The organism is Paenibacillus sp. P32E (assembly GCF_001909085.1).
GTDB lineage: Bacteria > Bacillota > Bacilli > Paenibacillales > Paenibacillaceae > Paenibacillus_AQ > Paenibacillus_AQ helianthi.
In genome coordinates, this window is sequence record NZ_LVYY01000001.1 from 1 (window position 1) to 57,671 (window position 57,671).

A 57,671-nucleotide genomic window follows, 5' to 3' on the forward strand; every position below is an offset into this window, starting at 1 on the left:
TTGCCCCACACAAAGGTGTAACGATTCGCGTTGGCCTCGATCTTGGTGCCATCCACGAAGTAATGCTCTAGGGAAATGTATTTTTCGTCCGCAAGAAATTGAAGCACGGCGGTAAATACCCTTTCAAGGACGTCCTTCATCCGCTCAGAACGAAAGCGATTGAGCGTGCGAAAATTCGGACGTTGACGTCCAGCCAGCCACATGAAGGGAATGTTTTCTCGGACCGCTTTGGCGATTTGCCGGGAGGAATAGATTCGCTGCGTATAGGCATAGATAATGACTTTGGTCAGCATTTTAGGGTGGTAGCTGTCGCGGCCACCGCCAGGGTAGGCCGCGTCAAAGAGGGCGTCGTCGAGTCGATTTACGGCGGCGTTCACGACACGAACGAGGTGATTTGGTGGGATATCTTCTTCTAAATCCATTGGCAAGCAAAGTGGGTCCATGGTATATTGAATGTACAAAAGAAACCCTCCTTTGAAATGGTTGGTCGCACTTCCATTTTACCAAAAGAGAGGTTTCTTTTTTGCGTTTTTATAAATATTGTAGTATGTTTCCCGCTTAAACAGCGGAGAGGACGGAACGATTGTGGAAAAGCGATAGCGTTCGCCTTTGTGTCCGGATTTTCACCGCTAAGGGGAATAAAAAAAATCTGGACACAAGAGCGATTGGAACAACGGTCCGTTCGCGGAGCGTCCTCACGGAGCACAACGTTTGTCCGACTCCAAAAACAAGGGATGTCCCAAGTAGCCATTTCATGGCTTATGGGACACCCCCTTTTGACTTATGGAATGAAATTAAGACCCTGATTGGTATAACCAGTTTCTATAAAAAATAATCGAGCCTGTGCTGCGCTGTTCCGGAAGGAACTACGCGGCACAGGCTGTTTGTATGAAGAAGCTTGTGAGAGCCGGGTTATAAATAGGCAGACGGGCAGAATGAAATAAAGCCCGGCCTTCACGGCCGAGGCTTATTTGTACAATAGGGGACAGGTTACTCGCCTTGCGGTATAGCAAGTCCCAAACCTTCAGCTATGCGCTGGCCGAACTCAGGATCTGCTTTGTAGAAGTGTCCGATCTGGCGGAGCTTGATCTCTTCGTTCTCGACGGGGGTCATGGCGCCTACAATATTGCGGATCAGGCGTGCGCGTTCTTCTTCACTCAACAAACGGTAGAGGTCCCCGGGCTGAGTGTAGTGATCGTCATGATTATAGGACACACTGTCGGCCTGCCCGGTGACTTCAAACGCTGCCGGCTTGTGCGCAGGCGATTCTGTCGCTCCGCCGAAGCTGTTCGGTTCGTAGTAGACGGAACCGCCGCCGTTATTGCCATGAATCATTGCGCCGTCGCGCTGGTTATTGTTCACCTCGGCGATAGGGCGGTTAATAGGCAACTGATTGTGATTCGCACCTACACGGTAGCGGTGGGCATCGCCATAGGCGAAGAGGCGGCCCTGCAGCATTTTATCAGGAGAAGCTTCAATCCCGGGGACAAAGGAGCCGGGAGAAAATGTAGCCTGCTCCACTTCCGCGAAATAATTCTCCGGATTGCGGTCCAATACCATGCGGCCTACTTCAATGAGCGGGTAATCTTTTTGCGACCATACCTTGGTTACATCGAAGGGATCAAACCGGTAGGTATCAGCATCTTCTACAGGCATAATCTGCACATGCAGTCTCCAGGCAGGGAAATCTCCCTTATCAATCGCATTGAACAAATCCTCTGTATGATAATCCGGATTCTCTCCGGCGATTTGCGCGGCCAGATTCACATCGAGATTCTTTACGCCCTGCTCTGTTTTGAAATGGTATTTGACCCATACTGCTGCACCCTCGGCATTGACCCATTTGAATGTGTGGCTCCCGAAGCCGTGCATATGGCGGAGCGTAGCCGGTATGCCGCGGTCGGACATCAGAATCGTAACTTGATGCAGCGACTCCGGTGAAAGGGACCAGAAGTCCCAGACGGCATTGGGATTCTTCAGATGGGTCTGCGGATGGCGTTTCTGGGTATGGATAAAGTCCGGGAATTTGATTGCATCACGGATGAAAAAGACAGGTGTATTATTACCGACCAGATCGTAATTGCCTTCTTCGGTATAAAATTTCACGGCGAAGCCACGCGGATCACGAACGGTATCGGAAGACCCCAGTTCCCCGGCTACTGTCGAGAATCGGATGAACATGGGTGTGCGCTTGCCCACTTCGGACAGGAAACCTGCTTTGGTATATTTGGACAGGTCCTGAGTGACTTCAAAATAACCATGGGCTCCGGCTCCTTTGGCATGAACCACACGTTCGGGCACACGCTCCCGGTTGAAATGCGCCAGCTTTTCCAGCAAGTGTACATCCTGCAGCAGCGTAGGTCCACGGGAACCGGCTGTCATGGAGTTCTGGTTATCCCCTACAGGTGCTCCCCAGCTTGTTGTAAGTCTGTTATGGTTCTCACTCATGAATAATCTCCACCTCGTATTAAGATTTGAATTTAGAATAAGTATAAATACTATGATATCAAAAAAATTTAAAATATCAATCCTAAATTATAATTATTTTAAATAACTCTGGAGAACCAAGCATTTTCTGTTGCGCTCAGGCTTAAAAATGAACGATAATGGGGCTGTTGGAATTACAGGGAGTTTGGGCAGTTAGGGGGAGTCAACATGCTGGATCGGCTGATTAGTCTGCCATTCACGATGACGGGTGAGGAGCGCAGAGAGCTGCACATACTTACACTTAAGGAAAATATTTCGAGAGGTAAGCTGTTTGCTAAAATTATTATAGGCATTGAATCAGCTTTGGCAGTCACTGACTTGGCAGCGTCTTTCACTAAGATACACGATAGCTTTCATTTCAGCTTTTATTTTATAATGTATGTTTTCATGATCGGACTGAATGTGGCTTTTCTGCTGGGAGCTGCGGCCTATGAAAGAGATGCCAAACAGGTGGAGGGCAGGTATCGGCTGTATGAGAAGCTGTTCATCGTATATGCGTATACTTTTGTGATTTGGGGTTCTGTCGTGACGTTGTCCGATCAGCGGCTATATGGGCAAGTGATGGCTTTTGTAATTAATCTGGTCAGCATTTCAGTCATCTTTTATTTCAACAACAAAATGATGCTGTGCCTGTATGGAGTCTCGGCAGGACTGCTGTATATCGGGCTCCCCTTGTTCCAATCGTCTTCGAATGTACTGATAGGACACTACATAAATCTGACTTTGTTCCTTTTCTTTACCTGGGTGGCGTCAAGAATTCTCTATGTGAACTATTGCAGCAATTATTATAACCGGATACTGCTGGGGAACAGCCACCGCAAGCTGGAGGAGCAGGTGATTCAGAATGAAAAGGTACATCAGGAACTGGCCCGGGCCAACGGGGAGCTGCAAAGGCTATCCCTTATCGATGCGCTGACAGAAATTCCGAACCGCCGTGCTTTCGACCAAAGGATGCAGCAGCTATTAAGCTCAGGCAAAGAAGCAGCCAGTATGGTTGCTGTATTAATCATTGATATTGATTACTTCAAACCTTTCAACGACAACTACGGGCATGCTGAAGGGGACCGGATCATTAAAGAAGTGGCTCAGGTGATTCATGGGGAAATGGAGGGGGAGCTGCAATTTGCAGCCCGGCTGGGGGGTGAAGAGTTCGTGGTTGCAGCTTTTGATACAGGGGTGAACGGGGCCATGGAGCTTAGTGAAAGAATTCGTATGCGTATTCAACAAATGTCTGTTCACCACGGATATTCTGAAGTCAGCTCTTATATTACAGTGAGCATAGGCGCCACCGCAGGTGAAGCGGCAAATCCGGGGGATATTGCGCTACTGACGGAACTCGCAGATCAGGGGTTGTATGTGGCGAAAACGAGCGGCCGCAACAGAGTATCCACCGCAAGCGGCACAATGTAAAAATCCCGCCTGCAGCATAGAAGCTGTAGGCGGGACATTGTTGCTAACGGTTAACCTTTGATATACATCCGGTTGTAATATTCCTCCAGCATCCGTTTGCTCGCGAATTCGGTACGGGTGGTTTCGATGCTCTTGCGCATCATCTGTACCCACTTCTCCTTATCCTTATAGAAGGTTGGGAGGACGCGGTTCAGGAGTGTGTCGTAGAGGGCATCGCTGTCATGCTGGTCAAGCACAACGAAATCATTCGTCTCGAAGCCGTCTCCAATCTGCCAGCCATTTTCCCCGTCGATGCAGGCTTCCGGCCACCAGCCGTCAAGGATGGAACAGTTCAGGACACCGTTCATGGCAGCCTTCATGCCGGAGGTGCCGCTGGCTTCCAGCGGACGGCGCGGATTGTTGAGCCAAATATCGGAACCGCGCGTCAGCATTGCTCCGATCGTCATATCGTAATTTTCCAGGAACACTACGCTCTTCGGATATTTTTTCATCATGGCCACGAGGTTGCTGACGATTTTTTTGCCGTTGTCATCCAGCGGATGGGCTTTGCCGGAGAATACGATTTGGATGCGGCCACTCTCCAGGTAAGGCTCAATAATCTCAGGTTGGGAAAAAATCAGGTCGCTGCGTTTGTAAGGTGCCGCCCGCCGGGAGAAGCCGATCAGCAGATTGTCCGCATTCAGCGAGATGCCGGAACGTTCTTCAATAAAACCGATTAACTCGCCTTTGATCTCCTTATGTGCGGCCCACAGATCGCCGTCTTCTTCGAAGGCTCTGGTCATCCGTTCATCGACCCAGGTTGGGGTATGAATGGCATTGGTGATGCCGATGATCTCCGAACGGCCCGCGACTTCCTTCCACATTTTATTCGCGGTATCGGCATGAAGCTGGGCCACAGCGTTAGAGATACGCGACAGGCGTAGTCCGGCTACGGTCATATTGAACGGATCACCGCCGATGCGCTCCATTTGGTCACGGGTCAAGCCGTTAAAAGCACTCATATACTCCAGACGATCCAGCGGATGCGTCTCATTGCCTTCCTTAATCGGTGTATGTGTAGTGAACACAACCTCTTCCCGTGTAGCTTTCCAGGCTTCTTCAAAGGTGCTGCCGCCGGACATTTTTTCACGGATTAGTTCAATAGCCGCCAGTGCCGCATGTCCCTCGTTGAAATGGTAGACGTCAATCGGAATATCCAGTGCGCGCATGGCTTTTACCCCGCCTATTCCGAGGACAATCTCCTGTGCGATCCGTTCTTCCCCAAACCAGCCGTAGAGCTGGCCCGTAATCCAGGCATCTCCGTTCTCCGGAATATCCGTATCGAGCAGATACAGTGGATTATTGCCGAAATGATCGGTTTTCCAGACCTTGCAGACTACATCGATCTTGCGGACCTTAACGGTGACCTTTACGCCTGTATCCTCAAGGAAATCATAGACGTAATTGTGGTAGGAATCGTAGGGATCGCCGTTAGCGTCAATCTTTTGGTCCGTGTAGCCTTGCTTCCATTTCAGGCCGATGGGGATGATTGGAGCATGGATATCCTTGGCACCCTTGATGTAGTCTCCGGCCAATATGCCCAGGCCACCGGCGTACATTTTGAAGTCGGAATGCAGTCCGTACTCCATGCTGAAATAAGCTACTGACGGTAATTGGTTCTGGTTCACTTGATAAGCCTCCTAAATACATAGTAGAGTAAAAACTGGCGTTACTGCAGGCTTAATCTAAGGTGCAAACGTTTGCTCAAATGGGCGAGAAGCTTTCCTGGAAGCGATTGCACATCTATTTTAGCACATTTGAAGAAAAAAAGCATACCGAATTTTTAAAAAGAAATGGCCCGGTGTAAAGCAGCATTTTCCCTAAACGATTGGATGGCTCCGTGGAGTAGGCCCCGCAGGCTAGGACTGAAGTAGCGTTGCAAATTCCGGCCCGAGCTTATTATCCCGAAAATTCATTTCTGCTCATAAAGTGAGAGCCGGCAGCCGAAATAAATAAAGATATTTATCACAACATAGGGGGAACCGGTCACATGAAAAAAACCGTCAGTATTCTTGCAAGCTGCTTGCTGGCCATCAGCATGATGTCAGGAGCGGCACAGGCCAAATCCGAAAACAATAATGGTAGGGGGAACGGTAACGGCAACGGCAATGGCAAAAGTATAGTAGAAGCTCCAGCTGCGGTACCTGCTAATGCAACAGCACCAACAGACAAGGATAAAGATAAAGACAAGGACAAGGACAAGGAAAATGTGAGTATCAAAGAAAAGGATAAAGAGTCCGTTACTACTGTTACCTATGCTACATATGAAAACAAGGGCCATAATGGATATAAGGGTCTTCTGCATGCTATCGAAAATGTAAAGGACAAACCGGCAGGGGCTGTGATTGCAGAGCTTTTATTGACCCAGTATTCTACGGAGCTGACACCAGAAATGAAGGCTGAGCTGGTAGCCATTAAAGATAAGGATGCCGCATTGTCGGCACTTGCGGAGATTTTGAACCAAAAGGGCAGTGTAACCGATGCAGTATACGTCCAGAAAGAAGCTATTCTGGCTAACGTAAAGAATCTGAACTCGTATAAAAAGCTTGGTAAGCTGTATGCACAAACCGGCAAAAACGGGGTAAAGCTGTACGTTAACGGTGAAGAGTCCACCTCGGGCGTTGCTCCTATTGTCACATCCGGAAGCACATTGGTACCGTTCAAGGCGATTGCTGAAGCCTTGCAGGCTGAAGTGGTATGGAATGGGAAGGAGCGTTCGGTGACCATGACCCGCGAAGGGACTACGGTAAAGCTGTTTATTAATAACAAGACGGCGTATGTCAACGGTAAGGCAGTCACTCTTCAGGTAGCGCCGGCCATCGTTAAGGGCAATACGGTTGTGCCTGTCCGCTTTGTCAGTGAAGCTCTGAAAGCTACTGTGAAGTGGGAGCCGGAATCCCAATCGGTAGTCATCTACGAAGAGTAGAGGATAACAGCAGCCTCAGGCTGCATAGCAATGCATGTTCAAGAGGAAGTTATTTCTCGCAGAAACGGTATCGTCCTTTAAAGGACGGTACCGTTTCTGCTTAGTACAGAGAGAAATGGGGTTTGATAAAACCGGGTAAACCCGAGTAAGATAGAGTGTAACAAGTTAGGATGGTGAACAGATTGGGTATAGTGATAATTGGCAGCCTGAACATGGATATGGTGGTGCGCACAAGCCGGGCACCAGAGGCCGGAGAGACATTGTTCGGACAGGACTTTACCCTGTCTCCAGGCGGGAAGGGCGCAAATCAGGCAGCAGCAGCAGCCCGTCTTGGCGCAGAGGTGACGATGATCGGCAGAGTAGGTAAGGATGCCTTCGGCAGCGAGCTGCTTGAGGTCATGCGCCAGGAGCATATCCATACCGAGCATATTGGACAGAGTGAAACACTTAGTACGGGGATCGCTTCCATCGTTGTGGATGGAGAAGGGGAAAACCGGATTATCGTTGTGCCAGGGGCGAATATTGAGATGGGTCCAGCGGATATTGCAGCACTTGCGCCGATCATCAGCCAGGCGGAAATGGTGGTCTTGCAGCTGGAGACGGACCTCTCTATGTGTGCACATGCTGCGGCTATCGCCGACAGGCATGGAATCCCGGTAATCCTGAACCCGGCACCGGCCCGGGCTCTGGATGATGCATTTCTCCAGCATGTTACCTACCTGACACCCAATGAGACGGAAGCGGGCATCCTGGCAGGAATGGCCGTGAACAGTATTGATGATGCAGAGCAAGCGGCGCGTATTTTGTTACAAAAAGGGGTCAGTAACGTTATTGTGACCCTCGGTCCCAAAGGAGCGCTAATTGTGAATCATGCCGGAAGTCTGCATATTCCCGGTTTTCCTGTACAAGCTGTTGACACGGTAGCGGCTGGAGATTCTTTTAACGGAGCCCTGGCCTGGCAGCTTACCAAAGGAAAGACGCTTGACGAAGCGGTCAGATTTGCGAATGCTGTCGGTGCGCTGGCTGTAGGCAAGAAGGGTGCGATTCCGTCGCTGCCGCAGCTGCCGGAGGTTGAGCAATTTCTCCAGGATGCTGCTGATCAGTAAATGAATCTTAGCTACACGCTTATACATAAGGAGCTGAAGGAAATGAGCGGTACAGTAACTGTTAGACATGTAACCCTTGGTGAGGATATTCCCAAAATCTGCGTTCCACTGGTTGGAGCTACGGCAGCTGAGCTAATAGCAGAAGCAGAGGCACTGAAGGAGCTGGCACCGGATCTGGTGGAATGGCGGAGCGACTTTTTTGCAGAGGTTGAAGATCTCACCGCAGTACAGGAAACCTTGTCCGCAATCTCCTCCGTCCTTCCGGACATTCCGCTGATCTTCACGTTCCGCAGTGAAGAGGAAGGCGGCGAGCGGGCGATTGCGAAGGAATATTATATACGGCTGAATCAAGCGGCCGCAGAGAGCGGCAGCGCCGATATCATCGATGTGGAGCTGTTCAAGGGAGATGATATCGTTCGTGAGTTAATTGCGGCTGCGCATGCCTGCGGGGTGTTCGTGATCGTATCGAATCACGATTTCCACGGAACACCCTCCCAGGAGGAGATGATCACACGGCTGCGCAAGGCCCAGGAGCTTGGCGGGGATCTGCCCAAAATCGCTGTCATGCCGCAGCATGCGGGTGATGTGCTGACGCTGCTGGCTGCGACGAATACGATGCGGGAACAGTATGCGGACCGTCCGATCATAACGATGTCCATGGGCGGAGAAGGTGTAATCAGCCGCCTGGCCGGAGAAATCTTTGGCTCAGCGCTGACCTTTGGCGCAGCACACAAGCCCTCGGCTCCGGGCCAGGTGGCGGTAGCCGAGTTGCGCAGTGTGCTTGCGCTGCTGCACCGCAGCCTGTAGAATTGCGGGCATTCAAGGGATCAGGAAATACAGGCAGCTCCATCAGCTGGAGCTGTCTTTTTGCTGATCCTGCATCATAATTCCCCGCTCCTTAAATACCTCCTTGGCTACAAAGGTCGCATTCAGCACACGCGGAAATCCGGTATAAGGCACACAATGCAGGATGGCTTCCACGATTTCTTTAGGAGAAAGTCCTACATTAAGCGCTGCATTGATGTGAACGGTGAGCTGAGGCTCGCAACCGCCAAGCGTAGTGAGCGAGGAAATGGTGACTAGTTGGCGCTGCCGCAAATCCAGTCCTTCGCGGGGATAAATATCGCCAAAAGCAAATTCGATCACAAATCTGCCCAGATCGGGAGAAATGTCCTTCAGCGATTGAATTACATTTGTCCCTCCCTTGCCATCCACTTCCATCAGCTTTTCCCACCCGCGTTCATAACGTTCTGTTGTCATAAGGTAACCTCCGATTAATAGGGTATTTAACTTCTGAATTCAGGTTACAGCTTAGAGCGCGCTCTAATGCAACCGTTAATTTTTTGTGGTATGATTCCGCCATGGAGAACTTACTTACGATTCAGGAAATGTCCCGCCTGACGGGACTGTCAGCGCATACGCTGCGGTATTATGAGAAAGTTGGCATGCTGGAAGGCGTGTCCAGGAATGAACAGGGCTACCGGGCCTATTCTGAAGCTGATGTATCTTGGGTACAATTCCTGGTCATTCTGAGGGAGCTGGATATCCCCATCCGGGAAATGAAGCGTTATTCCGATCTGCGCAGCCAAGGTCCGTCGACTGTCCATGAGAGACGATTGATGCTGGAAGCCCACCAGAGCAGGGTCCAGCAGCAGATGCGGAAGCTTGGCGATAATCTCGGGAAGATTGCCGACAAGATTCAGTACTACAAAGTAATGGAGGAAGAGGTGGAGGCGGGTATAAAATAGAGCGGCAGCGGGATGATCCGCTGCCGCTCTGACTTTTACAAACGTGTAGAATAAGCCTACTCTTGTTCCGATCCGGTATACACATGAACGGCATCCCTCAGAAACCTGGCCGCGCCGGACCGGTTTTTGTCGTAGTAGGCGGTGAACCGCTCATCATCGACATACATTTGTGCGACTCCGGCATGGGCCTCTTTGGTATAGGTATCCCAGTAGAAGGTCAGCCATTGACGGTGCAGATCGGCGGCTTTTTGGGCCAGTACGCTTGCCGGATCACCGTCCTCCATGGCCTGCTCCAGTGCGGCGAACATCTCAGCCTCCGTCTCCTGAACCCTGTCGTACTGTTCCTCCGTCATATTTCTCAGCTTGCGGTTCGACTTCTCTACAGCTTCATCTCCATATTTTCCGCGGATTTCCTGTCCATACTTCTGCTCGTTATCGTCGATCAGCTTTTGCTTAAAGCCTGCGAATTTTTCTTCATTGCTCATAGTTATTCTCCCTTCGGTTTGTGCCAGTGTCCGCTCGACGTTCAGGATCAGCCTATCCAATTGCTGTCTCCGCTGAAGCAGCTTCTCATGATGCTCGCGCAGGGCCTGGGCGCCGTCAAAGGAAGGTGCGGTTACAAGCGCTTTGATCCCTTCCAGACTTAGCCCCAGCTCCCGGTAAAAAAGAATCTGCTGCAGCCGGTCGACCTCGGCCTGGCCATAGATACGGTATCCCGAGGAGTTGATTCTCGCCGGCTTGAGAATACCAAACTCATCGTAATACCGCAGGGTCCGTGTGCTGATTCCCGCAAGCGCCCCCAGCTTCTGCACGGTATACTCCATCATTTCTTCAGCCTCCAGCTCATTCTCAGCGTGTATTTGAATAGATCGCTTCGCGTCAGCGACTTGCAAGCAGCTGCTTGCAAATTGAATGTACACCTTTACGTAACGGCAATGTCAATCTTTTTTATGATAAAAAAAACAGCGGCAGTCTCCCTAGTATACCCACTAAGGGAACTGCCGCTGTCATATGGCGATAATGAATGCAGTTTTACTTTTTGCCGAGCTGTGCTGCAAAATAGGCCTGCAATTCCGCCAGCTTGCGTGGATCAGCCAAAGCGTCCTCAGCCGGGAAATAGTGCTCGGCAACGAGGTCCCAGGTGGGAACGATCTTCTGCGCGTTCATCGCTTTGATTGCGATCTTGACTGTCTTGCGTTCTCTGGCATTGGAGAAGGTGTCCACATAGTGCTGGGAGCGTTCGAAGTCGAGATCCGGGAAGACGGCGCGGAAAATTTCCGCTGTCATCTTGGCATCGTCCAGCGCGCGATGCGCGGAGCCGGAAGGCTCCAGCTCGAATAGGGCCATCGCCCCTTCGACGCTGATATCATTGGTGAGGCCGCGGGCACGCAGCACGCCTTTGAGCAGATCGAAATAGGTGGCAGACAGCCAGTAGGTATCATCCATTTTGTGCATGCGGACATCCTGAATGATCCGTTTCATATCCTCACCGCCCCACGTCAGAAGGAGAACACCGTCCAGGCTCTGATCCAGCCAGGCCCGAAAGGCTGTAATCACCCTAGGGAACCGGTCGGCCACGTCTATATCTTCCTGGGGGATGCCCGTTTTTTTCTTAATGAACGAATTCAGGGTAGAGAAGTATATGGGTTTGATCAAAGCCGAGAATTCATCCTTATATTGCAATGAAGCGTCTAACCGGACGGCTCCAATCTCAATGACCTCCATAGGGTGCTCGCTGGCAAATTTGCGGCCGTTGAATTCGATGTCCAGAATAATATAATCCACAGGTAATGCCTCCGTTTCAGTGACTGGCGCTAGGATTGCCTTAAAATACGCCGACTATTCTATTTTAGCAAAAAAACGCAGGAATGGGGAGTTCAGAGGGAATCGGTTTGTTGACCGGAGATTTGACGTCTTTTTAGGGAGAGGAATTTCCTGCATTTGGATACCGTCCTTACGTATTCATGCATTTTTCCTTTTGATAAATCGGGAGATAGCGCTTTATTTGTAAAATTATATAAGGGAAAAGCAGGAGAAAAGTCGCGGTACGGCGAATTTCTTGTGAGTAGGAAGAGAGGAATGTGTGATGAAGAACAAGCCGAAATTTGATGTGCAGACATTGCAGAACGCTTACTCTTCTTTATGCGGATTGTCGATTATGATTACCAACCAAACGGATGAACGATTAACAGAACCTTCGGGTTTAACGGGTATGGTACGTCTTTTATTGGGTTTTGAGAGTCAATCTGCCGAAGATGCAATTACTAAAATTATTGAAAAGGTTAGCGGCATTCCTAAACCTATCGTATATGAAACCATATCGGGATTTAAGCTGCTGGTTGCCCCTATAAATTTTCATAAACAAACTGGTTATTACATTATTGCAGGTGTCTGGATAGAGGAAGGCAGCAAGGAGCTCATCGCAGAACGAATATATGAAACGATTCATCCCGATGAATGGGAGCACTGGATTCGTGCCCTGGATACTGTAGCAACGTATAACAAAGAGCATACAGGAGGTATTCTTCATCAACTGGAAACCTTGGCCGATACGATTAGTGTCCTTCTTGAACGGGAGCAGCGGGAGAATCACTCTGCATACAAACTGCAGTTGTTGAACCTTACCCACCTGATCGACTCCAAAAGCCCTAACTGGCTGAAAGGGGTGCTCGGCATATTCACACGTGTTATGGGGCTTGAATTTGCAGGATATGCCGGCAGCATAGACGAAAAGGGACAATTCACGATCATTGAAACGACTGGTATGCCTGCAGAGCAATCCTTATCAGGTGCTTCCTTTTTCTCGGGTGAAGGCTTCCTGGGGCAGGTAGGGCTCTCCAAACAGATGGGGTATTGGGAGAATGCGGACCGGGACCCGAGAAGCTACTTCTTCACTATGCGGGGAATCAAACCTAAAGTCATCATTTGTTATCCCATAAAATATAAAGGTCAACTATTTGGGTTGTTGTTTGGCGGAGATTCTTCGAGAACGGAAATATCGGAAGAGGAAGCGGATATGGGATTGCTGGCAGCCCATCAGATCTCATCTTCTATATACCACTTGGATAGTGAAGATGCAATCGAACGGCGCAGCCTGCGGATTAAGACTTTTCAGGAATTAACCCAGGCATTTGTTGCTGTCCAGGACAGGGAAGACTTCCTGCAAATGTTTCTTGAATCTATACAGCAGCAGATCCACAGCTCTTTCATCTGCCTATTGCACCACCAGCCCGAAAATGATGGAATGAAAATATATACTTCTCCCTCTGCTTCAAAAGAATGGTATTCCGTATATGCTGCGGATGCTGAAGCTGTCTATTTTGGAGACGGGATGCCGGGGTTTAGTATGCTGCGCAGACCCTTGCAACGTGAATGGGAGGGCAGGGAGGTAGTAGAATTTCCAGTGGCTTCCGGTCAAAAACTACTGGGGATGGTTACTATCCAATTTATAGATGATAGGCAATACAAGGAATATGCGATGTTCATTCAGGCAATCTGCGGTTTTGTGGTGGCTAAATTAGTGGTAGCGCAACAAGCGGCCCCGCTTATGAATAGAGACATTATTCGCCTGCTCCAGGATTCGTTGTTAATGTGGAAACCGGAAGCGTATCATAAGGGGACCCGGGTAAAAGAGCTCGCGGCGGGTTTGTTGCAAGAATTGAATCGTCCATCCGAAGAGATCGAATGGATCGGGCAGGCAGGTCTGCTCGCTGAATTTGATGCAGAACTGTTGACCGGGTACTTCGGAGCGGCCCCGCTGGTTATGCTGCTGCGTCAACTGCAACGGTACAGGTCAGGACAACAAGAGGACATAGGAGAAAGTTCCTATGCTTTCCTGGGACAAGTGCTGTTGATCGTTATATCGTATCTGGAAAAAGGGGACATGGAGTGGAAGGAAGCTCTTCCTGTTCCCGTGAATGAGTCCATCCTGCGCTCTGCAGAACAGTTCTTGCACAGGCAGAACTCACCCGAAGCCGCCCGGCTCCCGGCTGAAAATAAAGAACGGCTGACTTCAAGAGAAGAAGAGATTCTAGGTCATTTGGTTCAAGGAATGAATAATAAGGAAATCGCTGAGAGGCTGTTCATCAGCATGCATACTGTTAAGAATCATATCACCAAGATCTATGAAAAGCTTGGTGTTAGCGGCCGGGCCCAGGCGATTTCTCAAATGTACCAGACCTCCATAAGCCATACGGTGAAGAAGCAATGATCCCCTTTGTTAGGGCACATTGCTTTTTTTGTGCTGTGGAAAAGGAAGAGTTTCCTGTAGAAAATAGGAACATATTGTCGATAAAAAGGAACTAGTGACAATAGGCACAAGGAACTAGTCCGATCATAATGAAAGAGAAATATTTCACAAAGCTAACCGTTATATAAGACTTTTCCAAATGCAAAGAATAAAGAGCGGCTGGGTAGGGCCTGGGAGAATTGCACAAAACGGAGAGTAGTCTGTGGAGTGCTTGAAAGCGCATACAAATAGTAACCACTTAGAGGAGTGTTTCAGATGAAATTTAATATCCGAACTAAATTATTGGGGAGCTTCCTGCTTGTTGTTGCGTTGCTTCTGATTATCAGCGGATTGTCGATTGTTAAAATGGGGCAAATGAACAGCAATTCAGTGCAGATGCGCGAGTATAATTTCCCTGGATTAGTCCATATGGAGAACATCCGGACGGATCTGTACAAACTCCGGGGCGATCTGATGAAGATCATACTGGAAACAAGAGCTTCCGAATTTGGTAAGATCCAATCGACGATTCAGGAAGACCAGAAGGATCTGGCTTCCAATATCAAGGATTACGGAGAGCTTTCACTCGATACCGAACAAAAAGTATCCCTGGAGAGCATCAGAAAAAATGTGGAAAGCTATAATGCAGCGGTTCCCAATATCATTGAGCTCGGAGTCAATAATGATAATGTAAGGGGCTATCAAGCAATGCTTGATTCAGTTCCTTATCTGCAAAAGGCGCAGGATACAGTGAACCTTGAAGTAGAGAAAGTAGTAAATGACGCGAATAAAAATATTGAGGCCAATATAGGCAGCTACACTTCCGGGAAATACACCGTTATCATCTTTGCGTGTCTGGCTACAGCCATTGCCATCGTGCTCGCCTTATGGATCTCGCAGGGAATTGTAGGCCCTGTATCCAAGATTCTGTCAATCATGGTCAAAATGGCCGGTGGAGATCTCAGAGAGCAAATCTCACTGAAAAACCGGGACGAGTTCGGCAAGCTTGCCAGTGCTGTCAATGAGATGATAACCAGCTTGAGGAAATTAATTGGTGGAACAGCTGAGTCTGCTCAAAGTGTAGCGGCTTCCTCCGAGGAAATCTCGGCTACCACTGAACAAATCGCTTCCGGCAGCCAGTCCCAGGCTATGGCAGCACAAAATATCAATCATCTGATTCAGGATCTGGTCAGAGGCATTGATGAGGTAGCTAAGAATGCCGAACAAGTCTCGGAGTTATCCAGTCAAACCCGTCATGGTGCTGAAGAGGGAAGTAATGCAGTAAGGGAATCCGGTCTGGGTATGAGTAATTTGTCAGAGAAGATGGGGCTTCTTGAGCAGGACTCCCAAAGAATCGGGGAGATTATTGAGGTGATTGACGAGATTGCTGAACAAACCAATCTGCTTGCCTTAAATGCGGCAATTGAAGCGGCGCGTGCCGGTGAGCAGGGAAGAGGTTTTGCCGTTGTGGCTGATGAAGTCCGTAAGCTGGCGGAACGGAGCAGCGAAGCCACGAAACAAATTGCTCACATCATCCGGGGAATGCAAAAGAATACGGTACTCAGTGTACAGGCAGTAAGTGAGGTATCTGCACTGTCAGACCGGACGGAGGGGCTAATCAAGGGGATTGTTGACCGTGTAAATGAAACTACCCACCAAATTACCGGTATTGCTGCGGCATGCGAGGAACAGGCAGCACAAACGAATGAGGTTCTCTTCTCCATTGAGGCTGTAGCGGCGGGTAGCCAGGAGTCAGCAGCAGCAGCAGAGGAAACGGCAGCATCCTCGCAAATGCTCGCCAGATTAGCTGACGAATTGAATAGCTCCATTTCAGCCTTCAAGCTGGTGTAAGGAGGATGAATGATGCAGGCAACAGCGAGTACTGAACAATATGTTGTATCCCGTCTGGGAAGCGAGAAGCATGCTATTAATATTCGTGATATCAATGAAATCATCAAAATGGAGCATATCACAGGAGTGCCCAACAGCAAGCCATTTATCAGAGGCGTTATTAATTTGCGGGGCAGGATTGTCCCGGTGATCAGCTTATGCAGGAGATTCGGCATTCCCGAGACGCCCATGGGAGCTCAGTCACGCATCATTGTGGTGGGCTACAAGCAGGAGGCTATTGGCATTATTGTCGATGCCGTGGAGAAGGTGACTTCTTTTCAGGAAATTGAGCCTCCGCTTGAATCTCGTGAAGTCCAAGGTGCTCAATATATGGACGGAATAGGACAGAGTGCAGACGGGTTAATCAGCATTCTGAATGTTGATCGGTTGTTTGGTGAAGGGTGACGCATGAAGGAGAGCGAAAAAGATGAATGATTTTCATAATTCTGCGTATTTGGGTGTCTTTTTAGATGAGATGGAAGAACAGCTTCAGCTTTTGGATGATTCCTTGCTGATGCTGGAAAGCGTGGGCTGTCAGCAAGACACCATTCAAAAAATTTTCCGGGCTGCACATACCTTAAAAGGATCTTCTGCAGTCATGGGTTTTAAGCAGCTTAACAGACTGACCCATCAGATGGAAAGTGTATTTGAGCTGATCCGGTGCGGAGAGCAGGAGGTAACCTCCGAATTATTGAATATTCTATTCGACTGTATCGATTTCATTAAGGAGCTCCGCCACTCCATTCTGGGTGGTGTGATGGAGGAGGGAGACACAACGATCCTCATGGGGCGGCTGGAAGAAATCCGGGGTTCCGCTTCGGGCACACCCGTAAACCATGAACAGTCAGTTAAAAAGTCTGCACCTGCTCTACATATTGTCTTTGATAATGTTCAGAAAGGAAAAATACAAACGGCTCTGGAAAGCGGCTACGAGGTTATGGCTATTCATGTTCATATGGCGGAAGAGGAATCCATGAAATATGTAAGGGCCAAGCTCGTCGAAATTAATCTGACAGAGCATGGGGAAGTTGCTGCCTGCTACCCGGAGCTGGAAATGATTGAGAAGGATGAGTTATTTACCGGAACTGTAGTGTATATTTTGATTACCCGACAAATCCAGCAGGACATTATCCGTAGTCTGACCCATATCTCCCAAATTGATTCCGTACGTATTGAATATATTACAACTTTGAATCTGGATGCCTTTATAGAAGGGAAAGTAGTGCCAGAAGTCGAAAAGAGCAAAGTACAAGAACCCCGCAAGGATATAGTCAAAGTTAATGAGGTTCAGGTAATTTCTGAGAAAAAGGTACAGGTGGCTCAGACGGTTCGCGTTGATGTGGAACGTCTTGAGGGTCTTCTGAATCTGGTAGGCGAATTAATCATTGATAACACTAGGCTTCGCAGTATACGTGCCAAGCTAAGCGAGCAGTTCAAAAACAATGGCGATATTAATGTCCTCAATGACATTGCAAGCCATTTGAACATGGTCGTTACCGATCTCCAGGAAGGAATGATGAAGACACGGATGCTGCCGATTGAGCATTTGTTTGGCCGTTTTCCGCGTATGGTCCGTGATTTGGCTCAGAAATCGAATAAAGAAATCGAATTCATCATTGAAGGCAAAGAGACGGAGCTTGACCGTACCCTGATTGAAGAAATCAGTGACCCGCTCATTCATATCCTGCGTAATTCGGTGGATCATGGACTGGAGCTGCCGGAAGAACGGGCTGCGATGGGCAAACCGTGCAAAGGAACCATAGTGCTTCGGGCCAGCCATCAAGGGAATATGATCGTAATTACTATCGCAGATGATGGCAGGGGCATAGATGCGGAAAAGGTTAAAGAAATGGCAATCCGTAAAGGGTTCGTTAGTGCTGAAGAGGCCAGCCATATGACGGAAAAGGAACTTGTGATGCTGATTTTCCGTTCAGGCGTTTCCACAGCCCAAACGGTCACAGATCTGTCCGGGCGGGGCGTTGGAATGGATATTGTGAAATCGCATATTGAGAAACTAAATGGCATCATTGATATTGAAACCACGCGGAATGAAGGGACCGTATTTACCATAAAGCTTCCCTTAACCCTTGCCATTATAAGATCTTTGCTGGTGAAGCTGGGAAGAAGTACATTTGCGGTTCCGTTAGTGAATGTGATTGAAATCTTCAGGCTGAAGACAGCGGATATTCTTACGGTACAAGGGAAAGAAGTGTGTAAATTCCGCAATCAGGTACTGCCTCTTGTACGTCTTCACCGAAAACTGCAGGTGCAGGAAGAGCTTGAACCGGCTAAGGACCGCTTGTTCGTGGTAATCGTAGGATTGGCGGATAAACGGGTCTGTCTGGTCGTCGATCAAACCATCGGCAATCAGGAGATCGTGATCAAATCGCTGGGGAATTATATCGGTAATGTTTCTTATATTGCCGGGTCAACGATTCTTGGAGACGGTCATGTGGCCCATATATTGGATGTCGGCTTCATTGCCCGTGAGACAGGCTCCTCATACGAGGCACTGCTGGCAGAAGACATGAAGGGTGAACAGGTAGATGCTGAAGGTGAGAAATATGTGACCTTCAAGCTGTCAGGTTTGGATTTCGGAATTCCGATTTACAAGATGAAAGAGATTCTGCCTGTACCTGAGATTCACCCTCTGGTCTCTGCGCCTGCACATGTTCTGGGGATGATTCATCTGCGGGGAATGCTGTTTCCGGTGTATGATTTACGGCCTCAATTGGGAATGAGCGCCTTTGAGCAAGCCCCCGGCTCCCGGATCATGATCTGCGAAGTGTCTGGACATGAGGTGGGAATTGTAGTTGATGAGGTTGCGCAGGTTTGCCCGCTCTCAAGAGCATACATGGAAGAAACGCTGGATTATGTGCTTATGAATTCAGATATGCTCGATGCCATATACAAACAAAACCAACAGTTTATCCATTTGCTGAATTTGGAGAAGATGCTGAATTTAGAAATTAAGCGGAAAGAGGTGGGTTGATTATGGAGAATATCTTGAAGGATCAGGTACAGCTGCTGAACTGGAATACAGATGTAACGTTAAAAAACGTGGACGAATTCCGCGGAGCGATTGAGAAGCTGGTCGAAGGAGAGAAGACAAAGCTTATCCTGGAGCTCACGAAGGTAGCCTATCTGAATAGCGCGGCCCTGGGTGTGATTGCTGATGCTGTGCTTGGCGCAGGTCGTGCAGGCAAAGAGCTCATTATTGTGGGTGTCCAATCAACTGTAGGTGAAATTTTCGAAATTGTCCATTTCAGTGCATTGATGAAGATCTTCACTGCACTTGAAGAAGGCTACGCCTATTTTACAGGTGAATTGAAATGAACAACGTGAACAGCGGGACGTACGGGCAGATTCTGGTGATTCATTCGAGAAGTGATATTGCTCTTGCTATGAAGACAACCCATCGAATTGCTATGCTTACGGAATTCTCTGACCACGAATCTATACTCCTGCAGTTGGTCACTGAAGAAGCCTGCATGAATGCTTTTGAGCATGGTTGTCCCTCAGGTACTTGTGAATTCAGAATTTCATGGCTGGTTGAATCCGATATTATGGAGATCAGGGTTTGTCAGAATGGAGGGTCCTTTGAACTGAGCAATGAACCAAACCAGCCGGTCAAAATAGGGTCACGCGGAAGAGGGCTGGTTCTGATTCAAGGCATTATGGATGAAGTACGCTTAATCCCTACGGGTCCCTATATCACCCTCTCCATGCGTAAGAAAAGGAAAGTGTAATGAACAATAGGATATATGGCTTGTTGAGAGAAAAAGCCTCCAAAAACAAGGCTCTCGTTATTCTTGTCCTTCTTGTCGTAGTGAATATGTACAACCTTCTGTTTGTGGATAAAAAGTTCGGATATGAGTATATTGTTGATCTGCTGACACAATTTATTATTTTGACACCCCTGTATATCTTGTATACACGGCAGGAAGGGAATACGAAGAAACTCAGAGATAGTGAGCAGCGGTATAAATCGTTATTTCTCTACAATAATGCAGGAATATACGTGGTAGATCTCCATGGCTCCATCATTAGTGTAAGTCCCAATCTTCTGGATCTTCTCGGACATACTGAGGCGGAGATTAGGGACACTTCATTTATTGATCTCTTTCACCCGGCCGATATCCCGTTAATTCAGGAGACCTTTCGCGATATTACGAACGGGAGTATTCTTTCTACCTCCAGCAAGCTACAGCTGCGCCATAAAAACGGACAGTATCTGATCTTTGATTTATCCAGTGTTGCTCTAATGGCCAATGGAGAAATTCAGGGGGTTATCGGTTTTGCCAAGGACATTACTGAATTTGAAAGTGTTCAGAATAAATTGGGTGAAATTCAGACCCAGCTTAACAACATTTACAGGAGTATTGATATTATCTTATGGTCGTTTGATGTGACCCGCAATCAACTGCTAACCATCTCGCCGGCATGTGAGAAGATATTCGGCTACTCTGCAGAGGAATATTATCAATACCCCGATTTATGGTCGGCGCAGGTCTATGACGAGGATAAGGATTTGGTGAAGGGCCGAATGTCTTCCATTGTTGAGGGGATTGCCGTTCATCTGACTCTTGAATACCGGATTATTCATGCAAGCGGGGAGATCCGCTGGGTAGAGAGCCGGATGTTTCCTTTAGCTGGCCCTAGAAATGGGGTCATAGGTGTAAACGGAGTTGTGCTCGATATTACCGATAAGAAGCAGATTGAAAAGAATAAGCAAACAGACCTGGATTTGGCCAGACAGGTTCAGAAGAGTGTACTCAGTCAACCGATACATACACCTTCCTTCTCCATTAACGCAAAATACGTTCCTTCCCGGAACCTTGGAGGAGATATGTATGCCTGGTACCGCTTGAAAGAGAACCGCTACGGGGTTCTGATCATGGATGTTATGGGGCATGGGGTTTCTTCGGCACTTATTTGCATGTCCATCCGTTCTTTACTGAGGGGGATTATCCAAGCCAATCTAACTCCGGAAGAAGTCATTCATGAATTAAATAATCATATGAACAAGCTGTTCAGCGTGGCCAAGGGGACTACGAATTTCTTTTTTACAGCTATCTATTTGATAGTGGATGCAGAGAAGCACACCGTAGAATATATAAATGCAGGACATCCCAGCGGACTGCTTGTAGATGGTAGCGGCGAAGTATTCCGTTTGAAATCTTCCAGTCTTCCCATTGGTTTGATTCCCCAAATGAAGCTTCAAAAACAGACTCTTTCCTTCAAGGGAGCCGCCCGGGTACTCTTATATACCGACGGGTTGATCGAAAGACCGGGATGTTTGTTAAAAGACCAGATCGGTCAGCTGCTACAGGTAATGGAAGAAACCAGACTTGAGCCGATTTCGGCGGTAATGGACAAGCTGCTTGCGTTCAACAAAGAAAACCAGCAGGGTGAGCAAGAGGAACAGGATGATATTTGCCTCGTCTGCATGGATGTATGCGGTGATACTGCCGTGGAAACGGATGATACTCTGTAAGGAGGGACTGGAATGGATACAGAAACTCTGCTTTGGAAGCATATATGCGAGCTGGAGGAGCTGCTGCTGACCACGGAGGTTCGGACATCACCGCAGCAGCTCTCGCTGCTGCTTGCGGATGACTTTTTTGAATACGGAAGCTCCGGCACCTCTTAATCCCGGATCACATGGCCCTGCCCGAGCGTGATTTCCACAAATCCGGCCATTTGCTTGGCTTGATAGCGGATCGGCCTGATGCTGCCCATAATGATGATGTTACGGACATCGGCTGTACCTTCTGCAGGAAGAGCAAAAGCTTTGATATAGGGGAATTCTTCGCTAAGGGTCGTGTGGATGGCACCCATCAGGCGGTCCCTTTCGCTTCTGCCCATCAGGTTCATGATGATCGAACCGCGGCTGTTCAGCTTGGAGCGGGCCAGGGCAAAGAACTCGCTGGAAACCAGATGCTGCGGGGTACCGTCTGCGGTAAAGGCATCCAGAAGGATGAAGTCATAGCGGTGGTCCGGCTCACTCTCCAGAATGCTGCGCCCATCCCCGATAACAACATTGTCCTGGCTGCAGCCAAAGTGCTGCCTGCTGAGCTTCACAACCTCTGCATTTACCTCGGCGGTCTTAAAGCGTTTCTCTGCGAAGTATCCGGCGATCGTCCCGATGCCATGTCCAATGACAAACACATCCTCGAACATCGCCCCTCCTGACTCCATTAAATGGATCATTGCTCTAGGATATTCAAAGACCACCCGGCGGGGGTGGTTAAGATCAAGGGCTCCCTGAATAGCGTCTCCCGAAAACTGCAGCACGCGGAATCTGCCTCTCTCACCATATAATTCTGTGGTATCGTAAACTTGGATTCCATGCCCATCCCCAGCGGTGCTTAACCATAGCTGCAAAGCGATCATTCTCCTTAAACAAGTGAAATGCGTTTATATTCGTTCGGTGTGACGCCGACTATTTTTTTGAACAGCTTATTGAAATAGGCGGGATCGGGGTAGCCGACTTCAGCTCCGATCTCGTGAATCTTCAGATCATGGGCATTCTTCAGTAGCTGCTTGGCCTTGCGGATACGGATTTCAATCACATAGTCGGTCAGGGTCAACCCGGTTTCCTGCTTGAACAGCTTGCTCAAGTAGCTTGGTGTCAAAAATACCATCCCTGCCAGCATGTTCAAATCGGCGTGCTGATTGTAGTGGGCTGCTACCCAGCGCTTCACGGTTTCGACAGCGGTACCTGACAGCTCCAGACGGTGCGTGCGGATTATGCTTAATGCGTCTGTGAAGGTGGAGATGAACATCCGCTCGATCTCTTCAAAGCTCATGCAGGTCTCGATCTGTTCTTCAAGCGAAGGCCGGCTGCTTACTCTGTAAACGGCTCCGAATTCCTGAAGCTCCTTGCGTGCTGTGTCCTCAACTTCCCGGCAGGCCCGCAGAATATGTTCAGGACAAGCCCGCTGCGACTCCAGCAAAGAGAACATGGAATGGAGATGTCCCAGAACGCCGGATATATTCAAAATTTGCAGATCGTGAATCAACGGCTCACGCACAGGCGAAAAGGGATCACTCAGGCTGATGTCCGTAGCCGGAAGCTCCTGAGCAGTAATATAATGCAGCGGCTGCGAATTGTAAATCCCTGCATCACAGGCCCGCTTGGCTTCCAGGTAGGCGGATCTAAGCTTGGAGGGAGTGCGGTATGAGCCGCTGACTCCGGCATGGAGGCATTGTCCGCTGCTTGCTGCCCGGATAGTCGCGCCGATACGGTTCAATTCCGCAGCTGTTAAAGGCTCGGCAGAATACCAGATCCATACATACAGTCCCTTTCTGATTTCCAGAAGGTCAAGCAATATTTCCTTCTCTTGCCGCAGACTGTCTGAACAGGCACAGACGGTTTCCCGCGAGCTTCCTTTGAGCACGAACACGGAGAAGTAAGGCTGGGGCAAGGTAAGGCTGCTTAGAAGGATTTCGGATGGCTGCTCGACATGCAGCAGCGAGAGCAGAAGCCCGGAACGCTGGCGTTCTTCTTTTTCCCGAAACACCCTCTGCTCCTCATCCAGACGGTAGAGCACTTCAAAAAGCTGCTCTTTGTTGATAGGTTTCAGTAAATAGTCCACAGCAGAGCTGCGGATTGCTTCCCGGGCATAATTGAATTCTACAAATCCGCTCATCAGCAGCGTACGTATCCGCGGATACCCGGCTTTGAGCTGTTTGATCAGCTCGAGCCCGTCGACATGCGGCATCCGGATGTCTGTAATGACCACATCAATCTGAAGGGAGGGAAGGGCATCCAGCAGCTGCTTGCCGTCGCCATACGTTCCTATGACAAGAAAGCTGCTGCTCTCCTTGCCTATCATCCGGGCCAGGCCCTCGCGAATCAGAATCTCATCATCTACAATCACAATACGCAGCAATCCGGAATCCCTCCTTAAAATAACTAGTATTATTCCTCCCGGAGACGGCTGGTGAGCGCTTCAATGCGCAAGGTGACACGGGTGCCTCTGCCGGGCTCGCTGCTTACGCTTAGACCAAGCAAAGGGCCGTAATGCAGGCGGATCCGCTCGTTCACATTCCTAAGACCAATGCCGAACCTTTCACCGTCTGCTCCGCTTCTCAAGCTGTCGTTCAAAGCACGCAGAGTGTCACCATCCATACCCACACCGTCATCCTCTACGCAAAATACGGCTTTGCCATCCTCTTCCCAGCCTTTGATGCTCAGTGTACCGGGTCCTACCTTCGGTTCCAGGCCATGAAAGACAGCGTTCTCGACGATCGGCTGCAGGACCAGCTTAATGACAGGAAGGGGGAGTAATGCTTCCGGCACTGTAATATCCAGTTTGAATTTATCCGGGAAGCGGATCTGCAGCAGATGCAGATAATTCCGTACATGGTCCAGCTCGTGGCGGATCGTAACCATCTCTTCGCTGCGGACAATGCCGTAGCGCATTTGCAATCCGAGCAGATAGGTCAGCTCCGCGACCCGCGGGTCCTCGCTGCTCTCGGCCAGCATACGGATCGATTCCAGGGTGTTATAAATGAAATGCGGGTTAATCTGGTTCTGCAGTGCCCGCATATCGGCTTTCTGTTTTCTTTTTTCCGTCAGAGAGACCTCCTGCAGCAAATCCTTGACCCGGACGATCATCCGGTTGAAGTGGCTGCCAAGCATGCCAATTTCATCGTTGTATTTGGGATGCAGCCAGACCTCCAGATTGCCGTGCTGCACCTGCTTCATCAGCCTGACCATCGATTTCAGCGGTTTTGTCAGCGCATGCGAGATGATCGTAGCGACGAACAGGGCAAAGGCTATAATCGCGAGTGTGGTCAGAATCAGCGTATTGCGGTTTTTCTCTACAGGCGACAGAATACGGGATAGCGGAATGGTAACCATTGTCGTCCAGCCGGTTTGCTTGGATACGGTGTATACGGCCAGGTAGGGCTGTCCGTCCAGCTCAATCTGAAAATGTCCTTGATCCTGTTTCACATGACCCAGCAGCTGCTGCCGGGTGAGCGCCTGCTTTTCGGGAGTTGCCTTCTCCGTATCTTCACCGTCATACATTAGCTTCCCCTGATCATCCACCACTAGGGTGTTGCCCTGAGTCACAGCATTTACGGGATCCAGAATACCCTTGAATAGGCGGATGTCGATATCGAAGACGAGAATTCCGATGCTTTTCAACGTGCTTACGGAATAGATCGTGCGCAGCACACTGAAGACCTCCCGCTGTTCGGACGAGTTCACCTGGATGCTGTGTCTCCCCTGAATGACAGGAGCCGTTCCTCCGGCTTCGCTGAGGCTTTTCCATGTAGACAGCCGGTCCTTCGGAAAAGTCATGTTGATACCTGCAGCCGTATCGTAAAAAACGGAATCGTACTGGTCCACCATATAGACGGCCAGGATTTCGCTTTTCGTGGGTTTCAGATAACTGAGGAACATCGACATGGCGGTATTTTTATCCCAATCGGTGCTCTTCTGCGTCAGGTAGAGCTGCACATCGGTATTATACAGCGGTAAGGTAGTATACCGTTTCAAGTCTGCCACATAGCGGTCCATCGTATCCGATGCGTTCGAGGTCATTTGGCCCGCGCTGTCCGTGGCACTTTCCAGAACAGAACTGAACATGGAGCGGGAGGACAGATAGCTGACATAAGTAATGGGCATGGAAATCAGAAATACAAACACAACAATCAGCTTGCGCTCCATCGGCAGGTCAGCCAGGAACAACCACATTTTGCGAAAAATCCTCAGGATTGTTGACAGCACGTTGTTATTCCTCTCGGTACATTCCTTTCCCCTTATTTAACCGCGCCGCTGGTTACTCCTTCAAAAATGTAACGCTGCAGGAAAAAGTACAGAATCACTGTCGGCAGCAAAATCAGCAGAATCGCGGCACAGATCAGGTTCCATTCCCCGGAGTTGACCCCCTGGAAACGCATCAGGATGGTGGTGACCACGCCAAGGCTCTGTTTGGGCATATAAAGGTAAGGGATGTACATGTCATTGTATATGCTGATCGTCTTCAAGATCACTAGCGTAGCTGTCGCCGGGGTCAGGAGCGGGAAGATGATCGAACGGTAGATTTTGAACAGGGAAGCACCCTCCACCATGGCACTCTCATCCAGATCAACCGGAATGTTACGGATGAACTGCAGATACAGAATGATCTGGATCACGTCTGCGCCGATATACAGGACAATTGGGGCGCCGAGCGTGTTGTAGAGACCCATGTTCTTGATGATGCCGAAGGTGGCAACCTGGGTGGTGATGCTTGGGATGATGGTGGCTACGAGATAAGCCCCAAAGACGACCGGTTTCATTTTAAAAGAGAAGCGGCCAAGGACATATGCTACCATTGTCCCAAACAGAATGTTCAAGGTCAATGTAATTATTATAATCACGAGGACATTGCCGAAACCGCTGAGGAGCCCACCGCGCTGGAAGACGGCAACAAAGTTGTCGAAGTTCAGGAAGCTTTTTGGCAGGGACATCGAGCTGCTTGAATTGAATTCATCTGTAGATTTGAAGGCATTGACGACTACCACATAAGGAGGGAAGAGGACGACAAAGACCCCGATCAGGAGTGAGACGTATTTGATAATATCAACCAGACGAAATTTAGTGTGTGTCATGTTTATTTGTCTCCTCCCCGGTTAAGAACCAATTGCTGTACCAGCAGCACAATAACAACAAAGAACAGCAGAATAATGCTCATGGCTGAAGCCAGGCCGTAATTGTTATATGCGAATGCCGTCTCGACCACGCGCTGCACATAGGTCTGACTTGCGCCGGCCGGGCCGCCTTTGGTGAGTACGAATGGCAGGTCGAAGACCTCAAGCGCACCGGTAACAGTGAGGAAAAGATTCAATTGAATAACAGCCTTCATATTCGGCAGGGTCACTCTCCATAGGGTCTGAAAAGAGCCAGCACCGTCGATCTTGGCCGCTTCATAAATATCGCGCGGAATGGCCTGTAAAGAGGCGATGTAGATAACCATATTGTAGCCCATGAAGCGCCAGAAGCCGGTGGAGGCCAGTGAGTAGTTGACGAGACCTTCGGTCCCAAGCCAGCTGGTCTGGGCCAGATGGTGCAGTCCGATGCTGTCCAGGAACAGATTCAGCGAGCCGTTGGTGGTATCAAATACATAGCCGAACATAAAGGCAACGGCAACGCCGTTCATAATGTAGGGCAGGAAGAGCATAATCCGGAATCCGTTGCGGCCCCGCAGCTTGCTGTTCAGCACAACAGCGAAATAGATAGCCACTACGTTCTGGACAATCCCCATGACGAAGTAAGCAAAGTTATGGATGAATACCTTGAAAATATCAGGATTGCTGAAGACTTCGCGGTAATTATCCAGTCCTACCCAAGGCTTCTCGGGGCTGTAGCCGTCCCAGTTCGTGAAGCTGTAGTAGATGAGCTTGAGTGCCGGATAATACGTGAATGTAGCCAGCAGAAGCAGCGGAATGAGCAGAAAGGATACGATAATAATCGTTTTTTGTTTGCTATAGGATAATGTTCCTAACATCACTTGACCTACTTTCCTTGTGAGCGCTCTGTGATTTATGGCAAAATGGATTATCCGTAAAGGCGATAATCCATTTTGCGCCGTGTTATAGGATGCTAACGTTACAGCGTGACTTGAGATTAATAGCCGAGGTCTTTCTTAGCTTTAGCCCAGGCTTTATTCCATTTGTCAAAGACGGTTTGCGGATCTTTGGCAAGTACAAACTCCTGAAGCATGGCTGGAATATCAAGCTGTGCTTTGTTAGTGATTTCGGTAACCTTAGGATCATCCGGTGTACCTTCTTGCAGAGTTACGCCGGTAGCCTGGAATTCCTTCAACTGAGGCAGCTTGGATTCTTTGCCTTTCAGCGGAGAGATAAATCCGGCAAAATCTTCATATCCTGATTCTTCGATCATCCATTTCACGAAGGCTTTGGCAGCGTCTACATTTTTGCTGTCCTTAGCCACGGCATAGAAGAAGTCAGGGCTGAGCGGAGCAGTAAGTTTACCTGAGTTGTCGTAAGGAAGCGGGAAGAAACCTACGTTGTCAGAAGTTGTACCTGCGCCGACGACTTGATTGATTACCCAGTTGCCAAGGAAATACATGGCGAACTTGCCGGCTGCGATGTCTTTCTTGGATTGTTCCCAGTTGGTGGAGTTGATGTCTTTTTCCAGATAGCCTTTTTCGTTAAGCTCTCTCAGAAGGCTGAATGATTTGCCATAACCATTATCCATAGTGAAAGGAGTGTCCGTGTTCAGCTTGTCATTAGGGAAATCAGCTTTGTTCTCAATGATGCGAGGAACTGCAAATACCCAGTCGTTAAGCGGCCACTTGTCTTTGAAGTTGGAAGCCAGTGGCACAATACCTTTGGCTTTCAGCTTTTCGCAGGCAGCCAGGAATTCGTCCCAGGTCTTAGGAACTTCCGTGATGCCGGCATCGGCGAAGGCCTTTTTGTTGTAGACAATCCCGGAAGTGGAGTTACCTGTTGTAATTCCGTAGAGCTTGCCTTCATAGGATTTGAAGTCTTTAAAGGTAATCTTGTCATTCAGGCCAAGATCGTCCAGGGAAGCAAAATATTTAGGCAGATCCGAGTTTGGAATGCTTGGAACGAACATCACATCTGGAAGCTCTCCACTGGCCATTCTAACTTTGGCTTGCTGGTTGTAGTCGGTTTGGGAGGCTTCAAATTCGACCTTGATATTCGGGTATTTCTCATTAAAGCGCTTAACATATTCGTCATACTCTTTGCCGATCATGTCGGTTCTGTTGGTGAGGAAGGTGATTTTGCCGCTGATGTCGGTGCCGCTTGCTGCGGCCGGTTCAGTGGTTGCTGACGCATTACCACCGGTACCTTCAGTATCCGTAGTTGCTGCAGGCTTGTCTGCGGCTGAAGCGGCATTATTATTGTTGTTGTTGGAGCCGCAGCCTGTCAGGGATAAAGAGAAAATCATGATGATAACAAAACATAACGAAAATAACTTGTTTCTCATTGCGTTGTCCCCTTTTTCGTTTTATTGTTAGCGTTTACATTAGTTATTATAACGATAAATTTCGGATTGAGAAATGGATTGAATTATTATTTATTGTCTTTATTTATTCTGTTTAAATGAATATAATTAGTTTGTTGCTAACAATAGGATAACAAAATACAATGGAAATGAACATTATTCATGAAAGCGCATGCTTACAATACTTTAGGACGTATGTTTTCCAAGTGAGTCTGGTATGATGCAGACCCAAGGAGCTTAGGCTCACAACACTTAAGCCCATGCTTCCGTAGCGAGTTTTGTACGATGTGATTACAGGATGTCTATGCTCACAAAACTTTTAGGAGGTTCTAATGAAGCACATACAACTGAAATTGGACAACTGGCAATTTAGAGCATGTGATGAAGAGGAATGGCTGCCGGCAGCTGTACCTGGAACGGTGCATACTGATCTGCTCCGCAATGAACGAATCCCACAGCCCTTTTATGGAAAGAACGAGCATGACCTGCAATGGATCGATAAGAAAGACTGGGAATACCGGACGGTCCTGCAACTGGAAGAGAAATGGCAGCAGCATGCTTGTACTGAGTTGGTCTTCAAAGGACTCGACACGTATGCGGATGTCTATGTAAATGATGTGCATGCGCTCTCAGCAGACAATATGTTCCGGGCCTGGACTGTGGATGTGAAGGGGCTGCTGCAGACCGGGCAAAATGAGATTCGCGTGAGATTCCGTTCCGTAGTGAATGAAGATCTGCCGAAGCTGGAACAGCTGGGTTATGCGCTGCCGGCACCCAATGACCAATCCGAGCTTGGCGGACTTGGGGGACAGCAGATCAGCGTATTTGCCCGCAAAGCGCCGTATCATTACGGCTGGGACTGGGGGCCAAGATTCCTGACCAGCGGCATCTGGCGTGAGGCTGTGCTGGAAGGCAGGGATACCGTTGCTATTACAGATGTATATATCCGGCAAAATGCGGTGAACCGGGAAGAGGCCCGGGTGACTGTGCTTGTGGAAGTGGATGCCCCGTCCGGATGGAACGGTCTGCTGCGGATCAGCAGCGGCGGTCAGGAATGGATGAAATCCGCTGCGGTACAGCCGGGCAAGCAGACATTGGAGCTGGAAGTTGTCCTGGATCAGCCCCGTCTATGGTGGTGTAATGGTCTTGGGGCACCTGAGTTGACTGTATTTCGGGCAGAGCTGCTCCAGGAAGGGAAGGCCGTGGCGCAGACTGATGTTACTACCGGACTTCGGGAGATCAAGCTGGTCCGGAAGCCGGATGACCGTGGGGCTTCCTTTTATTTCGAACTGAATGGTGTGCGGGTTTTTGCCAAGGGTGCCAATCATATTCCAAATGACAGTTTTTCCACGGAAGTTACCGAGGAGCGTTATCGTCATGAGATCGCCTCGGCAGCAGCCTCCAATATGAACATGCTGCGGGTATGGGGCGGCGGGATCTATGAAGAGGAAGTTTTTTACCGGCTGTGTGATGAGTTCGGGCTGCTGGTCTGGCAGGATTTCATGTTTGCGTGCAGCATGTACCCTGGTGATGAGCCATTCCTGGAGAATGTGCGCGAAGAGGCTGTCTATAACGTGCGGAGATTGCGCAACCATCCGTGCATCGCTTTGTGGTGCGGCAATAATGAGATGGATTCGGCGTGGTCGCACTATGAAGACAATATGGGCTGGGGCTGGAAGGAAAAGTACAGTCCGGAGATCCGTGAGAAGCTGTGGAAGGATTATGAAGCAGTATTCCATCGCATCTTGCCGGAGGCTGTAGCCGCCTGTCACCCGGATGTGGATTACTGGGCATCTTCACCGATGCGGGACCTTACCCATGACCTGAATCAGCATGCCACGCGGATTGCTGGTGAAGGGGATGTGCACTACTGGGGGGTATGGCATGGAAGCGAGCCTTTTGAGAACTACAACGTTAAGGTTGGCCGCTTCATGAGTGAATACGGCTTCCAGTCTTTCCCTGAGCTGAAATCGGTGCTTAGTTATGCGGAAGATCGCGATATGGCGCTGGAATCTGAAGTGATGCTCGCGCATCAGAAGAACGGGCGCGGCAACCTTCTAATTAAGGAGTACATGGATATCTATCTTCCGCAGCCGAAGGATTTCAGCAGTTTCCTCTATATGAGCCAGATTCTTCAGGCAGAGGCCATGCGGATGGCTATTGAGAGCCACCGGAGAAACAAACCCTACTGCATGGGTACGCTGTATTGGCAGATGAACGATTGCTGGCCGGTGGCCTCCTGGGCGAGCATGGATTACTACGGCCGCTGGAAGGCGCTGCAATACACAGCGCGTAATAGCTATAAAGATCTTCTGCTCTCCATTGACGGCTCGGACGGGCATACCCTGAAGGTGCATGCCGTTTCTGACCGTCAGGAAGCGTTTGAAGGCGAACTACAGGTCCGGCTGCATGACTTCAGCGGCGCTGTGCTGCAGGAATGGTCACAGCCGGTGACCCTGGCAGCGGACACTACAGACGTCGTATTTATGGCAGGACTTGACGGATTGCTGGAGGGCCGCGAGTCTGACCGTGTTCTGTTCACTGCGTCTTTGCTGGCTGAAGGCCGGCTGCTGGAGCATAAGCACCATTACTTCGTGTCCGCCAAAGAAATTGCGCTGACCCTGCCGCACCTTACGGTGACAGAGGTTCCCGGCAGCAGCGGACTCAGCTTCAAGGTAACCAGTAATGTGCTGGCGAGAGGGGTGTATCTGACTACGGAAGAGGAAGGAATCTTCTCGGATAACTTCTTTGACCTGCTTCCAGGGGAGACGAAGACTGTGGAATTCTTCCTGCGCGGCAGCGGGGAAGCGGACTTCGTGCCGGCTGCTCCGAAGGGTCTTGAGATTCGCTCGATGGCGGATTACGTGGAATAGAGTCTTTGGGTTGAAACCTACAAGAGAGAAGGAATAAGGACCATGGCGATTTGGGTACAGGAAGACAAGGGGATATTCCACCTGCAGAGCAAGGGCATGAGTTACATCATCGAGCTGGTCAACGGCTATCCGGCGCATGTGTACTGGGGTGAAAAGCTGCGCCACGGCAGTAATCTGGAAGGCTTGCACCCGCTGGTGACCGGTGGCTCGCTTGACCGCCTGCCGCAGGAATACCCGCAGTACGGTACGGGGGATTTCCGTGTTCCGGCTTATCAGGCCAAGCTTGAGGATGGGACCCGGGTTACGGAGCTGCGCTACAGCGGTTACCGGGTGCTGGCGGGCAAGCCGAAGCTTGCGGGACTTCCTGCGGTGTATGTGGAGTCCGAGGAGGAAGCGGATACTCTGGAGCTTATTCTCCGCGACGATTATGCCAAGCTGAATGTTGTCCTGCGTTATTCCGTATATCAAGAAATGGATGTCATTGCACGATCCGCCGAATTTGTGAATGACGGTCAGGCTCCGCTGCAATTGCTGCGGGCACTGAGTACTTCCGTCGATTTCCCGGCAGGGGATATGGACATGATCTACCTGTCCGGCGCCTGGTCGCGGGAAGGTCGTCTCACCCGCAGGCAGCTGGAGCAGGGAAGTACTTCGATCGAGAGCCGCCGGGGGATGAGCAGCCACCAGCACAACCCTTTTGCCGCATTGGCGAAGCGTGGCACGGATGAGCGCCAGGGAGAGGTATATGGATTCTCACTGGTGTATAGCGGGGGCTTTGAAGCCGTGGCAGAGGTGGATTCCTTCGGAATGACCCGGCTCACAATGGGAGTGAATTCCTTTGACTTCTCCTGGCGGCTTGAGGCGGGGGAGAGCTTTCAGACACCGGAAGCGGTAATGGTCTATTCGGGACAGGGGCTTGGCGAAATGTCTAGAACCTATCACAGACTATACCGGACACGGCTCAGCAGAGGAGAGTATAGGGATAAAGAACGGCCGATCCTGGTGAACAACTGGGAAGCGACATACTTTGACTTCAATACCGATAAGCTGGAGGCTATCGCCGCTGAAGGCGCGAAGCTCGGCATCGAGCTGTTCGTGCTGGACGACGGCTGGTTCGGCAAGCGCGATGCGGACAACTCCTCACTTGGCGACTGGGTGGAGGATCTGCGTAAGCTGCCGGGCGGCCTGTCCGATCTTGCCGCCCGGGTGAACGGCCATGGGCTGAAGTTCGGCCTGTGGGTGGAGCCGGAGATGATCTCGCCGGACAGCGACCTTTACCGCAGTCATCCCGACTGGTGTCTGCATGTTCCGGGCCGCCGCCGCAGTGAACTCCGGTGGCAGCTGGTACTGGACTACACCAGAGAAGAGGTACGGGAATATATTTTTGAATCCCTCAGCCGCATCTTCTCCAGCGTCCCAGTGGCTTATATCAAATGGGATATGAACCGTTGTCTGACAGAGATCGGCTCGGCGCAGTTGCCGCCCGAGCGTCAGGGCGAAACCGCGCACCGGTATGTGTTAGGATTGTACGAGCTGCTGGAACGTCTGACTTCAGCATTTCCGCATATTCTGTTCGAGAGCTGTTGCAGCGGCGGCGGGCGTTTCGATCCGGGTATGCTCTACTATATGCCGCAGACCTGGACCAGCGATGATACGGATGCCGTGGAGCGCTTGAAGATTCAGTACGGTACGAGCCTCGTCTATCCGGTTAGCTCCATGGGGGCACACGTCTCCGCAGTGCCGAATCATCAGGTGGGACGGATCACTCCATTGTCCTTCCGGGGAGATGTCGCCATGTCCGGCAACTTCGGCTATGAGCTGGATCTGACGAAGTTTACTCCGGAAGAGAAGGAACTGGTGAAGGTGCAGGTCGCGAATTATAAGGGGATTCGCAGCCTGGTCCAGCAGGGCAATCTGTACCGGCTGCAGAGCCCGTTCGAGGGGAACGAAACGGCCTGGATGTTCGTCTCGGACGACCAGTGCGAGGCGCTGGTCTACTATTTCCGGGTGCTGGCTGAACCGCACCCGCCGCGCCGGAGCCTGCTGCTCAGCGGGCTGAACCCGGAGCTGGACTACCGGCTCGCGGACAGCGGGGAAGTCTACGGCGGCGACCGCTTGATGCAGGCGGGTCTGGCGCTGCCGGAGATCCAGCGGGACTTTGTGAGCGGATGCTTCCGGCTGCTGGCTGAGGGGTAAACCGCTTTGCAGGAATAGGGGGAGGCCAGGGAGACTTGGCTTCCCCTATTTTTTTGCATAGGGAGAAGAAGGCGGAAAGACTGTACTCCCTTGCGGGCAAGGCATGTAGTTGTTCAGTAGGAGGAGGTTGCAGGTCGAGGGCGCATGATTACAGGCATTTACCGTGAAATAATGTAAGTGAATTCAATGGAATTTAATTTAAGTAAATTTAAGTGAATTTAATGGAATTTAATTTAAGGGGGAAAGTGAGGGGAAAGGGAAAGGAGATAACGGTAGATGAAATAAAAGTAAAGGAAATAAAAGGGGATGAAATAAATTAAAGAAAAGGAAATTAAAGTAAAGGAAAGGGGAAGTGGAAAAAGTATACTTAAATCTGCTCAAAAGTGCTTCATAGCGCGGATAGTGGGAATTAGTAGACTTAATCTGAGCGAATTCGCCTGATAGAGTGCGAAACGGGCAAATGAGGTTTACTTTTTCCACTTGTACTTCTGTCGGGAGTGGAATCGGACGGATTAGGTTTACTTTTTCCACATAAACTTGCTCTCAACCGCTGAAAAGAGTCTGGAACAGACTCGATAGAACGAGCTCGCCTGAAACGCCGGCTACTCTTCCCCAAGCGGGAACAACAGCGGCACTACGCGGCTTGCGCCTATATCGATCAGGTCATGGTCCGTGATTTTAAGCGCCGGGCTGACCGGAAGGGAATGTGTGCTGATGGACATCATCGGATTGTAATGGTTAACGTCTCGCTGGATCAGGCGACTCTGGATACCATACGAAGTCTGATTATAAGCGGTATTCTGGTTTTCGTCGGCAGTCTGACGGCGTACACTACACCGGCGCTGCTCGGCGGAAGGAACCAGTAAATTGAGCTTAACGAGGGTATTCGGTAGGGGGTACCCTTCTTGCTACACATAAGGTGCTAATTCTTCACGCCATTAATCTTGCAGTCCTGTTGTAAAAGCAAACTTACTCTCCTTCAAGCAAATACGTTTCAGCCAAAAATTTTTGTGTGCAAGCCTTATTGTATATAATGGAAGCATTGCATGATTTCGGGGGAGGCGCTGCTGGTGACGGGGATGGATCAGGTGAACGAGGTAGAAAATACAGAGAAGCTGAGGGGGCAGAAACATTTGGGGAAGTGGAAGAAGCCAACCCTGACGCAAATTTTCCTGACTGTGTTCCTGCTCGGGATTGCTGTATTCTGGGTAGGGACGATCGTGCAGTCCTTCACTTCGTTCGAGAGCCGGGTGTCCAGCCGCATTGATCTGGAGGATATAAGCTCTATTGAAGTCATCCGGTCCTTGCCGGAAACTACAGATGAAGTTACGGTCACTGTGACTGATCCGGCGGAAATCGCAAGTATTATGAATGCTTTTGCTGACGTGAAATTGATGAGCTCTTACGGTTCGCACGATTTCACCAGAAACTACTGGATAAGCATCTTTGTAGACGGTCATCCAAGATTTGGAATCACATTGGATGACCAAAAATATATCTACATCAATGACTCGAACAGGAACGACAAGTATAGCAGCGGGTCATTTAAAATCATCAATCATTATGACATACAGTCTATCGACCGCCTGTTCGACTGAGTTTGCGGATTCCATTGACTTGCAGATGACCCGCACCTATGATGATTAATAATATAAATGTGAAACGAACAGAGGAGCGAGACAGCATGGCTATGGAGATTGAACGCAAATTTCTGCTGCCGGAGTATCCGGAGCGGCTGATTCAGGATGGTCAGGTCCAGGTGGTTACCCGGCACAGTATTGACCAGACGTACCTTGCGATAGAGGACGGGCAGGAGCTGAGAGTGCGCAAGATCACCGACCTGTATTCGGGTGAAATTACGTACACACACACCTTCAAGGATGGCAAGGGCATCAGCCGCCAGGAGATTGAATATAACATTTCGGAAGGTTTGTATACCCAGATGATCGAAGCGGTCAAAGCCGTACCGCTGGTCAAGACGCGGATTACCGGCATTTGGAACGGCACGACAGTGGAGATTGACCTGTATACCCAGCTTGAGCTTGCGGTACTGGAGGTTGAATTTGATTCCCTGGAGGAAGCGGAGAGTTTTGTGGCCCCGGAATGGTTCGGCCTGGATGTAAGCGTCGAGAAGAAGTATAGCAACAAGACCGTCTGGAAAGAGCTGCAGAACCAATGACACCCGGCAGCGGGCGCTACAGATTTTCACACAAAAGTTGACACAGAAGTAACGGACTTTAACGCGTAAACGTGTTAATATAGAGTGAGCTTAAGGCTGGTTCAGCACATAGAACGTGAACTTATAGACCAGCTGTATGAAGGATAACTAAAGAGGGGTTCAGGAGGATGAGAGAGGTATGGAGTATATAAGCACAAGAGGCAATGTGAAGGCTAAGGGCTTTATTGATACGGTTCTGATGGGGCTGGCGGATGACGGCGGGCTGATGGTGCCTTTTCAGATTCCGGTGATCTCCCCCGAGAAGCTGGAAGAATGGAGAAGCCTGAGCTTCCAGGAGCTGTTCCTTGAAATTTTCTCTTACTATACCAATGATGAAATTCCCTATAATGATCTCAAAGAAATGGTCTACACCAGCTATGGCAATTTCCGCGCGCCGGAAGTGACGCCACTGCACCAAGTGAATGATTCCTTGTACGTGCTCGAGCTGTTCCATGGACCTACCTTTGCTTTCAAAGATGTGGCACTGCAGTTCATGGGTGAACTATATTCCTACATTGCCAAGGTGCGAGGGGAAATTATCCATATTCTCGGTGCAACCTCGGGGGATACGGGTGCGGCGGCGATTCAGGGCGTGCGCGGCAAAGAAGGGATCAAGATCTGTATCCTTCATCCGCACGGCAAGGTCAGCAAGGTGCAGGAACTGCAAATGACGACAGTGGATGACAGCAATGTGCTGAATCTGTCGGTTGAAGGCAACTTTGATGACTGCCAGAAGGTGATCAAGGAGCTGTTCGCTGATCTGGATTTCAAGGGCCGCTACCACCTGCGGGCGATCAACTCGATTAACTTCGTGCGCATTCTGGCGCAGACGGTCTATTACTTCTATGCCTATCTGCAGATTGAGGGCAGCGATGAGAAGAAGATCAGCATCAGTGTGCCTTCGGGCAACTTCGGCAATATTTTTTCAGGCTATCTGGCCCAAAAAATGGGTCTGCCGATCCACAAGCTGATCATCGCCACCAACGAGAACAACATTCTCGAACGGTTTGTGCTGACCGGCGAATACAAACCAGGCAGCTTCACAGGAACCTACAGCCCGTCAATGGACATCCAGGTAGCGAGCAATTTTGAACGTTATCTGTATTACCTCTTGGATGAGGATGCGGTGAAGCTGTCTGCGTACATGGCTCAGCTGCAGGCGGAAGGAAAGATTACGGTGGATGGTGCAGCCTTTGAGCAGGTGCAGCAGGATTTCTCTGCGCTGGGGGTCAAAAATCAGCAGTGTCTGGATACGATCGGCAAATATGAGCAGGAATACGGCTATCTGCTGGACCCGCATACAGCCTGCGGCATTGCAGCCTACGAAGCGTTCAGCGGTCCGGACGAGACGAATATTACTTTCGCCACGGCACATCCGGCCAAGTTCGACGAGGCGATTGCCCTGACCGGCATCAAGCAGGAATTCCCTGCTCCCATCTCTGCACTGTTCTCCATGCCGCAGTTTATGACCGTGGTAGAGCATGACAAAGCGGAGATTGTGCGTCAGCTGGTGAAGTTTTACGAATAGAATGGAACGAGCAGCGCTGCCGGACATCCTCTTGCGGGCCGCTTGAATTTAACTTATGGCATATAGCCCTGTTCCTGAAAAGGACAGGGTTTTGTCATGTGATCGGCTGGTGATTTTTTTCACAACCATAAGTTTGCGGAATTTGTCGGAAATTCCCCCTGAAAAGTAGACATCGCTATTCCGGAATGAGAAAATAGCAGGAAGAGAATCCATATAACCAGCCTAAACGGCTCTTATATTAATCAAAGGACGGGATCATTCATGACTATTCGATTTGGAGTCGTAGGCACCAACTGGATTACAGACCGCTTCATTCAAGCAGGTCTTGAGAACGAGGAATTTCTTCTCACTGCCGTATATTCACGTACTGAGGAGAAGGGGCGCGATTTTGCCGCTAAATACGCGGGCGCTTCGATCTATACCAACCTTGAGGAAATGGTGACTAGCGGGGAAGTGGACGCAGTATACATTGCCAGCCCCAATTCGATGCATGCGGAGCAGTCGCTCATCTGTCTGAACCACGGGATGCATGTGATCTGTGAAAAGCCTGCAGCCTCCAATAGCGCGGAGCTGCGTGCAGTCATTGAAGCGGCACACCGCAACGATGTGCTGTTCCTGGAAGCGATGAAGTCTACCTATATGCCGAACTTCGGCGTGATCAAAGACAACCTGTACAAGCTGGGCCAAGTGCGCCGTTATTTCGCCAGCTATTGTCAATACTCCTCGAGATATGATGCTTACCGCCAGGGAAAGGTGCTGAATGCCTTCAATCCGGTCTATTCTAACGGTTCACTAATGGATCTGGGCATCTATTGTCTGTATCCAATGGTAGCGCTGTTCGGCAAACCGGAAACCGTGAAGTCTGTTGGCCTGATGCTCTCTTCGGGAGTGGACGGTGAAGGCAGCATTGTCATGCGTTATCCCGATATGGATGCTGTGGTCATGCATTCCAAGATTGCCGACTCTTATCTGCCTGCCGAGATTCAAGGTGAGAACGGTACGATGGTCATCGACAAGATCAACCAGCCGTATCAGGTCAAAATCTACTACCGCGACGGTACGGTCGAAGAGCTTACCCTTCCGCAGGTATTTGAGCCGATGTATTATGAGGTTGAGGAATTTATCAGTCTGATCAAGAATGGTCAGCGCGAGAGCAGCGTGAACAGCCACGCTAATTCTCTGGCGGTCTCCGAGGTGATGGAGGAAGCCAGAGCACAGATCGGCCTCCGCTATGCCTCGGACCTGTAGCCGAAGCATCGGATGAATATTGAAATGGGGAGCGGAACTTGAAAACTTTTAAAAAGGTCTACATCGAGATTACAAGCGTCTGCAACCTCGCCTGCAGCTTCTGTCCGCCTACCGAACGGCAGAAAAACTTCATGAAGCTGGATACCTTTAATACCATTCTCGACGAGATCAAGCCGCACAGCAATCACATCTATCTGCATGTCAAAGGCGAGCCGCTGCTGCATCCGAAAATCGGCGAGCTGCTTGATGCTGCCCACGCCAAAGGGTTCAAGGTCAACATTACGACCAACGGAACGCTGATTCATAAAGCGGGGCCCAAAATCCTCGGCAAGCCGGCGCTGCGGCAGATGAACTTCTCCCTGCACAGCTTCGACGGCCATGCGGGCTCGGAGAACCGCGAGGGGTACGTGTCAGAGATTATTTCCTTTGTACGGGAGGCATCAGCCCAGGGAGTCATCATCTCCTTCCGGCTGTGGAATCTGACCGAGGACAACCGGACAAATCTGGAGAAAAGCCGCAACCGCGAGACGCTGGCGCTGCTGGAGGAAGCCTTCAATCTGGACTTCAAGATTGAAGAAAAGGTGGTGCCCGGCAGCGGGGTGAAAATTGCCCCGCGCGTGTATCTGAACCAGGATCACGAGTTCAGATGGCCGGCCTTACACGAGCCGGAGGATGACGGCAAAGGCTTCTGCCACGCGCTGCGCAGCCAGGCGGCGGTGCTGGTCGACGGCACGGTGGTACCGTGCTGTCTGGATGGCGAGGGTGTGATTAACCTCGGCAATATCCATGAGAAGCCGTTCTCCGAGATTGTTGAGGGCGAACGTGCGAACAATCTGTTCTACGGCTTCTCCCGCCGGGAAGCGGTAGAAGAGCTGTGCCGCAAATGCGGGTACAGACAGCGGTTTGGAACGTAGCAAGGGAAGGCAAGCTTGAACTGGAAAAGAGGGAACGGATGCCTACTGTACTGGTAGCGGACGACGATGCGAACATTCGCGAACTCGTTTGTTTATTTCTGCGCAACGACGGATTTACAACGGCCGAAGCTGCGGACGGCAAGGAAGCACTAACCGTCTACGCCTCGACGAATATCGATCTGGTTGTGCTCGATATTATGATGCCGATTATGGATGGCTGGACGTTATGCAAGGAGCTCAGAAGAGCCAATCCCGATCTCCCATTACTGATGCTGTCTGCAAGAGGCGAAACATGGGAGAAAGTGAAAGGGTTCGAACTGGGGACGGACGATTATATGACGAAACCATTCGATCCGCTGGAGTTGACCGCCCGTGTCAGGGCATTGCTCAAACGGTACCGGGTTGGCTCCACGCATACGATCCAGATCGGCAACGTTATCCTTGACCGGCAGACCTACAAGGTGATGAGAGGGACGGAGCCGCTCACATTACCGCTCAAGGAGTTCGAATTGCTGTATAAGCTTGCCGGCACACCCGGACAGGTCTATACACGCGAGCAGTTGATCGATCAAATCTGGGGGATTGATTACGCTGGAGATGACCGAACGATAGACGTACACATTAAACGTCTGCGCGAACGGTTCGCGGCGACACCCGAATTCCGTATCGAGACGGTCCGCGGGCTGGGCTACCGGCTTGAGGTTTACGAATGATCAGATCCTTATATATACGCGTTGTCCTGACGTTTCTAGTGTCTGTAATCGGGGGCACGGTCATTGCTTTTTTTGTGGCAACTTGGATATTTAAAGATCAATTGAACGAAAACCTGCAAATCACCTTACGTGATTTTGGTCAGGACATTGCCAGGATTTACGAGATTTTACCTATGCGTGAAGCAGACTCGTTCGTAAGTGGTATGAAACAGCTCAATTCCTATTATGTCCGAATCTATGATGGGAAGGGGCAGCTGCAATCTTTGGGAGTACTTAAGGAACATGATCCAATCTCTGTGACTGCGGAACAAATAAAGGAAGTGCTTGCCGGTAAGGTTTTTCAAGGCAAGACGAATGGGATTAATCCGATCCTCTTAGGACTGCCGTTAAAAACGGAAATGGGAACAAAAGCGATGTTTTTAGAGCAGCGTCCTTCCTCGTCCTCATCTTTTCTCATCAAATGGATTATAAACTTTTTGACCTATTCGTTGGTTGCAGGAAGCTTATTGATTCTGGTGGCCGCGATGTTCCTAATCAGTCCGATCAAAAAACTGACAAAAGCGACCCGCCGCATAGCAGCTGGAGATTTCAGCATTAAGCTGAATATTAAGCAAAAGGGTGAACTCGGTACCTTGGCACGCAGCTTCGAAGAAATGATGTATGATCTGCAGCAGCTTGAGCAGATGCGCAGGGAATTCGTATCGAACGTATCGCATGAAGTTCAATCGCCGCTCACCTCGATATCCGGTTATGCTCTGGCGCTCAAGCAAGCGGGCATCACAGAAAACGACCGGAGCCGTTATCTCGATATTATCATCGCTGAAGCAGACCGGATGTCCAAGATGAGCGATAACCTGCTAAAACTGAGTTTGCTTGAATCGCAATCACAGCAGCTGCAGCTCACCACGTTCAGCCTTGATGAACAGATCAGACGGGTCATCGTCGCGATCCAGCCGCAATGGCTCGCCCGCAACATCCGTTTCGAGCTTGATTTGAAGGCCGTTCGACTAATGGCCGATTATGATCAATTAAACCAGGTATGGACGAACCTGATCGGCAATAGCATCAAATTCTCCATGGATGGAGGCGTTATTGATGTTAGCATCAGGCAAGAGGTTAACCATGTGATCGTCCAGATATCCGACAACGGTATCGGTATTTCCCCCGAGGACCAGAAGCGTATATTCGAACGGTTCTTTAAGGCCGATCGCTCCCACAGCCGTAAGTATAGTGGCAGCGGTATGGGACTTGCCATCGTTAAACAGATTGTGTCGCTGCATCAAGGTGACATCCGGGTGGAGAGTGAGCCCGGCCGGGGAACAACCCTTATTGTCACCTTGCCGATCACAACGAAGGCTGATTAGCAGGTGCATTTTCCAGGTTACGGCATGATCCTCAAGCCCCTGTGCTTGCGACGCCGTAGCTTTTTTTGAAATACAAAAATTTATATGCTTCGCGCTATAAATTATCCTTCTATTTCTCGCTGAAACGGTGCCGTCCTTAAAAAAGGACGGCGAAGCCGTTTCTACTTGTTTGTTCATACTCCGTTCATATTGTCGTCACGGGGAGTACATCTTCGTTGGTTAAGCTTACCTTAACGGATCGTTAAGACAACCGGAATCACCGATGAGGACAGGAGAAGATACGAGTGAAACAAAGAGAGGCAGCGAAAACGGGGAAGGATACGAGAATGAAAAAAACGCTTAGGATTATGCTGAAATCATTAGCAGGATTAATTATCGCAATAGCCCTTTTTTTAGCCATTGTTTTTATAGTCAATCTGATCAGCAACAAGTCGGAGCAAGGTAGGATCCAGTCCTATGGCCAGTTAGTCCCTGTAGACGGGAAAAAGATGAATGTATTGATTCAAGGCAAAGGTGAAGATACCGTGGTACTGCTGCCCGGTTATGGGACAGCAGCGCCGGCACTTGATTTTAAGCTGCTGGTAGATGAGCTGTCACCCTTCTACAAGGTAGTTGTGATTGAGCCGTTTGGATATGGATTAAGTGATGGAACGGATAAAGAACGAACCACAGAGAATATTGTAAGTGAGATTCATGAAGCTTTGCAGCAGCTTCATATTGAGCGTTATACGCTGATGGGGCATTCCATTGCGGGCATTTACGGGCTGGATTATGTGAACAAATATCCAGACGAAGTGAATGCATTTGTCGGGATCGACAGCAGTGTTCCCACGCAAGGTGGTATGGATAAGGAATTACCGGTAAAAACGTTCGAATTTCTCGACAAATCGGGTCTCATGAGACTGGTGCAGAAAATAAGCGGTGACCCTTATGCCAGACTGCCATTTGATGATCAAACGAAAGAACAAATGAGACTGATTTCGAATATACACTCGAATAATGCTACTGTGATGAATGAAATGGAACATATTTCTTCTAATTTTAATGCAGCGAAAGCTTTGGCATTCCCTAAGAATCTTCCCCTTCTTCTTTTTGTACAAGCGAATAATACAGACGTTGAAGGATGGATCTCCCTGCATGAAGGGCAAATCAAAGATTCTGTACATGGAAAAATGATCACACTCGAAGGGGAACATTATCTGCACCATACCCAATCCAAAGAAATCGTTCAGGACTTCAGGGAATTTATGAAGGAGTCCAAATAAGAGATTGCTCTAAATCTCTAATCATAAAAACAGCGGCAGCCATGGACGAGAGAATCAGTCCCGGATTGCCGCTGTTTTTTTGGATAGTATTAAGTTTGTAGGTGATACCATAAAGGGCAATTGTTAGCTCTATCCGTGTTGAAATAGCACATAACTAACGCCCTGAATGAATGCAAACTCTCATTTTTTGGTTTATAATATAACAGAATTCATCTACATGTCTTGCTTAATAACAATTAATGTTGGAAACACTAGAGGTATACAATTAATTTAATGGGGGGCTTGATATGCCAGATAATCGAAGTATTACAGAAATTGAATTTACCGATTTTACGTTGTTTTCAGATATCACTATTCCCTTTGCTAGGCATATTAATATAATAAGTGGAGAAACTAGTGTGGGCAAGACCAACATTATGAAGGCACTATACAGCTATGGAAAAACAATAAACGAAGTTAATGATTTGCTTGATCCTATCTCAGTTGAGCGAATTAGTGAAATGATCACTTCTAAATTCCTTGGTGTCTTTCGACCAGATGAAAGAAAGATTGGTAGACTGGTAAAAAGAAATAGAGGAAGAGGAACAGCTATATGCAAAATTACCTTTGATAAAGATCATGATATAAAGTTATCCTTTTCAAATTTAGCCGTCAAAAACATTAAACTTGAAGGTTACCAACCTATAGAGAATTGGCCTCGCTTTGTCTACATACCAGCTAAAGAAATTATCTCATCTACTGAAAACTTCTCTGCGTTATACGAAAATTATCATATTGCGTTTGAAGAAACCTATTACGATCTTAGCAAGCTCTTGTTACTTCCTACGAGAAAAGGCCCTTTAAATTCTAACCAAAAAAAATTAATTAAAACCTTGGAAAAGATAATTGACGGGAAGGTTACACTAGAAAGTCAAAAGTTCTATTTAAAGACTAAAGGATTAGGTAACATTGAAATGGGTCTTCTAGCTGAGGGATATCGCAAGATTTCCACTTTATTACAGCTTATTTCCAATGAAACGTTGGACGAAAATACTATTCTTTTTTGGGATGAGCCGGAGTCGAATATTAACCCCAAAATGATTCCTGCTCTCAAAGAAATGTTAGTAGCACTTGCTCAAATGGGTGTTCAGATATTCATTACAACGCACAGCTATTTTCTTCAACAGGAACTTTCTCTGTTTGCCCAATATAATAACGAGAATAATCTTGATATTCGATTTATTACCTTGTATCCAGAGGAAGGCAACATTAATTTTGAATCGCAAAAACTCATTTCAGATTTATTGCACAATCCAATACAGCAAGAATTTATGGATTTATATAATAGGGAGCAGGAACTATTCTATGACCATACTTAAATTAGAAGAGAGTAATCTTAGTTTTCAATTTAAAGAGGGTCTTTTTCCAGTTAAATTCGATGAAACAAATTTTTATGTGAATCACTTTATTACTCTCCAAGGTTCTAAAGGCGTGGACTTTATAGTATTCGATGATAAAACTGTATATTTCATTGAAGTTAAAAATTTTAGCGGATATGAAATTGAAAATAAGAACAGACTTATTGCAAATTCAGAACAAAGCTTAGCACTTGAGGTATCGAGAAAAGTACGTGATTCAATTGCATGTCTGGTTGGTGCGTATAAAAATAGTAATGAAGTTCTTTCTCCTTACTTTAACCGCCTAAAATCAAGAACGGTAGACATTAAAGTTATTTTATTTCTAGAGGGTAAATTCCATAATGAAACTGCCGTATTCAGGGCGATAACAGATGAAATGAAAAATCGTATGAAATGGCTGACTACGAAGGTTATTGTAGAAAATATTCGATTAACAAAAGGTCATATTTATTCAATTAATAGATTAGCAAACGATTAGCTGCAATCGTCTCTCTGCAATAAACCTGCTTCTATTTATGCTTTATGTCTCTAATCGAATATATTGTTTTTCTCTTTTGTGTCAAGAGTTCAACCAGTGGTTAATGGCTGAACTCTTTTCAAATTTCGCATTAACCCGTTACAATTAATGCAGCAATGCCGCTCCTTACATCCCCACACGGTTTGTATAGACATTCTCGAAAAATATTTGACTTATACATACTTAGGAGGAATTAGCATGCTGAAATCCCTGCGAGCCATTGAAGAATACCGGGAAACCGGACAGTTGTACGGCGGAGGCTTCCCCTGGCTGGAATATATCGTTCAAGCGGAAGAAACGATTGTCAACCTGGAACGCGTAGACTCCCTGCATGAACTGGAATACATCAACCCGGTGCTGGATTACGTGGAGCGGAGCCTGCGTCTGCTGGATAGTCTGGCGTTGTCGTATTGGATCAAGGAGTTGGCCGAAGAGACATTGGCCTGGTCAGAGACGGCAAAGGGCGGGACATTGCGCCAGCGCCAGCTGTGGCAGGCGGAAGGGATTAATATTTTTGTGCACAATATCGGCTCTGCTCAGCTATATTTGAGGGCAGTTGGGGCGGAGGAATATGGTCTGCAGACTGTTCGTGGGATGGAGGCGGGGGGTACCGAAGCAGCGAAGCAAGAGATTGTGCATCGGCTGATTGAAACACATGGCCTCATCGGGCAGCAGATTCGCGGCGAGGTGCCGCCATCCGTCAACCGTCCGCTGGCGTCGATGGTAGAGGAAGGACTGCTGACCGCCGATGAGCTGGAGCGCCTGCTGTTCGCACTGAATCACTGCATTATTTCCGCGGTATCTCCGGAGCTGTGGCAGGAGGTGCGGACCGAGGTGATGGAGCTGATCGCCGTGATTTCGTCCGGGGATCTGTTGCATGCTGGGGTACCAATGAAGGAGCGTATGCGGAGAATGCGTGCGGGGGCAATTGCAGCCGGCGAGGATTATGATACCGAGTGGAGCAGCCTGGTGCAGGAGGGCTTCAACCCCGATGTTCTGGAGCCGATGCAGCCAATTACATTCTGGTATGTGGAATCAGCACTGCAGACCTTTTCGCTGGAGCAGTTTCTCAAGGTTGTGGCTCTCACTGCCTGCGGCAGCAAGCTGACCGGTCTGAACCATATCAGCTACGAGGCGGTTATGAACAGCATTTATTATGACTACAAAGGCGCCAAGAAGATTAATGTATACAAGAAACGGATCATTGAAAAGTATTTATCCGGGCTGGCCTGGGAGGATATTCTGAACGGTTCTGCCTCTCCGGGCAATCCGCATCTGGTTCACCGGCTGCGGCGGGAGGAGTATTTGCCGGACACGCTGTTCTTCCATTTCGAGTTCTCGCCGGCAGCGGAGAAGCTGATTGAGTTCTGCACCGAAGCGGAGAAGTCAGCACTGTATGAACGGGCTGTGCTCATGCTGTTCGATTTGTTTGAGCTGCGCCGTGATGCCTTTGACCGGTTCCATAACGAGGATACGTATTTAAGCCAAATGAATGAGACGGCAGACTATAAAGCGGTCATTCTGGAGTATGTCAACGGCCGGAAGGTGCTGGACATAGGCCCTGGCGGCGGGGTGCTGCTGGATCTGATAGAAGAGCGGATGCCTGGCGTGATACCGGTGGGCATTGATATCTCCAGTAATGTTGTAGAAGCGCTGCGCCAGAAGAAGCAGCGGGAGGGCCGGCGCTGGGAAGTGCTGCAGGGCGATGCGCTGAATCTTAAGGACTTTGTGGAGCCGGGTACGGTGGATACTGTTATTTTCTCCTCCATTCTGCATGAGCTGTATTCCTATGTGCCGTTTAATGGGCGGAAGTTCAATCATGAGACCGTGGCTGCGGCACTGGTGAGTAGCTTTGAGGTGTTGGCAGACGGCGGCGTGATTATTATCCGCGACGGCATTATGAGCGAGCCGGTGAATCAGCGGCGCCGGGTGCGTTTTCTGGAGGCTGACGGGATGGAGGCACTGGAGCGGTATGCCAAGGATTTTGCCGGACGGGACATTCAAGTTGAGCACGTAGATGAGCAAGAGGTGCTGATGCCGGTGAACGATGCCATGGAGTTTCTGTACACCTATACCTGGGGAGAAGAAGCTTATATCCATGAGGTCCAGGAGCAGTTCGGTTATTTCACTCCTTCGCAGTATAAGGCCTTTATTCAGCAGACCCTGGGGGAACGGGCGAAGCTTGAGGTTTTCCGCCACTATTTGCAGGAGGGCTATACAGATGCGCTGAAGGACCGTGTGGTCTTTATGGATGAGGAAGGCCATGGGGTGCCGCTGCCGGACAGCACGTGTTTTATTGTGATTCGGAAGGAAGGGTAGATTTCCAGCTGCCTTTCCGCAAGAGAGACGGGACAATTTAGTTTTGTACAAAGATTAGGGTTGCCACTTCGGTCGACGAGTAATAGTTGGGCACCGGATTCGTGAGATTTTTTCTCCACTTCCTGGTGCCTGGATTACACTAGGCGAGACTTATATTGGAATTAGTATACTTAATTCGGCTAGTGGCAGCCTGAAAGGAATGTTATTGCGAAATTAGGTTTACTTTTTCCACTAAATTCTCATAACAGAGCAAATTCGGCAGAATTAGTTCTACTTCTTCCACTTAGGGGCTCCCACACTTAAGGATACAGCTGCCCCTGCGCGGAGACTTGCCCCTGTCCTTTGCGGAATTCCGAAGGGGAGCATTTCATGCTCTTGCGGAACACTTTGATGAAATAGCTGACGTTGTCGAAGCCAACCTCCAGGGCGATGTCGGAGATTTTGCGTTCCGTCTGCTGCAGCAGGTCTGCGGCCTGGCGGATGCGGTAGGAGTTGATATAATCGACCGGTGTTTTACGGGTCATGGCCTTGAAGAAACGGCAGAATTGGCCTTCACTCATTGGGATCAGCTCCGAAAGATCGCGGGTGCGGATCGGTTCCTGGTAGTTGTCCTGAATATAGAGAATAACCTTTTTAAGCCGGTTGATCTTGGTGGTATCGGCGCTCTCTGACTGGCTGTGGTTCACCGAACGGCCCTCTATGGCGATCTGGGAGAGCATGATCAGCAAAGTTCCTTTCATAAAGGACTCGAATCCGGGCATTTTATGATCATATGCCTCCATCATGCGCTCCAGGTGGCGCAACAGCTCCTGCTGCCAGGGGACAGCGGGTGTAATATGGCGGGGGAAACTCTGACGTTTCTCCAGAAGCGGCAGAATCACCGTCTGCTGAATGGTATCATATTGAGCGCTGGCCAGCAGATCGGGGTGGAAGACCAGTGCGCAGAAGCGGCAGGGGATATCTTTCAGCGCATATGCCGCATGGACATCACCGGATTCAATGAATACAGCTTCACCTGGACGGAGCGGAAAATAATCGGTATCGACCTGGAACATAATCTCTCCCTCCAGCAGCAGGAAGAACTCGGCTTCCTCATGCCAGTGCGTATCCAAGACAGGGGTTCCGGCAGGAAGCTCGATCCAATAGGCGGCAAGTGGAAACATTACATCCCCATGAACACGGTCTTCTTTGAGCAGACGCTGCGAGGTGCGGTCCATTATGGGCCTCCTTTTCGATGAAACATCAGAATAATGTTATAAATAAGCTATATTATATTAGTTTTGTCTAATTATTATCGTTATAATGCAACTATAAACACCAAATTGAAGGGTGGCAAGTACCACATGAAATTTACAGACGGCCTCTGGCTGGTTCGTGACGGAATCAATATCAATGGTGCAGTTCAGAACTATGTAGTAGAAAAAACGGCTGAAGGTTTGACTGCTGTTACGCAGACAACTCCGATTACAGGACGCTCAGCAACCCTGAACTCCACACTCTTGACTGTGAAATTCCATTCTCCGCTTCCAGGCGTGGTAGGCATCAAAATCATTCACAATGATGGCGTATTGGACCGCGGTCCAGCTTTTGAATTGACGAAGGGAACCGGCGATCACGTACAAATCGAAGAAACCGAAGCACAGACTGTGCTGATCAGCGGCGGACTTCGTGTTGTAATTAACAAAGGGACTCAATGGTCCGTAGACTTCTTCCGGGGCGACGAGCGCATTACCGGCAGCGGTTACAAATCGATGGCCTATATTACGGATCAGGACGGCAACACGTTCATGCGTGAAGAGCTGGATATCGGCGTAGGCGAATTCGTCTACGGTCTGGGCGAGCGCTTTACCTCTTTTGTCAAAAATGGACAGGTGGTTGACCTCTGGAACAAGGATGGCGGCACCAGCTCCGAGCAGGCCTATAAAAACATTCCTTTCTATGTAACAAGCAAAGGCTATGGCGTATTTGTTAACCACCCTGAGCTGGTTTCGTATGAAATCGCTTCGGAAAAGGTGAAAAAAGCCCAGTTCAGTGTAGCCGGCGAAAGCCTGGAATACTTCATCATCGAAGGGCCTTCCATTAAAGAAGTTATCACCAAATATACCTCGCTAACTGGCAAGCCAGCGCTTCCACCAGCATGGACTTTTGGCCTGTGGCTGACCACTTCGTTCACAACCGACTACGATGAAGCGACCGTTAATTCCTTCGTTGAAGGTATGGCTGAACGCGATCTGCCGCTGCATGTTTTCCACTTTGACTGCTTCTGGATGCGTGAATACCAATGGACAGATTTCCAGTGGGACCCGCGCGTATTCCCGGACCCTGTCGGCATGCTGAAACGCCTGAAGGACAAAGGCCTGAAAATCTGCGTATGGATCAACTCCTATATTGGACAGCGTTCACCGCTGTTTGAAGAAGGCAAGAAAAACGGCTATCTGATCAAAAAAGCAAACGGCGACGTGTATCAGACAGACCTGTGGCAAGCGGGCATGGGACTTGTAGACTTTACGAACCCTGCAGCTTGTGAATGGTATGCCGGCTACCTGCGTGGCCTGGTGGATATGGGTGTAGACAGCTTCAAGACTGACTTCGGCGAACGCATTCCTACCGATGTGGTGTACTTCGACGGCTCTGACCCGCAGAAAATGCATAACTATTACACTCAAATGTACAACAAAGTGGTCTTTGAAGTACTGGAAGAGAAGCTTGGCAAACATGAAGCTGCTGTATTTGCCCGTTCGGCAACGGCCGGCGGACAGCAGTTCCCGGTTCACTGGGGCGGCGACTGCTACGCGGATTATGAGTCGATGGCAGAGAGCCTTCGCGGCGGTTTGTCCCTGGGCTTGTCCGGCTTCGGTTTCTGGAGTCATGATATTGGCGGATTCGAAAATACGGCTCCGGCGCATGTGTTCAAACGCTGGCTGGCCTTCGGCCTGCTCTCCAGCCATAGCCGTCTGCACGGCAGCACCTCGTACCGCGTGCCTTGGGCGTACGATGACGAAGCCGTGGATGTTACCCGCTTCTTCACCAAGCTCAAATGCAGCCTGATGCCTTACCTGTATGATATCGCCGGACAGGCACATGAGCAGGGCTGGGCTTCGATGCGTGCGATGGTGATGGAGTTCCCGGAAGATCCAACCTGTGAAGTGCTTGACCGTCAATATATGCTCGGCGATAAGCTGCTGGTGGCTCCAATCTTCCAGGAAAACGGCGAAGTGAAATACTATCTGCCGGCTGGACGCTGGACACACCTGCTTAGCGGTGAAACGGCTCAAGGCGGATCATGGCGCAAGGAAAAACATGATTTCTTCAGCCTGCCGCTGTTTGTCCGTCAGAACTCACTGCTGGCTACAGGCAGTGTAGATACCCGCCCGGATTATGATTTTGCCGATGGCGTGAAATTCGGCCTGTATGCACTGGAAGACGGAACAGCAACGACTGCAACCGTTCGTGATATGAATGGTGCACCTGAGCTGACCGTGAAGGCTGAACGTAAGGGCAGCACGGTTACCGTTACGGCAGAAGGAAGCGGCAAGGCATTCACGCTGGCTGTGAAAGACCTGGGCGCTATCGCTTCCGTAGACGGAGCAGAGCAAGCGGACGATACAACAGTGAAAGTGAACGCCGGAGCCAAATCCGTATCGTTCACCATCACGCTGAAATAAGAATAAGGATTCTGCACAATAGCAGAATGACACACAACCTCTCTGTACGGCATGGCTGCGAAGGCTTCCATGGAGTCAGAGAGGTTTTTGCTGCGAGGGGATCTGCCGGAGGTGTCCCAGGATCAGAATTGTGTTATATATTGGCTGATTCGTATTAGTTTTATGCCGGTAATGTCCGTATACTGTGAATGTTTACAGATTTGTATGAACGAAGGAGCTACTTCACTATGCACAGTCAAGAGAATCAAGGCGGAGTATTCAGCCAGTCTGAGTACGCCTCAGCCACGGCGCTGTCCACGGCCGCCAATTATATCATGAACTCGCAGGAGCCATTCACGCATACTTACCGGACGTATATCCGGTTGCGTGAGAATGGAAGCCTGACCCTGAAATTCTGGCACAGCAACGCGGTGGATTCAACCTGGGATATGGGGCTTGAAGCGAGAGGCAGCGAGCCGGGAGGCGAATGGAGCATTGAGGCGGCTTATATTGCCGACGGAGGGCTTGCGCCGGATGGTACTGTCGCGGCAGGCACTGAGGTGCCTGTAACTTTCTCGGGAGCAGCGGCGAAGCAGGTGGCCCCGGGGGAGACTTTCTGGAGTGATGAGGCTTCGCTTACACTGCCGGAGGGCCACTATCTTGCTTTTACATGGACGATTAGAACGGCTGCACCGGGCAAAACCTTCCCTTACAACGTAGAGGGCATCCTGGTCTCTGCCTACGATGCCCCGGGGAATCTCGCCGGACAGGAATCGAATGCTTCCTTCCGTGTATCGGACAATCTTCTGGTATTGCCAAGCTACATCGGCTACAAGAAAAAAGTGTCCAAAAGACTCATATTCCTGGGTGATTCCATCACACAGGGTGTGCGGACGGCTAAGGACGAATATTCCTACTGGGCTGCGCGGATAGCGGAAGGGCTTGGAACCGGGTATGGGCTGTGGAATCTCGGGTCCGGCTGGGGCAGAGCTTACGATGTGGCCACGAACGGCTCTTGGCTGAATAAGGCCAAGCAGGGAGATGAAGTACTTATTGTGCTGGGCGTGAATGATCTCGATATCGGCAAGCGCTCGGCTGGGGAATTGGTTGAAGATCTGACGCACATCATTTCCTTGTTGAGAGAGGCCAATCCGGAAGTGGAGATTATTCTAAGCACTGTGCCGCCATTTAATTTTGAGGGCGAGCGTGAGGAAGCCTGGCGCAGTGTAAATGCACAGATTCTTACCGCACCGCCTGCGGGAGTCAGCCGTATATTTGATATCGCGGCCGTACTGTCTATGCCGGCTCCGGCGGACCATAGAGTCCGCGCGGAGTACATGAGCAATAGTGACGACCCGCATCCGAACGGCACGGCCGGCAAAGCGGTGGCGGATGCTTTTCTGGCATGGTATGAAGGAACAGTTAGTAAGTAAGGCTCTAGAAGGATTTCCGAAAAAAGAACACCCAAAGCACGCTAGGCATACTATGTATTACTTTTACAGGAAGGTAGTGCTTACTATGGGTATCCAAATGGGATCACAGCAAAAAGTGTTGTATCAAGCTGACAATCATTATGTCCAAAACCTGAAATCCGTTAGAGATCACTTACATGGCATATGCAGACAACATGCCAATCAGTTTGTCCGAGTACAAACATTAGACGGTCAAGTGTTCACCGGGAGAATTGTGGGCTGTGATAGAGGGTTGGTTTATTTAAAGGTACAGCATCATGGAGGACAACGGGCTTTTTTCGGAAGCAGCAGTGATGAAATGATATTAACCCTTGTGCTGTATGAATTGCTTGTGATTACTCTGTTATATACTTGACACATGAAAGAGAACCTACATGTTTGTAGGCTCTCTTTTTTTGGGTCTATGACTGATTAAAATGTTCTAAGAATAATCACCAGCAGAATATACAGCACCAAGATTGTAGTAGTGGAAGTAACAAGGCCTCCAATATTTCCGCAACCGCTCATTGTATAACCTCCTCCGCGTTTTCATCTTACAGACCCATGATATGCACCTTCCTCAATCTCTGTATGGACGATTAACCCGATTGAAAAATATATCAGGGGGTATTCTGCATCCGGTAATCCTTGGGAGTGAGGCCCACCTGTTTTTTGAACACCTTGCTGAAGTATTTGACATCATGAAAACCGACCATTTCCGAGATTTGCGACAGCTTCAGGTTGGGGTTCTGCAGCAGAAGCTTGGCTTTGTCAATTCTGACATTTCCGATGAAGTCAGAGAAATTGATGCCATACTCCTGCTTGAATTTGCGTGAAATGTATTCGCGGCTAACGTAGAATTTACCGGCTACCTCCTGCAGTGACAGGTCGGAGGGGTAGTTCTGCTCAATATATTTTACAATATCCGTCATCGGGTTACGTTCCTTCACTGCTCTGGCGGCAAGCTCCTGCGAGAGCTGCTGCAGCATGGCGAAGGACCAGTCGCGCCAGGCGAACAGAGAAAAGGAATAGCCGCTCGGCAGTGGAGCCGGATTGAGGGTATCCGCCCGCTCCAGCTCTGCCAGTGCACGATCGGCCTGTCCGCCCAGGACTTCCCGCACCAGCCGGGAACGGAAGAGCAGGGCGTCGGCCTTCCAGGAATTCAGCATCTCCGGGGTAACCACACCCCGGCGGCTGAGCTCGTGGGTCCAATGCTCTGCTGCGGCTGACAGCACTTCTGGACTGCCGCTGATCACGGCCATTCTCCATTCTTCCTGTACGTCTGCAAAGAGCATCGGCGCCCCGTTTCCGGTATCCAAAGGAACAGCGGGCGAGGAGAAATGGCAGTAATCTTCATGTCTTAACAGATTCCGCCGGAGTAGTGCTTCGGCGGCTTCTGCGCGTTCGGCGGGCAGGCCTCCAGGCAGGCTTCCTACTGAGCTGATGCCAAAGTGCATCCGGAACTGCAGTGTCAGGTATATTCCCTGGTTGATCCGGTTGACCAGCTCGACAACCGATTCCTGAACATCCCACAGGATCATTGCGATTTCAGGCGGTCCGCCCCAATAGCGGAACGCAATCCCTTTGCTCTGCTGCAGAAATTCATTGCAGATATTGACGATGGCATAATACATCAGTTCGCTGTCTCCGCCGAACCGTTTGATCAGCGGATTGTTACCGGGATCGGTCTGCACCAGAACCAGCCGTGAGACGCTGGCATGATGCGGGACCACTCCCTCATCCAAAAGCCTGCGCAGCGTGACTTCCGCATTCAGCGGATCATCAATCAGCGCTGACAGCAGCTTCTCCCCGTAGATGGGTTTGATTTCATTCAGCCTTATGCTTTGTTTCTGCCGGTGGCTCCGCTCTTCCTCTTCGGTCCGCCAGGCGGCTACCGCTTTGGATACAGCGTTATTGATCATTTCCGGCTCAATAGGTTTGAGAATATAGTCAATCCCGCCGTGCCGGACGGTTTGGCGGACAAAGTCAAAATCATTATGGCCGCTGACCACTATAAACTTGGTGCTCCCGGCAAATTCATTCACCCAGGTCATCAGCTCGATCCCGTTACCCGACTCCATCATCATATCCATGATGACAAGTGCCGGCTTTTCCTTGCGGATCAGTTGAATGGCTTCGTTACCGTTCCCGGCCTCCAGAATTTCCCTGATCTGATGCGCGTCCCAGTCGACCAGAAGTCTGACCGCCTTGCGCACTCTGGCCTCATCGTCAACAATCAGCGCCTTCATATCCCTTCACTCTCCACAACAATTTCAATTTCCAATCTGACAATCACTCCGCCTGCCTTATGATTATCCACCATCAGCACAGCACTGTCCCCACAGACCAGCCTTAGCCGGGCCAACACGTTGGGCAGTCCGATCCGGGCACCCGGGGCATCCCGTGTGCTGTCTTTGCTGTCCACGTCCTTCAGGGAGTTAATATCCAGCCGGCTGGGATGCTCAAGCTCCTGCTGCAGAGCTTCCAGCCTCGCTCCAGGAATGGAGCTGCCGTTGTTTTGGATGATGATTTCCATCTTCCCGGAGGCAAGCCGGGCCGCTGTGAGTTCGATCAGCCCGTCGGTACGGGCAAGATTGAAGCCATGCTTGAAGTAATTCTCCACGATGGGCTGGAGGATCATTTTGGGCATCAGCGCATTCAGGAGCGATTCTTCCATATCGTAGCGGAAAGTGAACTTATTTTCAAAACGTTCCTTCTGCAGCTCCAAATAGGCTTTGACATGATCCAGCTCGTTTTGAACTGTAACAATTTTCTCATCATTGTACATGCTGTAGCGCATCATCTTGGCGAGCGCGGAGAGCAGGGCATAGATTTGCGGCACCTTAAGCTCCAAAGCAAGAGTACCGATAATCTGCAGCGTATTGTTCAGGAAGTGAGGATTAATCTGCGCCTGCAGTGCCCTCAGCTCATTGGTTTTGTTCGATAGTTCCAGCCGGTATTCGCGCAGAATCAGGTTGTTGATCGTATCCATCATGCTGCGGAAGCGTTCGGTGACGAGACCAATCTCATCCTTTCCGGTTGGCCTGATATCGATCTCCAGATTACCCGTCTGCACCTGATTCATGTACCTTGTCAACTGCTTAATGGGGGCCGTAATCCGGAAGGAGATGAGAATCGTCAGTGCAATAATCATAATCATCAGCAGTACCAGCAGCATGATGTTGATTCTGACGGCTTCGTTCGCTTCACGGTACAGGTAAGAGACCGGAATCTGCTTCACCAGCGTCCAGTTCAGTCCCGGGCTCTCAATCTTCTGATAGATAAACACGGCTCCGTCCTCTTCAAAATAACCCTGAGACTGCCCGTTTGCCGCGATTTGCTTGTCATACCAGGAGGCATGCAGCGGTTTACCCATGGTTGCTTCATCATGACTGTATACGAGCGTGCCGCTGTCATCCACCAGATAGATGTTTTCTTTATCGCGTTCATACAACTGGTCCATGATGTCCGTAAACGCTGTCAGCTTCACATCAATAGAGAGATAGCCGAGCGCATCGGTGGAAGGGACCCTCTCAATCCTTCTATGCAGGGTGAAGACCGGTTCCGGAGTCAACTGCGGAATCACTGAATTCAGCCCGTAGCTGTTGCTTATATGTGTACTCTGAATGGATAGGGGGGATGAATCCGTGATCCGGGATTTATCATAGAGCGGAATCCCTTGCCGGCGCATGGGTGTGGCGTTGTGGGCTACGAGCGTGGCTTTGCTATCCTTGACACGATATAGATAGACCTGAAAGATGTCAGGAATAGAAGTCAAAATATAGTTCAGCGAAGAGTAAATCCGGATATTGGCCGTCATATCATCGTAGCCCGCTTCAAGCTGCCTGTAGAAGTCGGAGTCCGAGTAGACCGTCAGGGACAGCCGGTTTACCTCCTGGATCAGGGTGCTGATATTTTTGTAGCCCTGGTATAGCAGGTTTTTATTCTCATCCACCGCGCGGGTTCTGAGAGACTTCGTCGTGTAAGAATAGCTGATAAACATCGTAGCCATGATACAGATTAGGGTTGGAAGGAGTAAAAATACAATCAATTTAGTGCGGATACTGTTCCATTTCATCGATTCTTGTCACATCCGATCAATATTTTACACCTTAAAGATCACCTGAGTAGGTGTGAGAGGTTCTTCAAAAAATAGATAATATGTTTAGATCATAAACAAGTGAGTGAGTAAAAGAAAGGGGGACGGGTGAATGCGCGGTTCGAAGTTGTCCCAATTTGGTCAACAGGCTTTTTTTGTGGGTCCGGCATTATTGTTTTTTACCCTGATTACGATTATTCCATTTCTGATGGGAATGTATTATTCCTTCACGGACTGGAACGGCGTATCCGGAAACGTAAGCTGGGTTGGCATTGATAACTTTAAAGCGATATTTACAAATGATCCGGATTTCTGGTCATCCTTCTGGTTTACCGTAAGATTTACTGTGCTGGGAGTTGTTTTGACCAATGTAGTGGGCTTTTTCCTGGCCTATCTGCTGACTAAACCATTAAAAACACGCAATATGCTCCGTACCATTTTCTTCATGCCGAATGTGATCGGGGGATTGTTGCTCGGGTTTATATGGCAATTTATCTTTATCAAGGGTTTCGCCACGATGGGCGATGTCACCGGCTGGTCCTTCTTTAACCTTCCATGGCTCGGTGATGCAACCACGGGCTTCTGGGCGATTGTCTTAGTGTTTATCTGGCAGTCTTCCGGTTATCTGATGGTAATCTACATCGCTTCACTCAGTAATGTATCCAAAGAAGTGCTGGAAGCGGCTGAGATTGACGGCGCCTCCCGGATGCAGGTGCTTCGCAACATTATCGTACCGTTGATTATGCCTGCGGTTACCATCGGCTTGTTCCTGGCCATTTCCTGGTCCTTCAAAATGTTCGACCTGAACTTGTCGCTGACCAAAGGCGGACCGTTCAAATCGACCGAGTCTGTGGCCATGAACATCTACAATGAAGCCTTCCTTAACAACCGTTACGGTCTGGGTACGGCCAAAGCGCTGCTCTTCTTCCTGATTGTAGCGATTATCACTGTCATTCAGGTTCGTGTGACGAAGAGCAAGGAGGTAGAAGCTTAATGAATGCAAAGTCCAAAAGCAGATGGAATATCGGAATTGAAGTAATCATGATTCTTTTGGCGCTTCTATTCCTCTCTCCGTTCTATTTCTTGCTGGCGAACTC

Annotated in this window: 46 protein-coding genes and 1 pseudogene (1 of these 47 running past the window's edge); 31 read left to right on the forward strand and 16 right to left on the reverse strand. The window is 49.4% G+C overall.

Annotated elements, in window-relative coordinates:
- Positions 1-461: transposase (locus tag A3848_RS00005; protein ID WP_143192311.1), on the reverse strand; the 461-nt coding region annotated here is incomplete at its 3' end.
- A 529-nt stretch (positions 462-990) separates the two neighbouring features.
- Positions 991-2,448 (reverse strand): catalase KatA, encoded by a 1,458-nt coding sequence (gene katA, locus A3848_RS00010; RefSeq protein WP_074082758.1) that lies wholly within the window; start codon positions 2,446-2,448, stop codon positions 991-993.
- Between the two features lie 207 nt (positions 2,449-2,655).
- Here katA and A3848_RS00015 point away from each other — a divergent pair, with 207 nt between their 5' ends.
- Positions 2,656-3,897, forward strand: a complete 1,242-nt coding sequence (locus tag A3848_RS00015; protein ID WP_074082759.1) for a GGDEF domain-containing protein — start codon at positions 2,656-2,658, stop codon at positions 3,895-3,897.
- Between the two features lie 50 nt (positions 3,898-3,947).
- Here A3848_RS00015 and glgP read toward each other — a convergent pair whose 3' ends face one another.
- Complete coding sequence (gene glgP, locus A3848_RS00020) at positions 3,948-5,564, reverse strand: alpha-glucan family phosphorylase (protein ID WP_074082761.1); 1,617 nt, start codon at positions 5,562-5,564, stop codon at positions 3,948-3,950.
- 362 nt (positions 5,565-5,926) lie between these two features.
- Between glgP and A3848_RS00025 the strand changes: the two genes are divergently transcribed.
- From A3848_RS00025 to aroD, 3 genes are all read left to right on the forward strand, one after another.
- Positions 5,927-6,862: a copper amine oxidase N-terminal domain-containing protein gene (locus A3848_RS00025; protein WP_074082764.1), complete on the forward strand. Its 936-nt coding sequence runs from the start codon at positions 5,927-5,929 to the stop codon at positions 6,860-6,862.
- A gap of 191 nt (positions 6,863-7,053) precedes the next feature.
- The gene (gene rbsK, locus A3848_RS00030; RefSeq protein ID WP_256702120.1) at positions 7,054-7,968 is read left to right on the forward strand and encodes a ribokinase; all 915 of its coding nucleotides are present in this window, start codon (positions 7,054-7,056) and stop codon (positions 7,966-7,968) included.
- A 42-nt stretch (positions 7,969-8,010) separates the two neighbouring features.
- Positions 8,011-8,775: a type I 3-dehydroquinate dehydratase gene (aroD, locus tag A3848_RS00035; RefSeq protein ID WP_074083307.1), complete on the forward strand. Its 765-nt coding sequence runs from the start codon at positions 8,011-8,013 to the stop codon at positions 8,773-8,775.
- A gap of 42 nt (positions 8,776-8,817) precedes the next feature.
- Here the strand turns inward: aroD and A3848_RS00040 are convergent, their stop codons facing one another.
- Positions 8,818-9,228, reverse strand: coding sequence for a carboxymuconolactone decarboxylase family protein (locus A3848_RS00040; RefSeq protein ID WP_074082766.1), 411 nt, complete (start codon positions 9,226-9,228; stop codon positions 8,818-8,820).
- Between the two features lie 101 nt (positions 9,229-9,329).
- Between A3848_RS00040 and A3848_RS00045 the strand changes: the two genes are divergently transcribed.
- Entirely contained in the window at positions 9,330-9,716 is a 387-nt protein-coding gene (locus tag A3848_RS00045; RefSeq protein ID WP_074082767.1) for a MerR family transcriptional regulator, read from the forward strand.
- A gap of 56 nt (positions 9,717-9,772) precedes the next feature.
- Here A3848_RS00045 and A3848_RS00050 read toward each other — a convergent pair whose 3' ends face one another.
- Positions 9,773-10,540, reverse strand: coding sequence for a MerR family transcriptional regulator (locus A3848_RS00050; protein ID WP_074083308.1), 768 nt, complete (start codon positions 10,538-10,540; stop codon positions 9,773-9,775).
- 208 nt (positions 10,541-10,748) lie between these two features.
- The gene (locus tag A3848_RS00055) at positions 10,749-11,501 is read right to left on the reverse strand and encodes a 3'-5' exonuclease (protein ID WP_074082769.1); all 753 of its coding nucleotides are present in this window, start codon (positions 11,499-11,501) and stop codon (positions 10,749-10,751) included.
- A 301-nt stretch (positions 11,502-11,802) separates the two neighbouring features.
- Here A3848_RS00055 and A3848_RS00060 point away from each other — a divergent pair, with 301 nt between their 5' ends.
- The 8 genes from A3848_RS00060 (at position 11,803) to A3848_RS32010 (ending at position 21,487) form a co-directional block, all read left to right on the forward strand.
- The gene (locus A3848_RS00060) at positions 11,803-13,926 is read left to right on the forward strand and encodes a LuxR C-terminal-related transcriptional regulator (RefSeq protein WP_074082771.1); all 2,124 of its coding nucleotides are present in this window, start codon (positions 11,803-11,805) and stop codon (positions 13,924-13,926) included.
- A 294-nt stretch (positions 13,927-14,220) separates the two neighbouring features.
- A complete protein-coding gene (locus A3848_RS00065; RefSeq protein ID WP_074082773.1) occupies positions 14,221-15,795 on the forward strand; it encodes a methyl-accepting chemotaxis protein in 1,575 nt (524 codons plus the stop codon).
- Between the two features lie 12 nt (positions 15,796-15,807).
- Positions 15,808-16,239, forward strand: a complete 432-nt coding sequence (locus A3848_RS00070) for a chemotaxis protein CheW (protein ID WP_074082774.1) — start codon at positions 15,808-15,810, stop codon at positions 16,237-16,239.
- A 22-nt stretch (positions 16,240-16,261) separates the two neighbouring features.
- Positions 16,262-18,826: a chemotaxis protein CheA gene (locus A3848_RS00075; RefSeq protein WP_074082776.1), complete on the forward strand. Its 2,565-nt coding sequence runs from the start codon at positions 16,262-16,264 to the stop codon at positions 18,824-18,826.
- Between the two features lie 2 nt (positions 18,827-18,828).
- On the forward strand, positions 18,829-19,170 hold the full coding sequence (locus A3848_RS00080) for an STAS domain-containing protein (protein ID WP_074082778.1): 342 nt from the start codon (positions 18,829-18,831) through the stop codon (positions 19,168-19,170).
- A complete protein-coding gene (locus tag A3848_RS00085; RefSeq protein ID WP_074082780.1) occupies positions 19,167-19,583 on the forward strand; it encodes an ATP-binding protein in 417 nt (138 codons plus the stop codon). The genes A3848_RS00080 and A3848_RS00085 overlap by 4 nt, the downstream gene beginning before the upstream one ends.
- A 20-nt stretch (positions 19,584-19,603) precedes the next feature.
- Positions 19,604-21,331 (forward strand): SpoIIE family protein phosphatase, encoded by a 1,728-nt coding sequence (locus A3848_RS00090; protein ID WP_178381862.1) that lies wholly within the window; start codon positions 19,604-19,606, stop codon positions 21,329-21,331.
- A 12-nt stretch (positions 21,332-21,343) separates the two neighbouring features.
- Positions 21,344-21,487 carry a hypothetical protein gene (locus A3848_RS32010; protein ID WP_167374701.1) on the forward strand — a complete coding sequence of 48 codons (144 nt, stop codon included), beginning with the start codon at positions 21,344-21,346 and terminating at the stop codon, positions 21,485-21,487.
- Here the strand turns inward: A3848_RS32010 and A3848_RS00095 are convergent.
- The 6 genes from A3848_RS00095 to A3848_RS00120 form a co-directional block, all read right to left on the reverse strand.
- The gene (locus A3848_RS00095; RefSeq protein ID WP_074082785.1) at positions 21,484-22,230 is read right to left on the reverse strand and encodes a spermidine synthase; all 747 of its coding nucleotides are present in this window, start codon (positions 22,228-22,230) and stop codon (positions 21,484-21,486) included. The genes A3848_RS32010 and A3848_RS00095 overlap by 4 nt on opposite strands.
- Positions 22,231-22,235: 5 nt before the next feature.
- Complete coding sequence (locus A3848_RS00100; RefSeq protein ID WP_074082788.1) at positions 22,236-23,732, reverse strand: response regulator; 1,497 nt, start codon at positions 23,730-23,732, stop codon at positions 22,236-22,238.
- A 29-nt stretch (positions 23,733-23,761) separates the two neighbouring features.
- Entirely contained in the window at positions 23,762-25,579 is a 1,818-nt protein-coding gene (locus tag A3848_RS00105) for a sensor histidine kinase (protein WP_074082792.1), read from the reverse strand.
- A gap of 32 nt (positions 25,580-25,611) precedes the next feature.
- Positions 25,612-26,445, reverse strand: a complete 834-nt coding sequence (locus A3848_RS00110) for a carbohydrate ABC transporter permease (protein WP_074082794.1) — start codon at positions 26,443-26,445, stop codon at positions 25,612-25,614.
- A gap of 2 nt (positions 26,446-26,447) precedes the next feature.
- A complete protein-coding gene (locus tag A3848_RS00115; RefSeq protein WP_074082796.1) occupies positions 26,448-27,341 on the reverse strand; it encodes a carbohydrate ABC transporter permease in 894 nt (297 codons plus the stop codon).
- Positions 27,342-27,460: 119 nt separating this feature from the next.
- Positions 27,461-28,810 (reverse strand): ABC transporter substrate-binding protein, encoded by a 1,350-nt coding sequence (locus A3848_RS00120; RefSeq protein WP_074082800.1) that lies wholly within the window; start codon positions 28,808-28,810, stop codon positions 27,461-27,463.
- Positions 28,811-29,160: 350 nt separating this feature from the next.
- Here A3848_RS00120 and A3848_RS00125 point away from each other — a divergent pair, with 350 nt between their 5' ends.
- The 14 genes and pseudogenes from A3848_RS00125 to A3848_RS00185 all read left to right on the forward strand — a co-directional run bounded on the left by A3848_RS00125 (position 29,161) and on the right by A3848_RS00185 (position 47,380).
- Positions 29,161-31,701, forward strand: a complete 2,541-nt coding sequence (locus tag A3848_RS00125; RefSeq protein WP_074082803.1) for a glycoside hydrolase family 2 protein — start codon at positions 29,161-29,163, stop codon at positions 31,699-31,701.
- Positions 31,702-31,743: 42 nt separating this feature from the next.
- The gene (locus A3848_RS00130) at positions 31,744-33,897 is read left to right on the forward strand and encodes an alpha-galactosidase (RefSeq protein ID WP_074082805.1); all 2,154 of its coding nucleotides are present in this window, start codon (positions 31,744-31,746) and stop codon (positions 33,895-33,897) included.
- A 770-nt stretch (positions 33,898-34,667) separates the two neighbouring features.
- A pseudogene (locus A3848_RS32745) lies at positions 34,668-34,760 on the forward strand (ABC transporter permease); the annotation flags it as partial.
- Between the two features lie 183 nt (positions 34,761-34,943).
- Entirely contained in the window at positions 34,944-35,495 is a 552-nt protein-coding gene (locus tag A3848_RS00135; RefSeq protein WP_074082807.1) for a hypothetical protein, read from the forward strand.
- 86 nt (positions 35,496-35,581) lie between these two features.
- On the forward strand, positions 35,582-36,076 hold the full coding sequence (locus A3848_RS00140; protein ID WP_074082809.1) for a CYTH domain-containing protein: 495 nt from the start codon (positions 35,582-35,584) through the stop codon (positions 36,074-36,076).
- Between the two features lie 178 nt (positions 36,077-36,254).
- Entirely contained in the window at positions 36,255-37,643 is a 1,389-nt protein-coding gene (thrC, locus tag A3848_RS00145) for a threonine synthase (RefSeq protein ID WP_074082811.1), read from the forward strand.
- A 261-nt stretch (positions 37,644-37,904) separates the two neighbouring features.
- Positions 37,905-38,891 (forward strand): Gfo/Idh/MocA family protein, encoded by a 987-nt coding sequence (locus tag A3848_RS00150; protein ID WP_074082814.1) that lies wholly within the window; start codon positions 37,905-37,907, stop codon positions 38,889-38,891.
- Between the two features lie 38 nt (positions 38,892-38,929).
- Positions 38,930-39,805: a radical SAM/SPASM domain-containing protein gene (locus A3848_RS00155; protein ID WP_074082816.1), complete on the forward strand. Its 876-nt coding sequence runs from the start codon at positions 38,930-38,932 to the stop codon at positions 39,803-39,805.
- Positions 39,806-39,843: 38 nt separating this feature from the next.
- Complete coding sequence (locus tag A3848_RS00160) at positions 39,844-40,518, forward strand: response regulator transcription factor (protein WP_074083309.1); 675 nt, start codon at positions 39,844-39,846, stop codon at positions 40,516-40,518.
- Positions 40,515-41,882, forward strand: coding sequence for a sensor histidine kinase (locus tag A3848_RS00165; protein ID WP_074082818.1), 1,368 nt, complete (start codon positions 40,515-40,517; stop codon positions 41,880-41,882). The genes A3848_RS00160 and A3848_RS00165 overlap by 4 nt, the downstream gene beginning before the upstream one ends.
- 284 nt (positions 41,883-42,166) lie before the next feature.
- Positions 42,167-43,147 carry an alpha/beta hydrolase gene (locus A3848_RS00170; protein ID WP_371916068.1) on the forward strand — a complete coding sequence of 327 codons (981 nt, stop codon included), beginning with the start codon at positions 42,167-42,169 and terminating at the stop codon, positions 43,145-43,147.
- Positions 43,148-43,434: 287 nt separating this feature from the next.
- Positions 43,435-44,505: an AAA family ATPase gene (locus A3848_RS00175; protein ID WP_074082820.1), complete on the forward strand. Its 1,071-nt coding sequence runs from the start codon at positions 43,435-43,437 to the stop codon at positions 44,503-44,505.
- Positions 44,492-45,022 carry a DUF6661 family protein gene (locus A3848_RS00180; RefSeq protein ID WP_074082822.1) on the forward strand — a complete coding sequence of 177 codons (531 nt, stop codon included), beginning with the start codon at positions 44,492-44,494 and terminating at the stop codon, positions 45,020-45,022. Before A3848_RS00175 ends, A3848_RS00180 begins: the two co-directional genes overlap by 14 nt.
- A 237-nt stretch (positions 45,023-45,259) precedes the next feature.
- Positions 45,260-47,380, forward strand: a complete 2,121-nt coding sequence (locus A3848_RS00185) for a class I SAM-dependent methyltransferase (protein ID WP_074082825.1) — start codon at positions 45,260-45,262, stop codon at positions 47,378-47,380.
- Between the two features lie 299 nt (positions 47,381-47,679).
- Here A3848_RS00185 and A3848_RS00190 read toward each other — a convergent pair whose 3' ends face one another.
- Entirely contained in the window at positions 47,680-48,597 is a 918-nt protein-coding gene (locus A3848_RS00190; protein ID WP_074082827.1) for an AraC family transcriptional regulator, read from the reverse strand.
- A 126-nt stretch (positions 48,598-48,723) separates the two neighbouring features.
- Between A3848_RS00190 and yicI the strand changes: the two genes are divergently transcribed.
- On the forward strand, positions 48,724-51,045 hold the full coding sequence (yicI, locus tag A3848_RS00195) for an alpha-xylosidase (protein ID WP_074082828.1): 2,322 nt from the start codon (positions 48,724-48,726) through the stop codon (positions 51,043-51,045).
- A 227-nt stretch (positions 51,046-51,272) separates the two neighbouring features.
- The gene (locus A3848_RS00200; RefSeq protein WP_074082830.1) at positions 51,273-52,457 is read left to right on the forward strand and encodes an SGNH/GDSL hydrolase family protein; all 1,185 of its coding nucleotides are present in this window, start codon (positions 51,273-51,275) and stop codon (positions 52,455-52,457) included.
- A 450-nt stretch (positions 52,458-52,907) separates the two neighbouring features.
- Here the strand turns inward: A3848_RS00200 and A3848_RS32750 are convergent, their stop codons facing one another.
- The 3 genes from A3848_RS32750 to A3848_RS00215 form a co-directional block, all read right to left on the reverse strand.
- On the reverse strand, positions 52,908-53,003 hold the full coding sequence (locus tag A3848_RS32750; protein WP_218619217.1) for a YjcZ family sporulation protein: 96 nt from the start codon (positions 53,001-53,003) through the stop codon (positions 52,908-52,910).
- A gap of 92 nt (positions 53,004-53,095) precedes the next feature.
- Positions 53,096-54,724, reverse strand: coding sequence for a response regulator (locus A3848_RS00210; RefSeq protein ID WP_074082831.1), 1,629 nt, complete (start codon positions 54,722-54,724; stop codon positions 53,096-53,098).
- Positions 54,721-56,553, reverse strand: a complete 1,833-nt coding sequence (locus A3848_RS00215; RefSeq protein WP_074082833.1) for a sensor histidine kinase — start codon at positions 56,551-56,553, stop codon at positions 54,721-54,723. Before A3848_RS00215 ends, A3848_RS00210 begins: the two co-directional genes overlap by 4 nt.
- Positions 56,554-56,686: 133 nt before the next feature.
- Here A3848_RS00215 and A3848_RS00220 point away from each other — a divergent pair, with 133 nt between their 5' ends.
- On the forward strand, positions 56,687-57,568 hold the full coding sequence (locus A3848_RS00220; RefSeq protein ID WP_074082835.1) for a carbohydrate ABC transporter permease: 882 nt from the start codon (positions 56,687-56,689) through the stop codon (positions 57,566-57,568).
- A protein-coding gene (locus A3848_RS00225; protein WP_074082838.1) for a carbohydrate ABC transporter permease crosses the window boundary here: on the forward strand, positions 57,568-57,671 show its beginning. The gene runs 730 nt beyond the window's last position; only the first 104 of its 834 coding nucleotides appear in the window; the start codon lies at positions 57,568-57,570; its stop codon lies beyond the right edge, outside the window. The genes A3848_RS00220 and A3848_RS00225 overlap by 1 nt, the downstream gene beginning before the upstream one ends.

Coding starts and splice junctions, on each gene's coding strand:
- A3848_RS00210 (WP_074082831.1), bottom strand. CDS start 54,724: ATGAAGGCGCTGATTGTTGACGATGAGGCCAGAGTGCGCAAGGCGGTC.
- yicI (WP_074082828.1), top strand. CDS start 48,724: ATGAAATTTACAGACGGCCTCTGGCTGGTTCGTGACGGAATCAATATC.
- A3848_RS00045 (WP_074082767.1), top strand. CDS start 9,330: ATGGAGAACTTACTTACGATTCAGGAAATGTCCCGCCTGACGGGACTG.
- A3848_RS00200 (WP_074082830.1), top strand. CDS start 51,273: ATGCACAGTCAAGAGAATCAAGGCGGAGTATTCAGCCAGTCTGAGTAC.
- A3848_RS00050 (WP_074083308.1), bottom strand. CDS start 10,540: ATGGAGTATACCGTGCAGAAGCTGGGGGCGCTTGCGGGAATCAGCACA.
- A3848_RS00175 (WP_074082820.1), top strand. CDS start 43,435: ATGCCAGATAATCGAAGTATTACAGAAATTGAATTTACCGATTTTACG.
- A3848_RS00130 (WP_074082805.1), top strand. CDS start 31,744: ATGGCGATTTGGGTACAGGAAGACAAGGGGATATTCCACCTGCAGAGC.
- A3848_RS00215 (WP_074082833.1), bottom strand. CDS start 56,553: ATGAAATGGAACAGTATCCGCACTAAATTGATTGTATTTTTACTCCTT.
- A3848_RS00180 (WP_074082822.1), top strand. CDS start 44,492: ATGACCATACTTAAATTAGAAGAGAGTAATCTTAGTTTTCAATTTAAA.
- A3848_RS00150 (WP_074082814.1), top strand. CDS start 37,905: ATGACTATTCGATTTGGAGTCGTAGGCACCAACTGGATTACAGACCGC.
- A3848_RS00065 (WP_074082773.1), top strand. CDS start 14,221: ATGAAATTTAATATCCGAACTAAATTATTGGGGAGCTTCCTGCTTGTT.
- A3848_RS00095 (WP_074082785.1), bottom strand. CDS start 22,230: ATGATCGCTTTGCAGCTATGGTTAAGCACCGCTGGGGATGGGCATGGA.
- A3848_RS00135 (WP_074082807.1), top strand. CDS start 34,944: ATGATTTCGGGGGAGGCGCTGCTGGTGACGGGGATGGATCAGGTGAAC.
- A3848_RS00110 (WP_074082794.1), bottom strand. CDS start 26,445: ATGACACACACTAAATTTCGTCTGGTTGATATTATCAAATACGTCTCA.
- katA (WP_074082758.1), bottom strand. CDS start 2,448: ATGAGTGAGAACCATAACAGACTTACAACAAGCTGGGGAGCACCTGTA.
- A3848_RS00075 (WP_074082776.1), top strand. CDS start 16,262: ATGAATGATTTTCATAATTCTGCGTATTTGGGTGTCTTTTTAGATGAG.
- A3848_RS00060 (WP_074082771.1), top strand. CDS start 11,803: ATGAAGAACAAGCCGAAATTTGATGTGCAGACATTGCAGAACGCTTAC.
- A3848_RS00085 (WP_074082780.1), top strand. CDS start 19,167: ATGAACAACGTGAACAGCGGGACGTACGGGCAGATTCTGGTGATTCAT.
- A3848_RS00015 (WP_074082759.1), top strand. CDS start 2,656: ATGCTGGATCGGCTGATTAGTCTGCCATTCACGATGACGGGTGAGGAG.
- A3848_RS32750 (WP_218619217.1), bottom strand. CDS start 53,003: ATGAGCGGTTGCGGAAATATTGGAGGCCTTGTTACTTCCACTACTACA.
- A3848_RS00165 (WP_074082818.1), top strand. CDS start 40,515: ATGATCAGATCCTTATATATACGCGTTGTCCTGACGTTTCTAGTGTCT.
- thrC (WP_074082811.1), top strand. CDS start 36,255: ATGGAGTATATAAGCACAAGAGGCAATGTGAAGGCTAAGGGCTTTATT.
- A3848_RS00190 (WP_074082827.1), bottom strand. CDS start 48,597: ATGGACCGCACCTCGCAGCGTCTGCTCAAAGAAGACCGTGTTCATGGG.
- A3848_RS00070 (WP_074082774.1), top strand. CDS start 15,808: ATGCAGGCAACAGCGAGTACTGAACAATATGTTGTATCCCGTCTGGGA.
- A3848_RS00160 (WP_074083309.1), top strand. CDS start 39,844: ATGCCTACTGTACTGGTAGCGGACGACGATGCGAACATTCGCGAACTC.
- A3848_RS00125 (WP_074082803.1), top strand. CDS start 29,161: ATGAAGCACATACAACTGAAATTGGACAACTGGCAATTTAGAGCATGT.
- A3848_RS00140 (WP_074082809.1), top strand. CDS start 35,582: ATGGCTATGGAGATTGAACGCAAATTTCTGCTGCCGGAGTATCCGGAG.
- A3848_RS00220 (WP_074082835.1), top strand. CDS start 56,687: ATGCGCGGTTCGAAGTTGTCCCAATTTGGTCAACAGGCTTTTTTTGTG.
- A3848_RS00025 (WP_074082764.1), top strand. CDS start 5,927: ATGAAAAAAACCGTCAGTATTCTTGCAAGCTGCTTGCTGGCCATCAGC.
- aroD (WP_074083307.1), top strand. CDS start 8,011: ATGAGCGGTACAGTAACTGTTAGACATGTAACCCTTGGTGAGGATATT.
- A3848_RS00120 (WP_074082800.1), bottom strand. CDS start 28,810: ATGAGAAACAAGTTATTTTCGTTATGTTTTGTTATCATCATGATTTTC.
- A3848_RS00040 (WP_074082766.1), bottom strand. CDS start 9,228: ATGACAACAGAACGTTATGAACGCGGGTGGGAAAAGCTGATGGAAGTG.
- A3848_RS00115 (WP_074082796.1), bottom strand. CDS start 27,341: ATGTTAGGAACATTATCCTATAGCAAACAAAAAACGATTATTATCGTA.
- A3848_RS00185 (WP_074082825.1), top strand. CDS start 45,260: ATGCTGAAATCCCTGCGAGCCATTGAAGAATACCGGGAAACCGGACAG.
- A3848_RS00080 (WP_074082778.1), top strand. CDS start 18,829: ATGGAGAATATCTTGAAGGATCAGGTACAGCTGCTGAACTGGAATACA.
- A3848_RS32010 (WP_167374701.1), top strand. CDS start 21,344: ATGGATACAGAAACTCTGCTTTGGAAGCATATATGCGAGCTGGAGGAG.